This is a genomic window from Rhizobium halophilum (assembly GCF_021648825.1).
Taxonomy (GTDB): Bacteria; Pseudomonadota; Alphaproteobacteria; order Rhizobiales; family Rhizobiaceae; genus Neorhizobium; species Neorhizobium halophilum.
Map to the genome: position 1 here is coordinate 54802 of NZ_JAKJHS010000010.1, position 57091 is coordinate 111892.

Below are 57091 nucleotides of genomic sequence, written 5' to 3' on the forward strand. Positions count from 1 at the left end.
CGTCAGGCCTTCTTCACCCAGCGCCCTTCCGGCGACTGCTGCCAATAGGTCAGCGTGTGCCCCTCGCCCTTCAGCCGTTTCCATTGGCTGCGGGCATTCTCCAGCTGGGAGGCATCATAGCCGTCGAACATGAAGACGACCCGTTCGTAAGCGTCGAGCGGTGGCGGCTCGGCCCCGTCGACAAGGAAGCGAACGCTCGCCTCGTTGGGGTTCTGGGATGTTGCGGTGATCAATACGGGCTGTGCCGTTGCAAGGTCGGACGAATCTGTCCCGTGCGGCAGGAAACTGTCTTCCCGGTAGGTCCAGAGATGGGCGTCGAGAATATCCCGCCGCCCCTCTTCCGCCGTCTGCACCACCACCCGCCAACCGCGCTCCACACTCTTTTCCAGAAGTGCGGGAAGAGAGTCCTCAAGCTTGGACTCCGTCAGGTGGTAGAACAGGACTTCCGTCATCATCAGGCTTCGTAGTGGTCGCGTACCAGACGGTCGAGCAGGCGCACGCCATAGCCGGATGCCCAGGACTGGCTGATCTCGGTGGAGGGCGAGTTCATGGCGGTACCGGCGACGTCGATATGCGCCCATGGCGTCTCGCCGACGAAGCGCTTGAGGAACTGCGCGGCCGTGATCGCGCCCGCATGGCGGCCGCCGGTGTTCTTCATATCGGCGAACTTGGAATCGATCATCTTGTCGTATTCCTTGCCGAGCGGCATGCGCCAAAGTTTTTCGCCCGTCGCTTCGCCCGCCGCCGTCAGCCGCTCCGACAGTTCGTCGTCATTGGAGAAGAGCCCGGCGTGCTGGTTGCCGAGCGCAACGAGGACGGCGCCCGTCAGTGTCGCGAGGTTGATCATGTAGCGTGGCTTGAACCGTTTGTTGCAGTACCAAAGGGCATCGCCCAGAACGAGACGGCCTTCGGCGTCCGTATTGATGATCTCGATGGTCTGACCAGACATGGAGGTGACAATATCGCCGGGACGTTGGGCATTGCCGTCAGGCATGTTTTCCACGAGCCCCAGAACCCCGATGGCGTTGACCTTCGCCTTGCGAGCCGCCAACACGTGCATCAATCCGATCACGGCGGCAGCGCCGCCCATGTCGCCCTTCATGTCCTCCATGCCGGCACCCGGCTTAATTGAAATGCCGCCTGAGTCGAAGACGACGCCCTTGCCGATGAAGGCCACAGGCGCATCTCCCGCCTTGCCGCCCTTCCATTGGATGACCGCAAGCCGCGGCGGACGTACAGATCCCTGAGCGACTCCTAGAAGAGCCCCCATCTTGAGATCCTGCATCTCCTTCTCGGTCAGAATTTCCACCTCGGCGCCCAGGTTCTCCAGCTCCCTCGCCTTCTCGGCAAACTCTACCGGGCCCAGTACATTCGGCGGAAGATTGACCAGATCGCGGGCAAGAACCACGCCTCCTGCAGTCGCCTCAACCTCAGCCAGACGCTTCTGGGCGTCCTGGTGGCAAGCCGTTACGATGGTGACGGAGACCGACTTTGGCTGCTTCTCGTCGTCGTCCTTCTTCTTTGTCTTGTACATGTCGAACTTGTAGGCGCGAAGCAGCAGGCCAAGTGCGAAATCGGCGGCCTGAGCTGCGCCGACCTCCAGACCAGGCGCGTCGAGAAAGATCACCACCTTCGTAGCAGCCCGGAACTGGCCCGCCGCTGCACCGCCTGCCCGCACCCAGTCGTTGGCGCAAAGGGCCTCTGGCTTGCCGAGCCCCAGGACAACCAGACGATCCGCCGCAGAACCTGCGGGTGCGATGACTTCCAACGTCCCCATTGCCTTGGCCTTGAAGTCGGCGATCCGCGCGGCACGGGCAGCAATGTTCTGTGGGTCGGCCTCGTTGCTGCCGGCAGATGTCGTCTCACCGCTGGCCTGCAGCATTACCGTCAGCGTGTTTTCAAGGCTGGCAGACGCCGCAAAGCGGATCTCGTATTTGGTTTGCATGTTCACTCCGGTCTCAAATCGGTTGCCGACGATCATCCCCGTTTCGTCCCGCAACGCAAGCCGAATGCGTGCGCTTCCTCGGTTGCGGCCTCATAATGATCATCCCGGCGAAAGCTTGAAACCTTAGGACGTCCGCTGCGGACACGGTCGAGGTGGCGGTCTGTCGCGGCACTTTTCCAAATGGCACAGTCCGGGGTAAAAAACAGGATGCATTGCAAATTGTGACGCAAAGGCTTCGCAATAGGCTCAACGATGACTTAGATGAACCGCGGTTGCCCGATTTGCGGGGTGAACCGGATCGCAGCGACGGGACCGTATGAAGCTCCTCGAAATCTACATATTGCGCAGGATCCTTCAGATGTTCCTGGTGTCGCTCCTGCCGGTGCTCACCATCATCTGGACCATCCAAGTGCTCGGGCGCATCAACCTGGTGACGGATACGGGACAGTCGATGGGCTCCTTTATGCTGCTCGCGACCTTCATCCTCCCGACGATCATCCCGGTGGTTTTGCCGTTCGCCCTGGCTATCGGCATCACCCAGACCTTGACGGCGATGAACAATGATTCGGAGCTGCCTGTCATCGATGCAGCGGGATCGTCTCGCTCTATCATTTACCGCCCCGTTCTGCTGCTGGCGGCCTTTCTCAGCATCTTCTCCTTTACCGTAGCGAATTTCGTCGAACCTCCGGCACGCGTCGCCGCAAGACAGATGGTGGCCTCCGCCTATGCTGACCTCCTCTCCTCGGTGATCGAGGAGAAAACGTTTCGCAGCATCGAAGACGACCTCTACGTGCAAATATCGGAGCGGCATTCGGGCCGTGTCCTGAGAGGCTTGTTTGTTGTCGATTATCGGGACCCGGCCTTCGACCTTATCTATTATTCCCGAGAGGGCTCGATCGACGAGAGCGGGACCTCGCTGACCATGCGGGACGGGGAGGTGCATCGGAAGACGGCGGATGGACGAATTTCAATCATCAAGTTTGCCTCTTACGCGTTCGATCTGTCGGCGATGACTGCTTCGGAAGATGGTCCCTCGCTCAATGCCGGCGATCGCGACCTTGCCTTCTTGCTCAACCCGGATCCGAACGATCGCCATGTAAAGAGTTCTCCCGGGAGCTATCGGTCCGAGCTTCATGCCAGACTGACCGACTGGCTCTTCCCACTGATGTTCGCTTTGGTTTCTCTGGTCATCGCAGGCGATAGCCGTTCGCACAGGCAGGCCCGCGTTCATCCGATGATCATCGCGCTTGCCTTGGCCTTTGCCCTTCGTTGGCTCGGTTTTTCGCTGAAGAACCTGGTGAAGCAGGATGAGGCCTACACCATCCTGATATATCTTCTGCCGGCGGCGACCATCGGATTGTGCAGCTATATGCTCGCCACTCACAAGCGATTCAGGATGCCGCGCGCTGCCTCCAATCTGCTCGATGCCTTGTTGCGGGGCATCCGTCAGCGCTGGACCGGTCGCACCGCCGCTGGAGGAGGCCAATGATCTTCAGCACGCTTGGCCGCTACTTCTTCCGCCGCTACATGGCCACCGCCATCTGGTTCTTTCTCGGCGTCAGCGGAATCATCTTCCTCGCCGACTTCAGCGAGACGAGCCGTCGCATGGCGAGTCTCGAGGGTTATACCGTCCCCGCAGCGCTCCTGTTCACCGCCATGCGGATCCCCTTCATCTTCCAGCAAACGATCCCGACGCTGACACTCTTCATCGGCATGACCGCACTGATCGCCCTCAACCGGCGCTACGAGCTGGTTGTGACACGCGCGGCAGGCGTCTCTGTCTGGCAATTCATCATGCCCTTTGCCACCGGCGCCTTCCTGATCGGCGTGTTCGGCATGCTGGTGATCAGTCCGCTGGCGGCCTGGGGGCAACGCGAATCGCTCTCGATGGAAGCGGGCTGGCGTGAGGCAAGTGGCCGCTCGACCGGCTCGGACTTTCTCCCCTGGATCCGGCAGACTTCTGACGGCAACGATGCGATCATAGGCGCGAAAAGCTACCGGGCCGAGGGTACGGAGCTGATCGATGTTGTCGTTTTCCATTTCGACAGCGACGGGCGCGTGATCCTCCGACAGGATGCTTCCACCGCCAAGTTGGAAGATGGTTACTGGCTTCTTAACGATGTGCTGGAGAATCGGCCGGGCGACATTCCCAGTCGCGTCGAGAGCGTCCGCGTGAGTACCAATCTGAGACAGGAATACCTGCAGGAGAGCCTTTCTCAGCCAGAAACTGTTGCATTTTATGATCTTTCTCGAAAGATCGAGGTTGGTCGCTCCTTCGGCCTCCCCACAAAGGCGCTGGAGACACAGTTCCATTCGCTGCTTTCTCTTCCGCTGCTTCTGGTAGCAATGACTCTCATTGCTGCAACAGTCTCGTTGAAATTCAGTCGCTTCGCACAATCGCGCACGGTGATTCTGGGTGGAATCGTTTCCGGGTTCGTGCTTTATGTCGTCACGGTTCTCGTAAAAGCATTCGGGAGCAGCGGCGCCGTGCCGCCCTTCGTGGCGGTGTGGGTACCGGTGATTGTTGCGACAGCTCTTGGCGCGACGATTCTGCTTCATCAGGAGGATGGCTAGTGGCGGCCAACAACCGCGGACATATCAGACGGCGCCTCACGGTCCTGCTGGCAAGCGCGGCTGTGTGCTTGAATGCCATGCATCCGCTGGTAGCACATGCACAGGATCCGGCATTCGCGCCCGCAGTGGCCGACGATGCCAAGATGCTGCTGCGCGCGAACGAGCTCGTCTACAACCAAGACGCCCAACGCGTCACCGCCACGGGTGGCGTGCAGATTTACTACAACCGCTACCGGATGGTTGCTCAACGGGTCGAGTATGACCAGCAGACGGGTCGAGTATCAGCCGTTGGCAACATCGAACTCGTCGAGCCGGACGGCAACCGCATCTATGCTGATGAACTCGATGTCACAGACGATTTCGGGCAAGGCTTCCTGAACGCCCTGCGGGTGGAGACGACCGACAATACGAGGCTGGCCGCGGAGAGCGCCGAGCGGCTTCCGGGGGACCTCATGGTCCTCAACAACGGCGTGTACACGGCCTGCCTCCCCTGCGCTGAAAAGCCTGGCAAGGCGCCGCTCTGGCAGGTGAAGGCACAACGCGTCATCCAGAACGGACAGACAAAAACGATTCGCCTCGAGAACGCCCGCTTCGAACTCTTTGGAATGCCGATTGGCTTCCTGCCGTTCCTGGAGGTTCCGGATCACACGGTCGAACGCAAGTCGGGCTTCCTGTTTCCGCGGATGAGCCTGGACGACAACCTGGGCTTTGGCCTGACGGTCCCCTACTACCACGTCTTTGCGCCGCACATGGATGCGACGCTGAGCCCGACCCTTTATACGGGACAAGGCCTGCTGTTGCAGGGTGAGATCCGCAACCGATTCGAGAACGGGCAACACACGTTCCGTTTTGCCGGGATCAATCAGCGGGACCCGGGAGCATTCGATGCCGGAACAAGCGACCGGGCGGCCAACACCCGCTTGATGGCCGCTTCAGAAGCACGGTTCGAGATCAATCCCCGGTGGACGTTCGGCTGGGACGTCATGGTCCAGAACGATAACAACTTCTCGCGAACCTATTCGCTTACGGGCGTCAGCGACAATGTGTTCCGCAACGAGGTGTACCTGACCGGACTGGGCGATCGCAACTATTTCGATCTGCGTGCCATCTATTTCGACATTCAGGACAAGGAAGGCGTCGACCGGCGCGAGCAAGAGCAGGCGATCGTTTATCCGTCGCTCGATTATCAGTATATCGCGCCTGAGCCCGTTGCCGGCGGCCAGTTGTCGATCACCAGCAATCTTACCAACCTGTCGCGCCGAGAGGACGACTTTGAACTCGTGGGCACGAGCGACCGCTACCCCGGCCTAGACGGCAGCTACAGCCGTTTCACAACAGAGGCTGAGTGGAAACGCACGTTCACCACGTCCGGCGGTCTGTTGCTGACTCCGATCCTCGCGGCGCGAGGCGACGCTGTTCGGCACACCATGTCGGATCCATCCTTCACCTCGGACGGTGATTCCTACAGCTACGACCTGAGGGATTCTGGCGGCTATGGCCGCTACATGCTGACGGCAGGGCTTGAAGCGCGCTACCCGTTCCTGATCTCGACGGAAAGCAGCAGCCACATCATCGAGCCCATCGCTCAGGTCTTCGTGCGTCCCAACGAACAGCACGCGGGCGGGCTGCCGAACGAGGACGCGCAGAGCTTCGTGTTTGACGCGACCACTCTGTTCGAGCGCGACAAGTTCTCAGGCTTCGATCGTATCGAGGGCGGAACGCGTGCCAATGTCGGTGTGCGTTACACGGGCTCGTTCGACAATGGGGTCGGCCTGCGCGGCCTCTTCGGCCAAAGCTATCATCTTGGTGGGACGAACTCCTTTGCGACGGATGATCTGGTCAATGCAGGAGCCAACTCCGGGCTGGAGACAGACGTCTCCGATTTTGTCGGCATGGCGGGTGTGGACCTCGCAGGCTTCGGCATCAGCGCCGGCGCGCGTTTCGACAATGACACCTTTGAGGTCGAGCGGACAGACGCTCAACTGAGCTATACCACCGCGCGCATCAGCGGCTCGCTTGCCTATACCCAGATCGAAGCGCAGCCAGAATATGGCTCTGATACGGATACGGACCTGCTGCAATCGGCTAGCCGCTTCCGCATCAACGAGAACTGGTCGCTGGCAACCTCCGCCACGTGGGATCTGGACGACCAGGAGGTCATCCGTCGCGGTATCGGGGTCACCTACGCGGACGAGTGCACCATCTTTACGCTCGCCTATGCGGACAAGCCGGCAAGCACGGATGCCAACGACTGGACTGTTAGTGCCCGGCTGGAATTCCGGACTCTCGGTGACATTGCCATTGGCAACTGATCTTAAGCCGCCAGCCATCGTTTCGCCGCATGAATTGTGCAACCGGGCGGCTCTGTTGTAGATTTGGGAGAGCCGGCTGCCGAAGGTGGCAGCCGCGTGAAAGGACGGATATCATGTCGGCAATGATAGCGACACGCCGGATACTCGTCGCAGTGGCGGCCCTTGCCGCTTCCGTGGCGATCGAACCTTCATTTGCGCCTGCGCAAGCGGCGAGTGAAATCGCCGCCGTCGTCAACAGCGCCCCCATAACCAGCAGCGACGTGGCCCGCCGCGCCGCCTTCCTGCGCCTGCAGCGCCAGAAGGCGGATACGAAAACCGCCCGCGAGCAGCTGGTCGAGGAAGCGCTGAAGCGCCAAGAGATCGCTCGGGTCAAGATGTCGGTCAGCACCGACGATGTGGATCAGGCCTTTGCCCGCTTTGCTTCAAGCAACAAGCTGTCGCCGCAGCAGTTGACTCAGATCCTGTCGCAGGCGGGGGTCGGTGCCGATCACTTCAAGGAATATATCGCCGTCCAGATGAGTTGGCCGCGCCTCGTCAACGCGCGCTACGGCAGCCGTGGACGCATGTCCTCCGAAGACCTCGTGAAGCGGATGATGGAAAACAAGGAAAAGCCGGTGACCACCGAGTATTTCCTCAAGCAGATCATTTTCGTGGTTCCGGATTCCAAACGCAACGCCATTCTCGGCAAGCGCAAGGCGGAGGCGGAAGCCTCGCGCTCCAAGTTCCCGGGCTGCGAGCAGGCGAAACAGTTTGCTGCAACGATGCTCGACGTTTCGGTGCGCGATCTAGGGCGTGTGCTTGCACCGGAACTGCCAGAAGACTGGAAGCCGTTGGTTGAAAAGGCATCCGGCACGACGACGGGGGTTCGTGCAACGGAGCGCGGGATCGAGTACCTGGCGATCTGCAACCAGCGCCAGGTATCGGACGATTTCGCCGCCGAAGTGGTCTTTCGCGCGGAGGATCTGGGCAAGCAGAAGTCCGGTGAGGCAAACCCGAACGAAAAGAAGTATATGGACGAGTTGCGCTCGAAGGCGCAGATCGAATACCGCTAAAAGGAGTTGGAATGCCGCTTGATCGCCCGCTTGCCCTCACCCAGGGCGATCCCGCCGGTGTCGGACCAGATATTGCCTTGGCGGCCTGGTTCAAGCGTGAGGTAAACGGCATTCCTCCGTTCATCTACCTGGGTGACCCCTCGATCTTGGCTGCGCGCGCGCACTTGCTCGGGCTGAACGTTCCTATTCGGGAGGTGGAGCCGGCAAGAGCCTGCGAAAACTTCGGGGACGCCCTGCCCGTCCACCCTGTGCCTGCGGGTGCCGAAATTGCAGCGGGCGAACCGCATGTGGCAACGGCTCAAGGCACTATCTCCGCTATCGAGAAGGCCGTGGCCCTGACGCTGCAGGGGGAAACAGAGGGGGTGGTGACCAACCCCATCGCCAAGTCGATCCTCTATGAAGCAGGCTTCGCTTTTCCAGGTCATACGGAGTTTCTGGCGGATCTCGCCAGACGGGCCATGGGCCAGGCGGCAACACCCGTCATGATGCTGGCGGGTCCGAAGCTCCGTGCTATCCCGGTCACGATCCACATCCCGATCGGAGCGGTTGCGGCAGCACTGACCGAGGACCTGATCGTTACGACGTGCCGGATCGCGCACCTTGATCTTAAAGAGCGCTTCGGCATCCTTCAGCCGCGGCTGGCGGTCGCCGGGCTCAACCCGCACGCCGGCGAAGAGGGCGCAATCGGGCTGGAGGATCGCGACATCATTCATCCGGCGATCGGCAGACTCCGCAAGGAGGGCATCAACGCCTTTGGACCCCTTCCCGCCGACACCATGTTCCATGACGAAGCGCGCGCCCGCTACGACGTTGCCATCTGCATGTATCACGACCAGGCGCTGATTCCGGCCAAGGCGCTCGGCTTTGACACCTCGGTCAACGTCACGCTCGGCTTGCCCTTCATCCGGACCTCCCCGGACCATGGCACGGCGTTCGGCATCGCGGGGCAAGGGCTGGCGCGTGAAACAAGTCTTGTCGAAGCGCTGAAGCTTGCGGCGCAACTGGCAGGGACGTCTGCGCAGGCAGCCGGGTAATGGGCACACTGGACGGTCTGCCCCCGCTGCGCGAGGTCATCCAGCGCTACGGGCTCGATGCAAGGAAGGCGCTGGGGCAGAATTTTCTGCTTGACCTCAACCTGACGCAGAAGATCGCCCGCACCGCCGGAGCACTTGAAGATGCAACGGTCATCGAGGTCGGCCCAGGTCCCGGCGGTCTGACCAGGGCGATCCTCTCTCTTGGCGCGAGGAAGCTTGTTGCGATCGAGCGGGATCCCCGTTGCCTCCCCGCGCTTGCCGACATCGGCGATCACTACCCCGGCAGATTGGAGGTTATCGAGGGGGATGCGCTGAAGGTGGACTTCGCTGCACTCGTTCCAGAGGGGCCAGTCAAGATCATCGCCAACCTGCCCTATAACGTCGGGACGCAGTTGCTGGTCAACTGGCTGCTTCCTGGCCAGTGGCCTCCATTCTGGGATTCGCTGACACTGATGTTCCAGAAGGAGGTCGGGCAACGGATCGTTGCGAACGAAGATGACGACCACTATGGCCGCCTTGGCGTTCTTGCCGGCTGGCGGACGCGCGCACACATGGTTTTCGACGTCCCCCCGCAAGCGTTCACGCCGCCGCCCAAAGTCACCTCGACGATCGTACACCTGACGCCAAGGCCAGAGCCTCTCGCTTGTGATGTCAGCAAGCTTGAGAAAGTGACGCAGGCCGCCTTTGGCCAGCGCCGCAAGATGCTTCGCCAGAGCCTGAAGCCACTTGGCGGCGAGGCCTTGCTGGCCAGAGCGGGCATCGATTCCTCCAGACGGGCCGAAACCTTGTCTGTCGGCGAATTCGTCAGGCTGGCAAACAGCCTTTGAATGAGATTTGCCGCCGCCGGTCGTCCCAGAACAGTCGCACTTGACGAAAACCCGTTCAGGGTGCTCTGGATAGACTGGTCGGGACCGGGAGCAGATCGAGGCACATGGATTCTCAAACAGGCCGCCGTCCCCAGACCCTGTCTCACTTCATTGCCGCCAGTGGGCTGACCAACCTGGGCGATGGCGTGGCGACAATCGCCTGGGCCTGGACCGCATCCCTCCTCACCCGTGAGCCCCTGTTGATCGCCACGATAGCCGTCGCTCTCCGTCTGCCATGGGCGCTCTTCGCCGTCCCAGCGGGTATCATCGCAGACCGAATGGACAGGCGCAGCCTGATCCTACGGATGGACTTGTTGAGGGCATTTGCCTTCGGCGCGGCAGCCTTGGTCCTTTACCTGCATATCCCACTCGAACCACCTGGCACGGGCGTATCGTCGCTCCTCGTTTTCAGCCTCCTGACCCTGTCTGCTCTGACGGTAGGAACCGCGGAGGTGTTCCGGGACAACGCTGCACAGACGATGTTGCCAGCGCTCGTGCCCCATGAGCAGTTGGAGTCTGCAAACGGGAAGCTCTGGAGCGCTGAGCTGGTTGGCAACGCGTTGGTGGGTCCGCCTCTTGGCGCGGCCTTGATCGCTGTAGCGCTGCCGCTGCCCTTCGCCATAAATGCGGCTCTGTACGGGCTTGCCGCTGCCGTCGTCGCCGCCATCGCAGGAAGCTATCGGGCAGCCATGCGACATACCCGGGACTGGCGGCGGGAATTGGGAGAGGGACTCGCCTTCCTGCGGGAGGCGCCGCTCTTGCGTCTATTGGCCTGGCTGACGGGCGCCTGGAACCTGTTTTTCCAGATGGTCATGATCGCCCTTATCCTTCATGTGCAAGATAACCTGGGGCTTTCTCCCTCAACCTATGGCCTGGTGCTGGCGGCGGGCGCTGTGGGAGGGATCGCGGGAGGGCTGACGGCCGACCGCATCGTGCGAAAGCTTGGGCCAGCCGCAACCGCACAATGGATGCTGCTTGCCTCCGCACCCGCGTTTGCTGGGATCGCGCTTTCACCGGGCGCATTGTCTCTGGCCGCGACTTTGGCCTTCTTCGAGTTCACCGGGCTGGTCTGGAACGCGGTTTCCGTCTCCACCCGCCAGAGAACGATACCCAACGATCTTTTGGGCCGGGTGAACAGCATCTACCGGCTCGTCGCGTGGGGCATGATGCCGATCGGGCTGCTGCTGTCGGGATTGATCGTAGGTTTCCTGGACGGTCCGCTGCCCCATGACACGGCTCTGGTCGCGCCATTCTGGATTGCGGCTCTGGGGGTACTCCTCGTGGCCGTTTACGGATGGCACCCCCTGGGGCGCGCGCTACGGCGGTCCGCCACCTAGGCAGGCGCTTCGGCGCAACAAGGTATTTTCAAGACCTGGAACGGCTCTAAAGCTTCGGCTCTTCCGTCAGAAGATCCTGAACGAAGTCAAAGAGACCGTGCCTGCGGTCGCGGCGGATACGTTCGGCCTTGACGATACAACTCACGTAACCGAAGGCTTCGTCCAGGTCGTCATTGACGATGACATAGTCGTACTCTCGCCAGTGCTCGATCTCGGCGCGAGAATTGAGCAGCCGCGTTCGGATGACGTCCTCGGTGTCCTCCGCCCGCCGATGCAGACGCGACTGGAGCTCGGTCATCGATGGCGGCAGGACGAAGATCGATACGACATCGGCCGTCATCTTCTCCTGGAGCTGGAGAGCGCCCTGCCAGTCTATATCGAACAGCATGTCGCGACCCGCGGCCATGGCCTGCTCTACCGGTTCGCGTGGGGTTCCGTAGTAATTACCGTGCACCTCTGCCCACTCCAGAAGGTCTCCAGCGTCACGCATCCGCTCGAACTGAGGGACCGAGATGAAATGGTAGTGCTTGCCGGCAATCTCGCTGGGGCGCTTCTGGCGCGTCGTCACGCTCACGGAGATTTCCAGGCTGTGGTCGTCCTCCAGCAGATTGCGAGCAATCGTCGACTTGCCGGCCCCCGATGGCGAGGAGAGCACGAGCATGAGCCCACGGCGGGCGATCTTGGCAGGAACGGATCCCGTGCGGCTCATGGTCTACTCCAGATTCTGGACCTGTTCGCGGAACTGGTCGATGACGACTTTAAGCTCGATACCGGCGGCGGTCACTGCGGCCGAGTTCGATTTGGAACAGATCGTATTCGATTCTCGATTAAATTCCTGCGCCAGAAAATCCAGCCGTCGTCCGATGGGGCCACCCGTGCGCAGCAGGTCCATTGCGGCCGACACGTGGGCCTGAAGGCGATCAACCTCTTCGCGCAGATCCGCCTTGGTGGCTAACAGCGCTGCCTCCGCATGAAGACGCGCTGGATCAAGTGTAGATGCATCCTGCAGGAGAGCGGTGACCTGTTGCGCAAGCCTTTTTGCGATCTCCTCTGGAGAGCGAGAAGGGTCATTTTCCACAACAGACGTCAGCGCCGCAATGCGCTCCACATGCCGCGCCAAGAGCTGGGCGAGTGCGGCGCCCTCGGCCTCACGCATCAGCTTGAGCGAACCCAGCGCATCATCCAGGCCCGCAAGGGCTGCTGCATCGCGTGCCGTCGCTTCGCCCTCGCCCTCTTCCGCTTCCCGAATGTCAACGATGCCGCGAATGCCGAGCAGCGTATCCATGCGCAGGGGTGCCGGGTCGATCAGGTCGCCAAGCTGCGAGCGCAGCGCCAGGACGGCGTTCAGCGCCTCATGATTTACAACAGCTTCAAGTTTTGTCTCAGTCAGGCTCACGCTCAGGCTTGCCTGGATATTGCCTCTGGAGAAGGCGTTCGAGATCCGCCGACGTACATCCGTTTCAAGATGCTCCAGCCCCTGAGGGAGGCGCATCCGGACATCAAGTCCCTTGCCATTGACGGATCGCAGTTCCCAGACGATTCGGTAACGCCCTTGGGTCGCTTCGCTGCGCGCGAAGCCGGTCATCGACTGCAGACTCATGCTTGCTCCGCTTCGCCCCAATGCCTCAGTTCACCGGCTTCTCGGCCTCGGCACCACCCGGCTGACCGTCGCTCAATTCGGCGTCGGCCGTATCAGCGCGTTCAGCTTCCAGCTTGCGCCAGCGGCGGACGTTCGCATTGTGCTCTTCAAGGGTGGAGGCGAAGGCGTGGCCGCCGGTGCCGTCAGCAACGAAATAGAGATCGTCCGTACGCCAGGGATTGGCCACCGCTTCCAGCGCCGCGCGGCCGGGGTTGGCGATGGGTGTCGGCGGCAGGCCCTTGATGACATAGGTGTTGTAGGGCGTTTCCTTCTCCAGATCCGACTTATAGATCGGCCGATCGGACGGCTTGCCGTCACCGCCGAAGAGACCGTAGATGATCGTCGGATCGGACTGCAGGCGCATGCCTTTCTCGAGGCGGTTGAGGAAAACGGAAGCGACATGAGCGCGTTCATCGTCCACCCCGGTTTCCTTCTCTACGATGGAGGCAAGGGTGACGAATTCTTCCTTGGTCTCGATCGGCAGGTCCGGATCTCGCTTTTCCCAGATCTGATCGATCAGCCGCTGCTGCGCCGTGCGCATCTGTTCGATGATCTCGCCACGCATCGTGCCGCGGGAGAACTTGTAGGTATCTGGACGCAGGCTGCCTTCGGGCGGCAGTTCCGCCGGTAGATCGCCTTCGAGAACGGGATCCTCTGCCAGCCGGAGCATCATCTGGCGGACGGTCAGACCTTCGGGAAAGACGACCGAGTAGAGGATCGACTTGCCCGATTCGAGGAGGTCCATCACCTCCTTCATGGAAGCGCCGGCCTTCACTTCATATTCGCCGGCCTTCAAGGTCCGGCCGTCGCGCAGATAGGTGGCGCTGACATAGCGGAACACACGAGCGTCCGAAATGATGCCGTTGCGCTCGAGGTTGTTGGCGATTTCCGCCAAGCCGTTGCCGGGACGGACCATGAAGTGGGCATTTGCCTCCAGCGGTCCCTCTGCCTGAAATGTCGAGATCATGTAGTAGAAGCCTGCAACCCCCACGACGCAGACAATGACGACCATCGTCATGACGAAGTTCAGGAAGATCACGAGCTGGCTACGGGCGTTGCGCGACCGGCGCGGAGGCTCTGGAACCCGCTCTGGTTTCAGGGCCTCGTTCGGAGATTTCGGGATGATCGGTCCGTGGCCACTTCCGCCGGCCGGCGCCGTTTCACCCATGTGGTTGTTGTTGTTCACTGCGCCCCCCTGAAAAGCACGGTTGTCTGTCCGCTACTTGGCCAAGCAATACGGCAAAAACAGGTTCGGAAGATAGAGCCCTGCAATCGGGCGGCTCCATCAGGCCCGCAATGGTCAAGCGTCGTAGCGGCGCAGGACCAAGGAGGCGTTGGTACCACCAAAGCCGAAGGAGTTCGACAGCGCCACGTTGATCTCACGCGACCGCGCCTTGTGCGGCACGAGATCGATCGCCGTCTCCACGTCCGGATTGTCGAGGTTCAGTGTCGGGGGCGCGACATTGTCGCGGATTGCCAAAGCCGAGAATATTGCCTCAACGGCGCCGGCCGCGCCCAGAAGATGACCGATCGCAGATTTGGTGGAAGACATGGAGATCTTCGATGCGGAGTTTCCGACGAGGCGCTCCACCGCACCGAGTTCGATCGTGTCGGCCATCGTCGAGGTTCCGTGGGAGTTGATGTAATCCACATCGGCCGCAGACAGACCAGCTCGCTTCAACGCCATTGTCATGCAGCGGAATGCACCATCGCCATCTTCCGACGGAGCGGTGATGTGGAAGGCATCGCCGGAAAGGCCATAGCCGACGACTTCGGCGTAAATCTTGGCACCGCGGGCCTTCGCATGCTCCAACTCTTCGAGAACGACAATGCCGGCGCCTTCGCCCATCACGAAGCCATCACGGTCGCGGTCATAGGGACGGGAAGCCTTTTGTGGCTCCTCGTTGTGCTGCGTCGACAGCGCCTTGCAGGCGGCGAAGCCGGCAAGTGCGATCCGGGATATCGGCGATTCGGCCCCACCTGCCACCATGACGTCCGCGTCGCCCAGTGCAATCAGGCGAGCGGCATCGCCAATTGCATGGGCACCGGTGGAGCAGGCCGTGACGACCGAGTGATTAGGTCCGCGCAGCTTGTGGCGAATGGAGACCTGGCCGGAGACGAGATTGATAAGGCGACCGGGGATGAAGAAGGGAGAGATCCGTCGCGGCCCCTTTTCCTTCAAGGTATAGCCCGCCTCGACGATGCCCTCCAGACCGCCGATGCCCGACCCGATCAAGACGCCAGTTGCGATCTGATCTTCATCGGTCTGCGGATGCCAGTCAGCATCGTTAAGCGCCATGTCCGCGGCAGCCATGCCGTATACGATGAAGGGATCGACCTTCCGCTGCTCCTTCGGCTCCATCCAGTCGTCAGCGTTGAACGTGCCGTTGGAGCCATCGCCAACCGGGATACGGCATGCGATCTTGGCAGGAAGATCCTCAACCTCAAACTCGGTGACTTTGCGAGCGCCATTCTGCCCCGCCAGGAGCCGCTCCCATGTCACTTCCGTACCGCATCCGAGAGGAGATACCATGCCGGTACCCGTGATAACGACACGTCTCATCGCCAGCGTCCCACCCTGTATGTCGTGCTTTAGTTGCTAAAACGGCCCGGACGAGCGGGCCGCTACAAGAACTACCGAGATCGGCATTCCTTGACTGAGATCAATCAGGCCTGAGCCTTTTCGATGAACTTGATGGCGTCGCCAACAGTGAGGATAGAGTCGGCAGCGTCGTCCGGAATCTCCACTCCAAACTCTTCTTCGAAGGCCATGACCAGTTCGACCGTGTCGAGCGAGTCCGCACCGAGATCGTCGATGAAGCTTGCGCCTTCGACAACCTTGTCGGCGTCTACGCCGAGGTGATCAATAACAATTTTCTTAACGCGTTCTGCGATATCGCTCATGTCGGTTTCCTCGACCTTTATCTTTCGGATGCCGCGATGGCATCCGCACCCTGTTGAAAACCAGCGCTGGCCTAAACCTTTGGCTACGCGGGCAAACCCGTTCCACCCTCCGCAGGTTCCGATCATGGCCGCAAAAGCGCAATGATCCCTGCATTTCGGGGCGACTGTCACAGTCAAGGCCCGCTTAACATGCTTTCCATGTTCCGCAAAGCCAGAATTTGTTCCCGCTTCCGGCACCCACAGAGGAGTGCATCCAGGGGGAACAGTGCTGGTCAGATCATCGCCATGCCGCCGTTGACGTGCAGCGTTTGCCCCGTGACGTATCCCGCCTCGTTGGAAGCAAGATAAAGGGCGGCAGCAGCAATGTCGGCACCGGCTCCCATCCGCTTCATCGGGATGGCACCGAGGATCGCTTCCTTCTGCTTTTCGTTGAGCTTGCCCGTCATTGCACTTTCGATGAAACCGGGCGCGATGCAGTTTACGGTGACGTTGCGGGTCGCGATCTCCTGCGCCAATGATTTGGAAAAGCCGATCATGCCGGCCTTGGAGGCACAATAGTTCGCCTGGCCAGGATTGCCGGTGACAGCAACGACCGACGTGATGTTGATGATGCGGCCGAAGCGGCGGCGCATCATCGGATGCGTGAGTTCGCGCGTCAGGCGGAACATGGATGTCAGGTTAACTTCCAGGACATTGTCCCAGTCCTCGTCACTCATCCGGACGAACAAGCCATCTTTTGTGATGCCGGCATTGTTCACGAGGATGTCGACGCCTCCCAGATCGGCCTCAGCCTTCTCACCGAGTGCCTTGACGTCTGCGCGGTCGGAAAGATTGGCGGGGAAGATCGTAGCGCGATCACCAAGTTCAGAAGCAAGCGCCTCCAGTTTCTCGACTCGCGTGCCGTGCAGGCCGACCGTCGCGCCCTGCTTGTGGAGAAGGCGGGCGATCTCTTCGCCGAGCCCGCCAGTTGCGCCCGTCACCAAGGCCTTGCGGCCGGTCAGATCAAACATGGTCATATCCCTTCGGAGTTGGTCAGCCGAGAATCGCAGTGAGTGCTGTTTCAATGTCGGTCGGCGTATTGATCGCCGTACCGGATATCGACTTGTCGATGCGGCGCGCAAGACCGGTCAGCACCTTGCCAGCGCCGACTTCGTAGAGATCCCTGACGCCGTTCGCCCCTAGCCATTCCACCGTCTCGCGCCAACGGACCTGGCCAGTCACCTGGCTCACCAGCAGGTCCACAATCTCGCCAGCGTCGGCAACGGGAGCCGCGCGAACGTTGGCAACAACCGGAACCACCGGATTGTCTTTTTCGACTTGCGCAAGAGCGTGTCGCATTGCGTCGGCGGCCGGGGCCATCAGGGCGCTGTGGAAAGGTGCGGAAACAGGCAGCATGATGGCGCGCTTGGCGCCCTTTTCGGTAGCAAGCGTCGCGGCTTTCTCCACGGCCTCCTTGGAACCGGAGATCACCAACTGGCCGCCGCCGTTGTCGTTGGCAATCTGACAAACGCCTGCGCTGGTTGCCTCTTCACAGATTGCGGTGACGTCGCCGTGCTCGAGCCCAATAATAGCGGCCATGGCGCCCTCCCCGACCGGCACCGCCGACTGCATGGCGTCCCCGCGGATGCGCAGGAGACGGGCCGTATCGGCGAGCGAAAACGTACCGGCTGCACAAAGAGCAGAATATTCTCCCAGGGAATGGCCGGCGACATAGGACACCTTGTCGGCGAGCTTTAGGCCGCGGGCCTCCATAACGCGCAACGCTGCCATGGAAACTGCCATGAGTGCCGGCTGCGCATTGGCCGTCAGCGTCAGAGTCTCCTCCGGGCCGTTCCACATGATGTCGGACAGCTTTTGCCCGAGCGCCTCGTCGACCTCCTCAAAGACTGCGCGGGCCTCGGGAAACGCATCCGCAAATTCCTTGCCCATGCCGACGGCCTGGCTACCTTGCCCCGGAAAAGTGAATGCAATGCTCATGGGATGAGATCCTTCCCTATGTTTTTTGCCTTCCAATTCACGTTCCCGGCGCGGGTGTCAAGGCAGAGGGTCGCCTCACCTCCGGTGCCACCACTAAGCGAGCCGATGATTTCGCTGATCGACGCACGATGAAACAGAAGGGCTGCAAAGTCCGGCAGCAATCCGGCTGCTAACAGTTGCGCCTCCCAAAATCCTGCCTAAACTCCCCCACCTCCCAAAACAGGACTGACTTCATGAAATTCAAGACACTAGGCCGCACAGACATCTCCGTGTCGGAAATCTGCCTCGGCACCATGACATGGGGCTCGCAGAACACCGAAGCCGAAGCGCACGAGCAGATGGACCATGCCGTTGACGCGGGCATAAACTTCTTCGACACCGCGGAGCTTTACCCCACTACCCCCGTCAGCGCCGAGACCTACGGACGCACGGAGGAGTTCATCGGCGCATGGATGAAGAAGAGCGGCATGCGAGACCGGATCGTGCTGGCAACAAAGGTCGCAGGGAGCGGCCGTCCTCACATCCGCGGTGGTCGTGATCTCGATGCCACCAGTGTCCGAGCAGCCCTGGAAGCAAGCCTCAGCCGACTGCAGACGGATTATGTCGATCTTTACCAGATCCACTGGCCCAACCGCGGCAGCTACCACTTCCGCCAATGCTGGACGTTCGATGCATCGCAGCAGGATCGTGCCAAGGCAGTACAGGAGATCGAGGACATCCTCTCTACCCTCGGCGACCTCGTGAAGGAAGGCAAGGTACGCGCGGTGGGGCTGTCCAACGACAGTGCCTGGGGTACACTGAGGTACCTTCGCCTCGCGGAGGAGAAAGGTCTGCCGCGGGTCGCCTCGATCCAGAATGAATACAACCTGCTTTACCGACAGTTCGACCTCGATCTTGCAGAGGTTTCCCATCATGAGGACATCGGCCTGCTTGCCTATTCCCCGCTTGCAGCCGGCATACTTACCGGCAAGTATCTCGATGGTGCTCGACCGCAGGGATCACGCGCGACCATCAACACCGACCTCGGAGGTCGCCTGCAGCCGCTGCAGGAACCGGCAGTCAAGGCTTACAAAGAAGTCGCGGCACGCCACGGACTGGATCTTGCCCAAATGGCAATTGCCTTCTGCCTCACCCGACCCTTCATGGCTTCAGTGATCATCGGGGCGACCAGCATTGAGCAGTTAAAGACGGCGATCGACGCCAAAGATCTCACGCTGGACGACCCGATCCTGCAAGACATCGCCCAGGTACATCGACGCTATCCCATGCCGATGTGACTTCGGGGGCTCGTATCTCCGCGCAGCTTCATGCGCGGAGGTACGAGAATGTACTCGAGGACCTGCACCCCACAGAAATGTGATGCCTTGGAGGGTACCAATCCGCGGCTCCGCTCCCACCTGCGAAACGGCGATTTGGAACAAAGACAACGACAGGAGACTCGTGTGCTGGATGCAATGTTCGTCGCAGGCGGACTGGTCGGACTTTATTTCGGCGCGGAGTGGCTCCTGCGGGGAGCGGTTGCCCTGTCGATGCGGCTCGCCATTCCGACGTTGATCGTTTCGCTGGTCATCGTCGGCTTCGGCACATCCATGCCTGAGCTCCTGGTCTCCATACGCGCGGCCCTTGCCGGCTCCCCAGACATTGCGCTTGGCAACGTCATTGGCTCCAACACGGCCAACATTCTCCTGATCATCGGCGTTTGCGCGTTGATCTTTCCGATCACGCACTGGGACAGCAATGTCCGGCACGACGCACTCGTGATGGTAGGTGCTTCCGTCCTGCTTCTGGCACTCGTCCAGTTCGAAGCAATCGGCCGTCTAGCCGGTCTGCTGATGGTCGTACTTCTGATCACCTACCTCCTCTACACCTACAGGATGAGCAAGACACGGGCAGAAGCGCTGAGCCAGGACATCGTCCAGCAAAAGAAACTGAAGCCAGCCATGATAGCGCTGCTCATCCTTGGCGGTCTCGCGACCCTCTTCGTCGGCGCAGAACTGCTTATTCGCGGCGCAACGAACCTGGCCCGCTATTTCGGGATATCCGAGGCAGTGATCGGACTTACCGTGGTTGCGGTTGGCACATCCCTTCCCGAGCTTGCAACGGGCATCATGTCTGCGATGAAGCGGCACTCCGACATCATGATCGGCAATGTCGTCGGGTCGAATATCTTCAACATCCTGTTCATCCTCGGTGTGACGTCTCTGCTTCATCCCATCGGGGTCGACCAGCGCTTTGGCTGGTTCGACGTGCCGATCATGCTCCTGGTGACCTTGGGGTTGGCTGGTTTTCTGTTCAGCAAAATGGGCATCACCCGGATTGCGGCCGGTGCGATGCTGGCGGGATATGCCGGGTACACGGTTCTTCTTGTACAGGTGTGAGGCAGACGCTCTGCCTCTACCCGTTAGATAGCGATCCGCACGAGCCTTGCTTTTATCGAAAATGGGCGTATAAGCCCGCCTGTTCGAACACCCGGTCTTCTGGCTGGTGGCTGAACGGAGGGCAGGCTTGGGCAACCGAGCTGCATGGACCACAAGGTCCAGGCCTCCCGTGTCTCCGCTCTCGACCGTCTCGATCAAACAACTTTTCTTGCTTGGCTTCTCGCCTATCAGGAGCAGTCGTTGAGGCTTAGCCGCCGAAACCGGGTGAACACAACCGCAAGAAAAAGGCAAAGCTTACATGGCTCTTTACGAACACGTATTCCTTGCCCGGCAGGATGTTTCCGCTCAGCAGGTTGATGCCCTCGTCGAACAGTACAAGGGCGTCATCGAAGCGAACGGCGGCAAAGTCGGGCGCGTAGAAAACTGGGGCCTCAAGTCCCTGACCTACCGCATCAACAAGAACCGCAAGGCTCACTACGCCCTGATGGACATCGACGCGCCGGCTGCTGCCGTGCACGAGATGGAACGCCAGATGCGCATCAACGAAGACATCCTTCGCTACATGACGGTTTCCGTCGAGAAGCACGAAGAAGGCCCTTCCGCGATGATGCAGAAGCGCGACCGTGACGACCGTCCGCGTCGCGATGGCGACCGTCCGAGCTTCGGCGATCGCGATCGTGGTCCTCGTCCCGACCGTGGCCCGCGTGAGGGTGGCTTCGAGCGCCGTCCGCGCGAAGACCGCGCGTAATCGAGCTTAAGGAGAAAACACAATGGCTGAAGCATCCTCTGCTCCCGCACGCCGCCCGTTCCACCGCCGTCGCAAGACCTGCCCCTTCTCGGGCGCGAACGCACCGCGGATCGACTACAAGGACGTCCGTCTCCTGCAGCGCTACATTTCCGAGCGCGGCAAGATCGTTCCGTCCCGCATCACGGCCGTCTCCCAGAAGAAGCAGCGCGAACTGGCCAAGGCCATCAAGCGCGCCCGTTTCCTCGGCCTGCTGCCCTACGTCGTATCGTAAGTCACAAATAGGACCCGCCGAACCGTCGGCGGGTCGTCCCTTCCGCGATGGGCGCGGATCGGAACCAGAAAATCCCATGTTGGGGACAAGCGCCTGACGCATCGGTCGGCCAGCCTCCCCTAACTGCTCCATGCAGGACAGCGAGATCGTGAAGACACCGAAACAGACAGTGCTGCCGATCGGCATCCTTGCCGGCGTTGTTGCCACCCTGCTCGCGCTGGGTGCGATGTCGCAGCCGTCTTTCGCGTCGGTGCTTTACGCGGCTTCAGCCTTGCCAATCCTGATCGCCGGCCTTGGCTGGGGCAACGTTGCGGCTGCAACTGCCATCGTCGCGGCCGCGACGCTCGGGGCCGCCCTCCTGTCGCTCCCCTTCGCGCTGACGATGCTTGCCTTTACCCTCTTCCCCGCAGGATGGCTGTCGCATCTTGCCAATCTGGCTCGCCCCGCCTCCGAACTCGGTGGGCCGGACGATCTTCTGGCCTGGTATCCCCTTTCGGATATCCTGCTGCATCTTTGCGGCCTGGTGACGCTCGCCGTCATCGCACTCGGCGTTGTCATCGGCTACGGCCCGGAACTGACCAACCAGATGGTCGACATGATGACGGAAGCCCTTCAGGGGCAAGATCCCACGCTGACGCCCGATCCCGCGGCGCTTGCACAGACGAAGTCCATGTTCGTGCTGATGCTGCCGATGATCCAGGGGGGACTTTGGGTCCTGCTGCTGTTTGCAGCCTACTACATCGCCTCTCGCGTGGTATCGCGTTCCGCCCGCGCGCTGCGCCCCCGGGAAGATATGCCTTCCGCGCTCAGGATGAGCCGCAACGCGATCTTCATCTTCCTGGCAGGCATTATCCTCACGTTCTTCCATGGCGTTCCAGCGATGATTGGCGCGACCATCTGCGGCACCTTCGGCGCCGGTTTCCTCATGGCAGGCTTTGCCGGCCTGCACTTCCGCAGCAAGGGAAAGGACTGGCGCCTGCCGGTCCTGGTTCTTGCCTATCTTTCCTCGCTCATGCTTCTGCCGGCGTTCTTCATCCTTGTGCTCGGTCTTGCCGACACCAGGCGGACGATCGCGCTGACGCCGGCGAAGAAATCAGATCAAACCGATACCGACATCTAAACACCAACCCGAAAGGACAAATTCATGGACGTTATTCTCCTCGAGCGTATCGCTCGGCTCGGCCAGATGGGCGAAACCGTCAAGGTTCGCGACGGCTACGCCCGCAACTTCCTCCTGCCGCAGGGCAAAGCGCTACGCGCCAATGAAGCCAACAAGAAGCGGTTCGAAGCCGAGCGTTCGACACTTGAAGCCCGTAATCTCGAGCGCAAGTCGGAAGCCCAGAAGGTCGCCGACGTGCTTGAGGGCAAGACCTTCATCATGGTTCGTTCGGCCGGCGAAACCGGCCAGCTCTACGGTTCTGTCGCCGCTCGCGACATCATCGAAGCGCTCGCTGCCGAAGGCTTCAACATCGGCCGCAACCAGGTGGATCTCAGCCTGCCGATCAAGGCCATCGGCCTCCATAAGGTAACCCTGCTGCTGCACGCGGAAGTCGAGATCGAGATCGAGATCAACGTTGCCCGTACGGTTGAAGAAGCCGAGCGTCAGGCGAAGGGCGAGACCCTTACCTCCGCTGATGCCATCTACGGCGTCGACGAAGATGCCCTTCGTCCGGAAGACTTCTTCGATCCGGAAGCCGACCGCGACGGCGACGAAGAATAAGACTTCGCCCATATCCGTCGAAATGAAGAAGCCCCCGACGAACACCGTCGGGGGCTTCCTGCGTTCCAGCGTTTGGAGGCTGCACCTCTGTTAGTCGAGCCGCTTGCCTGTCACATCAAACATGTGGATGTTGGGCTGCGCGGCGGCGATACGGATCGTCTCGCCGAAACCGATCTGCGAGCGGCCGGGAACGCGGAACACGATCGGACTGCCATCGGCGAGCGACGCGTGGACGTAGCTTTCGGCACCCACCAGTTCCACCGCATCGACCTTGACCTCGCCTGTGAAATCCGCCGGGGCGTTTTCATTGGCTATGACGATGTCTTCCGGACGTATGCCAACCGTATCAACACTTGCTGCAATCCCGGAGCTAGTGGCAAGCGCCCAGCCGCTCCCCTCGACAGCCTTGCGCTTCAGCAGGTTCATTGACGGTGAGCCGATGAAGGTCGCAACGAAGGTGGAGGCCGGTCGCTCGTAGAGCTCGATCGGGGTTCCGACCTGCTCGATCTTCCCCCCGTTAAGAACCACCAGCCGATCCGCCAGCGTCATCGCCTCCATCTGGTCGTGGGTGACGTAAACGCTCGTGGTGGCAAGCGACCGCTGCAGGCGACGGATCTCAACCCGCATCTGGACACGCAGCTTGGCATCGAGGTTTGACAGCGGCTCGTCAAAAAGGAAAGCGGCGGGCTTGCGGACAATCGCGCGGCCCATGGCGACACGCTGACGCTGACCGCCGGACAGCTGCCGAGGCTTGCGCTCGAGGTACTGCTCTATTTCCAGCGCCTTGGCCGCTTCGGTAATTCGGCGATCGATCTCGTCCTTCGGCGTGTTGCGGTTCTTCAAGCCGTAGGCGAGGTTCTGCCGCACCGTCATGTGCGGATAAAGCGCGTAGTTCTGAAACACCATCGCGATGTCGCGCTGCGATGGTTCGAGCTGATTGACCACCCGCCCGCCGATGGAGATCTCGCCAGAAGAGATGCTTTCCAGCCCTGCGATCATCCTCAAGAGGGTGGATTTGCCGCAGCCCGATGGGCCGACGAGGACGATCATTTCGCCATCGGCGATATGGAGCGACACCCCTTTGATCGCCTCGATATTGCCGGCATAGACCTTGCGGACGTCGTTGAGTTCAATTTCGGCCATTACTTTTCAGTCTCCACAAGACCTTTGACGAACCAACGCTGCATCAGCACCACCACCAGAACAGGCGGGATGATGGCGAGCACCGCGGTTACCATGACGTAGTTCCACGGGGTGGACGCGTCGGTGAAATCGACAAGACGCCGCAGGCCGATGATGATCGTGTTCATCTTCGCATCGTTGGTCACGAGCAGCGGCCACAGATACTGCGTCCAGCCGTAAATGAAGAGGATCACGAAGAGGGCTGCGATATTCGTCTTCGAGAGCGGAAGGAGAATATCCCTCATGAAGCGGAAGGGCCCGGCATTATCGATGCGGGCAGCTTCCACCATCTCGCCCGGGATCGTCAGGAAGAACTGCCTGAACAGGAAGGTCGCTGTCGCAGACGCCATCAGGGGCAGGGTCAAACCGGCATAGGTGTCCAGCAGGCCGAGATCGACGATCACCTTATAGGTCGGCAGGATGCGGACCTCCACGGGCAACATCAAGGTGATGAAGATCATCCAGAAGAAACCCATCCGGAACGGAAAGCGGAAGAAAACAATCGCGAAGGCGGACAGGAAGGAGATGATGATCTTACCGACCGCGATCGCCATAGCCACCACGAAGGTGTTGAACAGGAGCCTCTCGAGGCTCACGCCGACGACCCGCTCGAGACCGCCGGACATGGCTCCCGAGTAATTCTCGACGAAATGATCCCCCGGCAGCAGCGACATCGGTGCTCGGATGATCTCTACCGAGGTCATGGTCGAGGCGACAAAGGTGTAATAAATCGGGAAGGCGACGATGATGATGCCGATGATCAGCATCAGATGGGCCATCAGCCTCGCGACGGGACGGTTCTCGATCATGCGCGAGCCTCAACCATAATGCACTTTCTTTTCGACGAAGCGGAACTGGAAGGCGGTCAAGCCGATCACGATCACCATCAGCACGACAGATTGTGCCGCGGATGAGCCGAGGTTCAGGTTCACGAACCCGTCGTTGTAAACCTTGTAGACCAGCGTCTCGGTTGCTTTTGCCGGGCCGCCACCGGTGACGGCATGGATGATGCCGAAGGTATCGAAGAATGCATAGACCGTGTTGACGACCAGGAGAAAGAAGGTGGTCGGCGCCAGAAGTGGAAAGATGATCGTCCAGAACCGCCGACTGCCGCGCGCGCCATCGATGGAGGCGGCTTCCAGCAGCGACTTGGGAATGGCCTGGAGGCCGGCGACAAAGAAGAGGAAGTTATAGCTGATCTGCTTCCAGGCGGCCGCAACGACGACCAGCAGCATGGCCTGGTTGCCGTCAAGCAACGGATCCCACATCACCCCATTGCGGCGCAGGAGATAGGCGAAGGTGCCCATGGCCGGATTGAACATGAAGAGCCAGAGCATACCGGCGACGGCCGGTGCAACCGCATAAGGAATGATCATGAAGGTGCGGTAGAATCCGCGTCCACGCACCACAAGATCGGCAGCGGTCGCCAAGAGTAGCGCCGTGCCCATGGCGAGCACCGCCGTGGCCACGCTGAAGACCACCGTGACCTGCAGCGAGTGCAGGTAGTTCGGGTCGTTGAAGATGGCCGTGAAGTTCGCGAAACCAACAAAGGTGCTTCTGAGGCCGAAAGGGTCTTCCCGCATGGCCGACTGATAGAGCGCCTGGCTGGCGGGCCAGAAAAAGAAGATCACCGTCAGGATGATCTGCGGGGCAACCAGTAGATACGGGAGTATCTTGTTGGGGAAGACCACGTTCTGCAAAGCGGGAACCCTTCAGAGAATGAAAAGCCGCCCGGACGGAATGTCCGGGCGGCTGAAACGGCCGTTTTAGTTGCCGAGCGCCTGCTGAATGGCAGCGTTCCCACGCTCGACGGCCTTGTCGAGGGCAGCCTGTGCATCCTGCTCGCCTGCAAGCATAGCTTCAAACTCCTCGTTCATGATGTCGCGAACCTGCGGCAGGTTCACGAGACGCACGCCCTTGGAGTTTTCAGTCGGTTCTTTGCCCATCATCTGCTGGATCGGCGTCTCGCGGCCCGGATTCTCTTCGTAGAAGCCGGACTCCTTGGTCGTGTTGTAGGCCTCCATCGTCACCGGCAGATAGCCCGAAACCTGGTGCAGGCGCGCCTGAATTTCCGGCTGGGACAGGAAGTTGAAGAACTCCGCGATCCCCTTGTATTCCTCGTCCGACTTGCCGCCGAAGACCCACAAGCTTGCACCGCCGGGGATGGTGTTTTGCGGACGGCCTTCGCCTTCATAGTAAGGCAGCTGACCAATACCGTAGTTCATGCCGCTCTTGACGATATCGCCGAGGCCGCCGGAGGATTCTGTGAGGATCCCGCATTCGCCCGAAAGGAAGAGCTGCTTGGCTTCCGACGTACGCCCGCCATAGCGGAACACGCCTTCCTTGGCGAGATCAGCGATCGACTGGAAATGCTCCACGAACAGCGGCTCGTTGAACTTCAGCTCGACATTCGTGTCGGCAAGACCGTTCTCGTTGGTCGCGTAGGACACGTTGTTCCAGGCAGCGAAGTTCTCGGTCTGAATCCAGGTCAGCCAGGTTGACGTGTAGCCGCATTCGGCAGCACCACTAGTCTTGATCTTGCGTGCGGCTTCCCAGACTTCCGGCCAGGTCTTGGGCGGATTGTCGACGTCGAGGCCTGCCTTCTCGAAGATGTCCTTGTTGTAATAGAGGATCGGCGAAGAGGAGTTGTAGGGGAAGGACAGCATGGTGCCATCCGGCTTCGAGTAATAGGCCGTGATGCCCGACAGGTACTTCGACTTGTCGAACTCATATCCGCCCTTCTCCAGGACTTCTGCAACCGGCATGACAGCGCCCTCGGCAGCCATCATGACGCCCGTACCAACATCGAAGACTTGGATGATGGCCGGCGTCTGCTTGGCGCGGAACGCAGCGATGCCAGCATTCAGCGTTTCGGGATAGGTACCTTTGAAGACCGGGACGATCTTGTAGTCGCCCTGCTTCTCGTTGAATTCCTTTGCGAGCGTATCAACAACTTCGTTGTTTGCGCCCGTCATGGCGTGCCACCACTGAAGCTCAGTGACGGCCAGGGCGCTGGAGGCCCAGAAAAGCGACAGGCTAGCAGCTGCTGCGGAAGCAGCAATCATCTTCGTGGACATGTATTCCTCCCTGTACCACTGACGCGGCTTGCTCCGCGCCTCAGGCTCGTTCGCTACCCACAGGAATGGGTGCGCTTGATCTTCCAAGCCTCAATTAGCTAACTCAGAACTCCGCTGCTTGACAATGGACTTTCTGACGATCGCTTTCGAATCCCTTTCGTTTTGTTTCGAAAATGCCTTCACGCTTCCGGTCTTTACCATACCAGCTGGTATGCCCCCGGGAGCGCAGACTGTCCAAAACCGAAAGGTTGACAGCATAAGGGCGCCTCTCCATGCTGGGAAAAACAGGAGAAAGGGAGACCCCGAAATGAAGATCAAGAAGAGCTTTGTGGCCCTGGTGGGCGTGTTGGCCGTGGGGGCCAGCGTCGCCTTTGCGCAGTCCCCGTCCTTCTTCCGCATCGGCACAGGCGGAACCGCGGGCACTTACTATCCGATCGGAGGCCTTATCGCCAACGCCATCTCCGGCGCCGAAGGCCAAGGCGTCGAAGGTCTGGTTGCCACCGCCGTCTCCTCGAACGGCTCGGTCGCCAACATCAACGCCATTCAGGGCGGCTCGATGGAGTCGGGCTTCACGCAGTCGGACGTTGCCTATTGGGCGCATACCGGCACTGGCCTCTACGAAGGAAAGGGCAAGGTCGAGGACCTGCGCCTGATCGCGACGCTTTATCCGGAAACGATCCACGTCGTTGCACGCAAGGATGCCGGCATCAACTCGATCGCCGACCTGAAGGGCAAGCGCGTGTCGATCGACGAACCCGGCTCCGGCACGATCGTCGACGCCCGCATCGTTCTCGGCGCCTACGGTCTCACCGAAGACGACATCCAGGCCGAGCACCTCAAGCCAGGCCCCGCTGGCGACCTGCTGCGCGACGGCGGCCTCGACGCCTACTTCTTCGTTGGCGGATATCCGACAGGTGCGGTATCCGAGCTGGCGACATCCGCTGGCATCTCGCTGGTACCGATCAGCGGTCCTGAGGTGGACAAGTTGCTGGAGGAATACAGCTTCTTCTCCAAGGACACCGTTCCTGCCGACACCTACGCCGGCGTCGGCGAAACCGAGACGATCTCGGTTGCCGCCCAGTGGGTGACGAGCGCCAAGCAGCCCGACGACCTCGTCTACAACATCACCAAGGTAATGTGGAACGACGCCAGCCGGAAAGCTCTCGACGCGGGCCATGCTAAAGGTAAGATGATCACGCTTGAAAACGCGACGACGAGCCTTGGCATTCCGTTGCATCCCGGCGCAGAACGCTTCTACAAGGAAGCAGGCGTTCTGAAGTAACAGAGCCGCACGACTGGCCTAACAGCGGCGGTCCGCCATGAGCAGGCCGCCGCTTTCCGTATAAACAGCACCCAAGAGGACGAACATGGCCGAGAGCGAGCAGAAGCCGGCGCGCATGGAACTGGACGAGGCGAAAGCGAGAGAACTGGAAGAACAGTTCGATTCCGAAATTCGTTTCCGCCCGCTGGCGCCGCTTGCCGCCCGCCTTGTCGGTGGCGCGCTGATCGCGCTGTCGATCTTCCACTATTACACCGCCGGTTTCGGGTTGTTTTCCGAGGTCTTCCATCGGGGCATTCACCTGTCTTTCGTGCTTGGCCTGATCTTTCTCGTGTTTCCCTTCTCCAAGCGGGGCTATGACGAGCCGGCACGCTCAAGCGTCGTTCGGCCACTCGGCATTTCGTTGTTCGACTGGGCGCTTGCCATTGGTGCCGTGATCGCCGTCCTGCATGTACCCTTCATCCCCCTCGACGACCTCGCCTTCCGGGTCGGCAATCCGACCACGACTGACGTGGTGCTTGGGGGAATCCTGATCGTGGTGCTGCTGGAGGCGACGCGACGCTCCGTCGGCTGGCCGCTGCCGATTATCGCCCTGCTGTTCATGGCCTATTCCCTCTACGGACCGGCCATGCCGGGCATTCTGGTTCATCCGGGAGCCACCTTCTCGCAGCTTGTGAACCACCTCTACCTGACATCCCAAGGCATCTACGGCATCGCACTCGGCGTGGTTGCGACCTATGTCTTCCATTTCGTGCTGTTTGGCGTTTTCGCCACCCGCATCGGTCTGGGGCAACTCTTTCTCGACTGCGCAGCGTGGGTTGCAGGCCGCTTCGCCGGGGGACCGGCAAAGGTTTCCATCTTCGGCTCTGCGCTCTTTGGCATGATCTCGGGTTCGTCCGTGGCCAATACGGTGACTGTCGGTTCTCTCACCATCCCTGCGATGATCCGCATGGGCTACAAGCGCCAGTTCGCCGCAGCTGTCGAGGCTTCCTCCTCAACCGGCGGCCAGATCACGCCGCCGATCATGGGCGCTGCCGCGTTCCTGATGATCGAGTTTCTCAACCTGCCCTACACCACGATCATCCTGGCCGCCATCGTGCCGGCCTTCATGCATTTCTTCGGCGTGCTTATCCAAGTTCATTTCGAGGCAAAAAGAACGGGCCTGCGCGGCATGACGCGGGAAGAGATGCCGGATCTCGGTGAGGCCTTCAAGCGCGACTGGCCCACGGTGATCCCGCTCGTCGTGCTCGTGGGCATCCTGCTCTCAGGCTATACGCCCTATCTCGCTGCCTTCTGGGGGATCACGCTCTGCGTGCTTGTCGGCCTCCTGAACCCCCGCCGCCGGATGTCGTTTACGGAGCTCTTTGAGAGCCTTCGCGACGGCGCCAAATATGCGCTCGCGGTCGGCGCGGCGGCTGCTACGGTCGGCATCATCGTCGGCGTCGTGACGCTTACAGGAGTCGGCTTCAAGATCTCCTACATCGTCACATCGACGGCCGCGGACATGGCCGCCTTCATCGGCACGATCGTGCCGGCCGCCTGGTTCGGGCCGACGACGCTGACGTTGCTCTTTACCCTGATTATGACCGGTATCGTGTGCATCCTGATGGGCTGTGGCATTCCGACCACGGCGAACTACATCATCATGGCGACAATTGCGGCGCCGACGCTAGGGATGCTCGGCGTTGAGCCTATCGTCGCGCACTTCTTCGTGTTCTACTACGGAGTGCTTGCCGACATCACGCCGCCAGTGGCGCTTGCCGCCTATGCGGCAGCAGGCATGGCGGGGGCCGATCCGTTCAAGACGGGCAACACCGCGTTCCGGCTTGGTCTCGGCAAGGTGCTGGTGCCCTTCGTCTTTGTCTTCTCGCCGTCGCTATTGCTGGTGACGTCCAACTTCACCTGGACCAATTTCGCGATCGCTTTCGTCGGCTGTACGCTCGGCATCACGTTTCTGGGGGCGGCACTTTCGGGTTTCATGCTGGTGCGGACAAAGGCTTGGGAGAATGTCCTGCTGATCGTGGCGGCAATTCTTCTGGTGGTTCCGGAGTCAACGTCCTCGCTCATCGGACTTGCGCTGGCTGCACCGGTTCTCCTGCGGCAGTTCTCTGGCTATCGCAGCGGCGCAGTCGCCTTGTAGCGAATCAGACGGCGGCGTAATGTCGTCTCCTTCCGTGGCGGTCGGAACCAATCTGCCACGGTCAATTCATCTTGTTCGGTTTGGCGCATTATTTATCCACAGGGCGGTTGCGGCTGTGGAGATCGGCTATTGCGGGGCTCCTCCCCCATGTTCGCCACTTTCTCCGCCGCAATCTTGGTTAAGATCGCGCCGAACCCCAAAGACATCGACTGGACGACATGCAGGACGTAGCACGCAAGCTGACGGCGCTCAGCAATAAGGACGCCGAGCCTCATTACCGTGAGGCTCCCAACAATATCGAGGCGGAGCAGGCGCTGCTTGGCGCCATCCTCGTCAACAATGACGCCTATTACCGGGTTTCGGACTTCCTGAAGCCGCCGCACCTTTTTGAACCGCTGCACCGCAGGATCTTCGAGGTTGCTGGCGACATCATCCGCATGGGCAAGACGGCAAACCCTGTCACCATGAAGACCTTCCTGCCGGCGGACGAAAAGGTGGGCGACCTGACGGTAGCGCAGTATCTGGCCCGCCTTGCCGCGGAAGCCGTCTCCATCATCAACGCGGAGGACTATGGCCGCGCAATCTATGATCTCGCACTGCGTCGCGCGCTGATCACCATCGGCGAGGACATGGTCAACATTGCCTATGATGCGCCGCTCGACATGCCGCCGCAGACGCAGATCGAGGACACGGAACGCCGTCTCTTCGAGCTCGCCGAAACCGGCCGCTACGACGGCGGCTTCCAGTCGTTCAATGACGCCGTGGCGCTGGCAATCGACATGGCGGGCGCTGCCTTCGAGCGCGACGGCCAGCTTTCGGGCATCTCGACGGGCATCATGTCGCTCGATTCCAAGATGGGTGGCCTGCAGCGCTCCGACTTGATCGTCCTGGCGGGACGTCCGGGCATGGGTAAGACCTCGCTTGCCACCAACATCGCCTATAATATTGCTGCAGCCTACGAGCCCGAGGTACAGTCCGACGGATCGTTCAAGGCCAGGAACGGCGGCGTCGTCGGCTTCTATTCGCTCGAAATGTCGTCCGAACAGCTCGCCACCCGTATCATCTCTGAGCAGACGGAAGTGTCCTCCTCGAAAATCCGCCGCGGCGACATCACTGAAGCGGATTTCGAAAAGCTGGTCGCCTGCAGCCAGATGATGCAGAAGGTGCCGCTCTTCATCGACCAGACAGGTGGTATCTCGATCGCCCAGCTTTCCGCCCGCGCCCGCCGCCTAAAGCGCCAGCGCGGCCTCGACTGCCTGGTGGTCGACTATATTCAGCTGATGACAGGCTCCGGAAAGTCCGGCGAGAACCGCGTGCAGGAAATCACCCAGATCACGACGGGCCTTAAGGCGCTCGGCAAGGAACTCAACGTACCGATCATTGCGCTGTCGCAGCTCTCCCGTCAGGTGGAAAGCCGCGAAGACAAGCGCCCGCAGCTTTCCGACCTTCGCGAATCCGGTTCGATCGAGCAGGATGCCGACGTCGTGCTCTTCGTGTTCCGTGAGGAATACTACGTGAAGAACATGGAGCCGCGCGACATTTCCGATCCGAAGTATCCGGAATGGGAACAGCACTTCGAGAAGGTCAAGGGTACGGCTGACGTCATCATCGCCAAGCAGCGTCACGGACCGACCGGCACCGTCAAGCTCGCCTTCCAGTCAGAGTTCACCCGCTTCGCCGACCTAGCGGACCCGAGCTTCACGCAGTACGAAGAGCACTGAGGCAGGATTGATGGAGCTTATGTCGTAGACAATGCGGGCTGTAGCCGTTAGCGCTCCCGCCACGGCCACGAGAAGCTCCCTCGCCTCCAGATTTGTGAATTCATGATCGATCCAGAAAATATGCGTGAACTTCCCGATGATTTCGACATCGCGCCTGTGCGGCTGACGATCGACCTGCAGGCGCTTGCCGACAACTGGCGAGATATGGCGCAGCGATCGGGCCAGGCGCGCACGGCGGCGGTGGTCAAGGCGGATGCCTACGGCCTCGGCATCGAGGACTGCGGGACGGCTCTCTACGAAGCCGGGGCGCGGGACTTCTTTGTGGCGGTCGCGCAGGAAGGTGTGACGCTGCGCGCCTATGCGCCGTCAGCACGCATCTTCGTGCTCTCGGGAATATGGCCCGGCCAGGAGCGGCTGTTCTTCGAGAACGACCTGGTTCCAGTGCTCGCATCAGAAGAGCAACTCGCCTTCTGGATGAGCGTCGTTGCCGAGTACGGCGACTATCCTTGCGCCTTGCAAGTGGACACGGGCTTCAACCGGCTCGGGCTGCGGCTTGAGGACGCGCTGGCCCTTGCGGGGGATGTTTCTCGACCCGCGAGCTTTTCGCCAGTGCTCGTGCTTTCGCACCTTCACAGTGGCGACAGCCCTGAGGCTGCCAGCAACAGGACACAACTGGAAGCATTTCGACAGGTTAGTGCCGCCTTCGAAGGCATCGATGCCAGCCTGTCGGCGTCTGCCGGGATTTTCCTGGGGGACGACTACCACTTCGATCTGACCCGGCCTGGCATTGCTCTCTATGGAGGCGAAGCCGTCGACGGCTCCAAGCCGCTGCGGCCCGTGGCGACGGCGGAAGCGCGCATCCTGCAGATCCGAGAGGGTCGTGAGGGCGAAACCGTAAGTTATGGTGGCACCCACCGGCTCTTGCGGCCGAGCCGGCTGGCCGTGGCATCTGTAGGGTACGCAGACGGGTATTTGCGCTCGCTTTCCGGCTCAGGGATACCACTCCGTCAACAGATTGCGTCCGGCGCCCACGGCTTCGTTGCCGGGAATCGGGTACCGGTGGTGGGACGCGTCACCATGGATCTCACCATCTTCGACGTGACCGATCTTCCCGAAGGCGCGGTGCGCGTGGGTGACTATGTGGAGCTCTTCGGCAGTAATGTCGCGCTGGACGAGATTGCTCGCGCGGCCGGCACGATCGGCTACGAAATGCTGACCAGCCTGGGACTTCGCTACGAGCGGCGCTACCTCTACGCCGATTAGCAGGCTCCTGCCCTTGCCATGCGTTGTTGTGGCCGCTAATCAGGAGAACGTTCCGCTTTCGTTCCTGTGCGGACGGTAGAAGGCGGCACCCATCCATGGCAAAACCCAAGACCCAATTCATCTGCCAGAACTGCGGCACCGTTCATTCCCGCTGGGCCGGGAAATGCGACGGTTGCGGCGAGTGGAACACGATCGTCGAAGAAGATCCGATGGGTGGCATTGGCGGTGGTCCCGGAAAGGTGCCGAAGAAGGGACGGGCAGTGGCACTCACTACGCTGTCGGGCGAAACGGAAGAGGCGCCACGGGTTCATACCGGTATCTCCGAGCTTGATCGCGCCACGGGCGGCGGCTTTGTGCGCGGCTCTGCCGTCCTCATTGGCGGGGATCCCGGCATCGGGAAATCAACGCTTTTGATGCAGGCGGCAGCAGCACTGTCGCGCCGCGGCCACCGCATCATCTATGTGTCGGGGGAAGAAGCGGTGGCGCAGGTTCGCCTGCGCGCGCAACGGCTTGGTGCTGCAGACTCCGACGTGCTGCTCGCAGCCGAGACGAACGTGGAAGACATTTTGGCAACGCTTGCCGAGGGCAAGCGACCAGATCTCGTCATCATCGACTCCATCCAGACGCTGTGGAGCGACACGGCCGATTCGGCGCCGGGTACCGTCACGCAGGTGAGGACTGGCGTGCAGGCGATGATCCGATTTGCCAAGCAGACGGGCGCAGCCATGGTGCTTGTCGGCCATGTCACCAAGGAAGGGCAGATTGCCGGCCCCCGCGTTGTCGAGCACATGGTTGATGCGGTGCTTTATTTTGAAGGGGATCGCGGGCACCACTACCGCATCCTTCGGACAGTGAAGAATCGCTTTGGCCCCACGGACGAAATCGGCGTGTTCGAGATGTCCGACATCGGGCTTCGCGAAGTCACCAATCCTTCCGAGCTTTTTCTCGGAGAGCGAAATGCCAAGTCCCCCGGTGCCGCCGTTTTCGCCGGGATGGAGGGAACGCGACCGGTTCTTGTCGAAGTCCAAGCCCTTGTGGCACCGACCTCGCTCGGAACGCCTCGGCGCGCCGTGGTTGGATGGGATTCGTCGCGCCTCGCGATGATTCTCGCCGTCCTGGAGGCCCATTGTGGCGTACGGCTTGGCCAGCATGACGTCTATCTCAACATCGCAGGCGGCTACCGGATCACGGAGCCGGCAGCCGATATCGCCATTGCATCGGCGCTGGTTTCATCGCTTGCGGGAACGGCGCTGCCGTCCGACTGCGTCTATTTCGGAGAGATCAGCCTGTCCGGCGCGGTGCGTCCCGTATCGCAGACCGCGCAACGCCTGAAGGAAGCGGAGAAACTGGGCTTCGCGGGTGCCGTTCTCCCGGCCAGTTCGTCGGAACTTCCGAAGTCATCCACGAGCCGCTGGACGGAGATCGAGGACCTGCCCGACCTTGTCAGCCGGATCGCCCGATCGGCGTCGCGGCTTACAAATCCACAAGAAGATGATTGATCTTCCGTTACCCGCAGCGCTGTTGTAAGAGACAGCCGGAACGCGGGGGTCGTCGCTACGGCCGAGTCTTGGAGTAGATCATACATGCCCATCACGATCTTTGACGGCATCGTCATCGGCGTCACGCTGTTTTCCGCCGTGCTTGCCATGGTTCGTGGATTTTCGCGGGAGGTGCTGTCGATTGCAAGCTGGATCGGTTCGATCGCTGCCGCCTACTACCTCTATCCCCTGCTGGTTCCCTACGCGCAGAACTACACCACCGACGACCGGATCGCGATTGCCGCCTCGGCCGGCATCATCTTCATTATTGCGCTGATTGTGATTTCCTTCATCACCTCGCGGATCGCCGACTTCATCATCGACAGCCGCATCGGCGCTTTGGACCGGACGCTTGGCTTCCTCTTTGGCGCAGCGCGCGGCATCCTGCTTCTGGTCGTCGCTGTGGCCTTCTGGAACTGGCTGGTCGACGTTCGCTCGCAACCGGAATGGGTCAGCCAGTCGAAGTCGAAGCCCTTCCTTGACACGCTGGTCGGACGCCTCGAAGCCGTGCTTCCGGAAGACATCGAGCCGCAGATCCGTGCACGTATCACCGGCCAGGAAGAGCCGACCACCAATGGTGCGCCCGCACAGAGCCAGCCACCGGCAGAGACGCCTCCGGCGGAAGATGCACCCGCGACAAATAATTGACGTTTTGTTGCGGTTGATGCGCGGCCAGACATCACCATTTGTGCTATCATTCGAGAATTCACGGGAACGGGCTGGCCGTGGGATCTTTTGTTCCCGCCGGCTCGTCCCTTTTCCGAAAGCAAGGGCCAGTAGATGAACCAGCCGGTTTCCCAGACGATTGCGGACGAACTCGATGGTGACACGCTTCACGAGGAATGCGGCGTCTTCGGCATTCTAGGCCATCCTGACGCCGCAGCGCTGACGGCACTTGGTCTACACGCTCTCCAGCATCGCGGACAGGAAGCAGCCGGCATCGTCTCCTTCGACGGCACCCGGTTTCATTCCGAACGGCGGATGGGCCTCGTCGGCGACCACTACACAGATCCGGCAACGCTTGCGAAACTGCCGGGAACGATTTCCATCGGCCACGTGCGCTACTCTACGACGGGCGAAGTGGCGCTTCGCAACGTCCAGCCCTTGTTTGCGGAGCTTGAAGTAGGCGGCATTGCCGTTGCCCATAACGGCAACTTCACCAATGGCCTGACGCTGCGCCGACAGTTGATCGCAGGGGGAGCGATCTGCCAGTCCACGTCAGACACGGAAGTCGTCCTGCACCTCATTGCCCGCTCACGCTACACGTCGACGGCTGACCGTTTCATCGATGCCGTCCGGCAGATGGAAGGCGGATACTCAATGCTGGCGATGACGCGTACCAAGCTGATTGCGGCCCGCGATCCTACCGGCATCCGGCCGCTCGTCATGGGCGAGCTCGACGGCAAGCCGATTTTCTGTTCGGAGACCTGCGCGCTTGAGATCATCGGCGCGAAATACATTCGCGACGTGGAGAACGGCGAGGTCATCATCTGCGAGATCCAGCCCGACGGCTCGGTCCAGATCGATGCCCGCAAGGCTGGCAACCAGCAGCCGGAGCGGCTGTGCCTGTTCGAGTATGTCTACTTTGCGCGTCCCGATTCGGTGGTCGGTGGGCGTAGCGTCTATGTGGCGCGCAAGAACATGGGGATGAACCTCGCCAAAGAAGCACCGGTGGAGGCCGATGTCGTCGTGCCGGTTCCAGACGGCGGGACGCCGGCAGCCCTGGGGTTTGCCCAGGAGAGTGGCATTCCGTTTGAATACGGCATTATCCGCAACCACTATGTTGGACGCACGTTCATCGAGCCGACGCAGCAGATCCGTGCTTTCGGTGTGAAGCTGAAACACTCTGCCAACCGGGCAATGATCGAGGGCAAGCGCGTGGTGCTGGTCGACGACTCCATCGTCCGCGGCACGACGTCGCTGAAGATCGTTCAGATGATCCGTGATGCGGGCGCGAAGGAAGTGCACATCCGCGTCGCCAGCCCGATGATCTACTATCCCGACTTCTACGGCATCGATACGCCAGACGCCGACAAGCTACTCGCTAACCAGTATGACAGCCTGCAGGCGATGTGCGACTACATCGGTGCCGACTCGCTGCAGTTCCTGTCGATCGACGGCCTTTATCGCGCTGTCGGCGGCGAAGCGAGGAACGCTGCGCGGCCGCAGTTCACGGACCATTACTTCACAGGCGATTACCCGACGCGGCTCCTGGACAAGAGCGGCGAATCCATGGGCAACAAGATCTCGGTGCTGGCCAGCAACGGCTGAGCGGGCACCGCGCCGAGCAGCGCGCATGGCACGGAAGCGTCGGGAAGAAATCACCTCCTGGTATCAGAAGCCGGAGCCCGAAATCTGCCCGCTGTGCGGGCGGATCATTCCCGAAGACCAGCGGGACGAGCACCATCTCGTGCCGAAAAGCCGTGGCGGCCGGGAGACGCAGGCACTACATCGGATCTGCCACAGACAGATCCATGCGCTGTTCAGCGAGGCGGAGCTGGAGAAATCCTACGCCACAGTCGATGCACTTCTTGAGCACGAAGAGATGCGCAAGTTTGTGACCTGGGTTTCGAAAAAGCCGCCAGGCTTCTATGACGGAACCAAGCGCAGCAACCGCCGTCGTTAATGGCGGGAGCAGCGACCATCCCACGGCTTGCGACTGCTGCGTCCATGCGCCACTTGCGCCCCTTCCCTGCCTGTGACAATCCTCCGCACAACAGGAGCAGGGTGGCCCGCCGCACTGGCGGGCGCAACGGAAAGAGACAATGACGATCGACTTGAAGGACAGGATTGCGCTGGTGACCGGTGCTTCGCGCGGCATCGGCTACTTCACGGCACTCGAGCTTGCCAAGGCGGGCGCACATGTGATCGCCTGCGCCCGCACGGTGGGAGGGCTTGAGGATCTCGACGACGCGATAAAAGCCACAGGTGGGTCGGCGACACTAGTACCCTTTGACCTGACAGATATGGCCGCGATCGACCGCCTCGGCGCCTCCATCTTCGAGCGCTGGGGAAAGCTCGACATCCTCGTTGCCAATGCCGGTATCCTCGGCGTCATCTCGCCGATCGGACATATCGAGGCGAAGGTTTTCGAGAAGGTTATGCTAACCAATGTCACCGCGACTTGGCGGCTGATCCGTTCGGTGGAGCCGCTGCTCCTCAAATCGGACGCGGGCCGGGCCCTGATCCTTTCTTCCGGTGCCGCACACAAGTGCCGTCCGTTCTGGAGCGCTTATTCCGCCTCCAAGGCTGCGGTCGAGGCATTGGCCCGCACCTGGGCGGCCGAACAACAGCGGACTGCCTTGCGCATCAACGCAATCGACCCTGGCGCGACCCGCACGGCAATGCGGGCCCAGGCGGTCCCCGGCGAGGATCCGCAGACGCTGCCGCACCCTGCCGAGGTCGCTGCCGCCATCCTTCCCCTCGCGTCACCAGGAATGACGGACACCGGGCGCCTCTTTGTCGTTCCCGACAACAAGTTCGTCGATTACCGCATGCCGGAATGAGAGGCTTGTAGCCGGCATCGACCGCTTCTGGCGGCCTTGACCGCGGCTGCTTCGCACGCCATAACACCCGCATGAACACGGCGATTTCCATTTGCGGGATCATTATTCGCTAGCGCACCGCGCTGGCCCGGCCGTTTTCGTCTCTCGAAAAGCCTGAAGACAAACGGCCCGGTGCCGCCGGTGGCTTGCTGTCAGGAGATTTCGATGAGCGTGATGCTCAAGCTGTACAATACGTTGACCCGCGAGAAGGCCGAATTCCGGCCGATCGATCCGAAGAATGTGCGCATGTATGTCTGCGGCCCGACGGTCTATGACTATGCGCATATCGGCAACGCGCGACCCGTGATCGTGTTCGACGTGCTCTACCGCCTGCTGCGCCACACGTACGGCGAAGGGCATGTCACCTATGCCCGCAACATCACAGACGTCGACGACAAGATCAATGCACGGGCGCTGCGGGACCATCCGGGCTTGCCGCTGAACGAAGCGATCCGGCTGGTGACGGAGAAGACGGAGAGGCAGTTCAAGGAAGACGCGAAGGCACTCGGCTGCCTCGAGCCGAATGTCGAGCCGCGTGCAACTGACAACATTCCGCAGATGATCGATATCATCGAGCGGCTGGTCACCAAGGCGCATGCCTATGTGGCCGGGGGCGAAGTTCTGTTCGATACACGCTCGATGAGCGACTACGGCCAGCTTTCGAAGCGCCCGCTCGACGAGCAGCAGGCGGGTGCCCGGATCGCCGTCGACGCGCACAAGAAGAACCCCGGCGACTTCGTGCTCTGGAAGCTCTCCTCGGAGAACGAGCCCGGCTGGGAGAGCCCCTGGGGCCGGGGGCGACCTGGCTGGCACATCGAGTGCTCCGCCATGAGCGGCCGCTATCTCGGCGAGGTCTTCGATATCCACGGCGGCGGTCTCGACCTCATCTTCCCGCACCACGAGAACGAGATCGCCCAATCGCGCTGCGCCCACGGCACCGACGTTATGGCCAATGTCTGGATGCACAACGGTTTCGTCCAGGTCGAGGGCCGCAAGATGTCGAAGTCGGAAGGTAACTTCGTGACCATCCACGACCTGCTGCACACGGACAAGTTCGGAGGGCGGCAATGGCCGGGGGAAATCCTGCGGCTTGCGATGCTGATGACGCACTACCGCGAGCCCATCGATTTCTCGGTGAAACGACTTGAGGAGGCGGAGCGGCTGATTGCGAAATGGCCGGTGCCGGAGACGGTCGAGGGGAAACCGGATGCCGGCGTGCTGGCCGCTCTCGGCGATGACCTCAATACGGTCGCTGCGGTGCAGGAACTGCATGCATTGGCGCAGGCCGCCAAAGCGGATCCGGAGCGGCTCCGGGCCTTCGCCGCCAGCGCCGCTCTGCTTGGCGTCGTGCCGAAGAAGACAGAGATCGACGAGGCCGTCGCGTCGGCGGTCGACGCGCTCGTGCAGATGCGACTTGAGATGCTGAAGGCGAAGAACTTTGCGGAAGCCGATAAAATCCGCGATGATCTTTCCGCCAAGGGCATCCAGCTCAAAGATGGCAAGGACGCCGCCACCGGCGAGCGGGTCACGACATGGGAGGTAAAGAGGTGAGCCAGATCCATACCGGCGGCTGCCAGTGCGGCGCTGTGCGCTTTCGCATCTTCGGCGACCTTCTGGACAGCTCCATCTGCCACTGTCGCATGTGCCAGAAAGCCTTCGGCGCCTACTATGCGCCTTTGGTGTCCACCCGCGGCGCGGACTTGACCTGGACGCGGGGAACGCCAAAACATTTCCAATCCTCCAACCATGTTCGGCGCGGATTTTGTGGAGACTGCGGTACTCCCCTCACCTACGAAGCGGCGGACGGGATTGCGGTTGCAGCCGGCGCCTTTGATGTTCCTGGCAGCGTGCCGCCGACCATCCAGTATGGCGTGGAAGGCAAGATCGGCTTCGTCGACCACCTGAGCGACCTACCCGAACGTAGCACGCAAGACGACATCGAGGCGGCCCCCTTTCTCGCTGGCATCATCTCCTATCAGCATCCCGACCATGACACCGAGCGCTGGCCGAGGGAGACATGACGCGATGGCGCAGACCCCGGTCCGCACATCCCGAACGGGTCGCTTCAAGGGCGGATTGCCAAAGCAATGGCTGAGCACTCCTTGCATCCGCAGCCTGACTTATGTCCTTGTTAGCTAACCACTTCCTGTTTCCCGGCCATACCACCCAGGACTTTCGATGAATTTTCTCACTTTGATCCTTGCGAAGATACGCCGATCAAGTTCCCCTTGCGGTGGTTGCCGCGCCGAGACCGGAGGACGCGATGCTTGAGCGTGGCAACGACCCGACGAGGGGTGAGCATCGTCCTTGGCGCTTTTTGTCATGGGCTGTCGCCGGCACGGCAGTCTTCGTAGCGATCGGTATCGCGACGCAGGGTGTACGCGGCACGATCGCCAGCGAGGTCGGGTCGATCGAGATAGCCTCGCCCCTGCTCTACACCTATGCAGCGATTGTATGGCTGTGGACGCGGCCTGGAGAAACCTGGCGTTGCTCCTGGGAACTCCCAGCGATCATGTTCCTGATGGCTGGCCGTGAATTCGACCTCGACAAGAAGCTGACGAGTGTCGGAATCCTGAAAAGCAACCTTTACCTTACCGATGTGGCACCTGTGACGGAGCGCATCCTCGGGCTGGTGGCGCTTGCTGCCGTTGCGACGGTTGCGTTCCGTATCATCAAGCTGCACGCAAGACCCTTCATCAATGGTCTGCTTGCGTTGAAGCTGTGGGCGTGGGCCGTAGCCTTCGGAGCCGGCTTCGCGGTTGTCTCCAAGTCCATCGATGGAATCGGGCGCAAGCTGGCTCCCTTCGGCATCACGGTTGACGGTCAGACCGAGGCAATGATGGTGATTGCAGAAGAACTGCTCGAATTCGGCGTGCCGGTGATGTTCCTCGTGGCCGTCATCGCCTCGCTCACGCGAAATCGTCCGATAGATCCCCTAAAGTGAGACATTGATGTCATCTTCTTCCGACCAGCTTCGCGGCTTCTATGCAGAAACCGAACCCTATGAGAGCGGCCATCTCGACGTCGGTGACGGCCATCGGGTCTATTGGGAGCGCGTCGGCACGAAGGGCGCCAAGCCCGCCGTCTTCGTTCATGGCGGCCCGGGGGGCGGCTTCGGCCCCGGCAATCGGCGGTTGTTCGACCCCGCGCTCTACGACGTCCTGCTGTTTGACCAGCGTGGGTGCGGCAAGTCCACGCCCTATGCCTCGTTGGAGGCCAACACCACGTGGCACCTCGTGTCTGACATGGAAAAATTGCGCGAGATGATGGGGGTCGAGCGGTGGCAGGTGTTCGGTGGCTCGTGGGGCTCTACCCTGGCGCTCGCCTATGCGCAGACGCATCCGCAGCGGGTCACGGAACTGGTGCTGCGAGGGATCTACACGCTGACGCGCGCGGAGCTTCTCTGGTACTACCAGTTCGGCGTGTCGGAGATGTTCCCCGACAAGTGGGAGCGTTTCATTGCTCCCATTCCAGAGGGAGAGCGCGGCGACTTGATGGGTGCCTATCGCAAGTACCTTACCGGTGACGACGAGGCGAAGAAGCGTGAATGCGCGGTTGCATGGAGCACCTGGGAAGGCGAGACGATCACGCTTCTGCCGAATCCAGACTATTCGACCCAATTCCATGACCCGGACTATGCGCTTGCCTTCGCCCGTATCGAAAACCACTACTTCGTCCACTCGGGATGGCTTGAGGAAGGGCAGTTGCTGCGAGACGCCTACAAGCTGAAGGACATTCCGGGGGTCATCATTCATGGCCGCTATGACATGCCCTGCCCCCTCAAATATGCCTGGAAACTGCACAAGGCCTGGCCGACGGCGGACTTCCACATCATCGAGGGTGCGGGACACGCCTATCTGGAGCCTGGGATCCTCGACCGGCTGATCCGTTCAACGGATCGCTTCGCGGGAAAGGCTGCGGACCAATGACGCGCGAACGCATCTACCTCTTCGACACGACCCTTCGCGACGGGCAGCAGACGCCCGGCGTCGACTTCTCGGTTGAAGACAAGATCGCGATCTCGACCCTGCTTGATAATTTCGGCATCGACTATGTGGAGGGCGGGTATCCCGGCGCAAACCCGACGGACACTACGTTCTTTGCAGAAAAACGAACTGCAAAGGCATCCTTCGTCGCCTTCGGCATGACCAAGCGCGCCGGTATCTCCGCCTCCAACGATCCGGGACTCGCGACGCTGTTGCAGGCGAAAAGCGACTCCATTTGCTTTGTCGCAAAAAGCTGGGATTATCATGTCGAAGTCGCACTTGGCTGCACGAATGACGAGAACCTGCAGAGCATCCGCGAAAGCGTCCAGGCGGCACGAGCCGCTGGCAAGGAAGCACTGGTCGACTGCGAGCACTTCTTCGATGGCTACAAAGCTAATCCTGAATATGCCCTCGCCTGTGCCAAGGCTGCTCATGAAGCCGGCGCGCGTTGGATCGTCCTTTGCGACACCAATGGTGGCACCCAGCCGGCGGAGATCCGGCAGATCGTCGGCGCAGCGATCGCAGCCGGCATTCCTGGAGCCGCTCTTGGCATTCACGCGCATGACGATACGGGACAGGCGGTCGCCAACTCGCTCACCGCCGTCGAAGCTGGCTGCCGCCAAATCCAGGGCACGCTGAACGGGATCGGCGAGCGCTGCGGAAATGCGAATTTGGTGACACTGATCGCGACGCTGTCGCTGAAGGACGTCTACGCTACCCGCTTTGAGACCGGGATCGACAGCGAGGGCCTGAGCGGCCTCACCTCGCTTTCGCACGCCTTCGACGAACTCCTGAACCGATCACCGAATCATCAGGCGCCGTATGTCGGGGCATCCGCGTTCGCCACGAAAGCCGGTATACACGCATCCGCACTGCTCAAGGATCCCAGGACCTATGAGCACGTACCACCGGAAAGCGTGGGGAACTTTCGCAAGGTCATGGTGTCGGACCAGGGAGGAAAGTCCAACTTCATCAATGCCCTGAAACGACGCGGCATCCCGGTCACCAAGGACGATCCGAAGCTCGACCGGCTGATCTCCATCGTCAAGGAGCGCGAGGCGACGGGCTATGCCTACGAGGGTGCTGATGCAAGCTTCGAGCTGCTGGCACACCGCACGCTTGGCACCATTCCGGATTTCTTCAACGTCGACAGTTTCCGCGTGATGGTGGAGCGCCGCTTCGATTCCAATGGTCGCATCAAGACGGTGTCGGAAGCGGTGGTAAAGCTGGATGTGGATGGCGAGCGCGTGATGTCGGTCGCAGAAGGCGACGGCCCGGTGAACGCGCTGGATCTGGCGCTGCGGAAGGATCTCGGCAAGTATCAGTCGGAGATCGCCGATCTGGTCCTTGCAGACTTCAAGGTACGCATCCTGAACGGCGGCACGGCTGCCATCACCCGCGTCCTGATCGAATCCACCGATGGCGACGGCACGCGGTGGTGGACGGTCGGGGTGTCGGAGAACATCATCGACGCCTCGTTCCAGGCGCTGACCGATTCGATTATCTACAAGCTGATGAAGAACCGACATATGGCGGGGCGTGTCGCGGCGGAGTGATCAGAGCTCCTTCTTAGAGAGGCCCCATTCGTCTTCCGAGTACCACTCGCCTGGTTCCGGCGGCTGGTGCCAGCGGAGTTGCCTGACCGCGCTGGCAGTACGACTACGGAAGGCGGCTTCCAGACCTTCATGACGACCCGTCGGGGGCGGCTCCTGACCTTCGGCCCAGACAAACGAGACGGGCTGCAGGAACTGGGCGCTGAAGCCGATGTCTTCCCGGACAATGAGCAGGAAGCCGCCGATCCGCGTGAACGGAAGCTGCGTCCCCCGATCGTCGATAGCCGGTATCCCCAGCGGGAACAGAAGCCTGCCTCGCGGAGCAAGGTTCTCGACCCATGCCGACGCGGGGTGATCAAGCGCGAAGTTGACATAGATGACGTTTACTTCCGTCTTCGGAAACTGCGCTCCATCTCCCTGAATCACCTCGACCTGGGGATAGCTCGCGAGGTTCGCCCGGGCCTGCTCTGCCAATGTCGAATCGAACTCTATCGCCGTGACACGACCGGCCGGACCGACGAGCTCGGCAAGAATTGCAGTAAAGTAGCCAGTGCCCGCGCCGACGTGAACCACCTGCTCCCCGACACCGACGCCGATCTCGTTCAGTGCAGACGCATGAAGCGACGGAACACCGTTGTTGACATGCCGGGTTCGGTCCAGCGCGACCAGCATGTCTTGGTACAGCACCACGGGATCCCCAGAGGCCAGCTCGCGATAGTTGGCAAAGTCGCTGTAGAACCACGGCGGAGGCCCGAAGAAACGCTCCCGCTCGACCTTGGCGAAGGCAGAAAGCAGGGCGCCATCGCCTCTTACCCCCGCCTTCGCCAGCACCTGGCTCGCAAACAGTTGACGATGGATCGGCTGCTCTTCGAAGGTCATGGCAATCGCGTTGCTCCAGCTTCCATTCTCAGCGCTCAAATTCATGACTGCGATTGACGCTTCACGCAAATGAATTGGTGCGCTCCTGAGGGCTGGAGTAGAGCGGACCTTCCCAGAACAGTTGGAATCACCTCAAATGGCGAATATCGATGCGCCTCTTCCGGCGAAAAACGAGGATTCCGCACGCGGTTTTGCCTTTGCACTCACCGCCTACTTCATGTGGGGCTTCCTGCCGATCTATATGAAGGCGGTGGCGCACATGTCGCCGATCGAGGTCCTGGCGCATCGCGTTATCTGGTCCGTTCCGGTCGCTGGAATCGTCCTGATGATCCTACGAAGGACAGGCGACCTGACGGTTGCCTTTCGCTCGCCGCGCACGCTGTTGATGGCCGCGCTGACTGCGGCTCTGATCACCGTGAACTGGGGGATCTATGTCTGGGCCATTTCGGTCGATCGCGCCCTGGACACAGCACTCGGTTACTTCATCAATCCGCTGTTCAGCATTTTCCTGGCTGCGGTGCTTCTGAAGGAGCGCCTGCAGCCGGTGCAATTGGCAGCGATCGCCCTCGTCGTGGCGGCAGTCGCGATTCTCACCGTCGATGCCGGTGGGCTTCCTTGGGTCTCCCTGGGGCTGACGGTGAGCTGGGGATTTTATGCCTTTTTTCGAAAGACACTGCCTGTAGGGCCCAACCAGGGCTTCTTTCTCGAAGTGCTGCTTCTCAGCCCGCCCGCGTTGATTTTCATTCTTTACTCCGAAACGTCAGGGAGCGGCCATCTCTCCAACGGCAGCATGTCCGATACACTGCTTCTGATCGGCAGCGGCCTGATCACGGCCGGCCCGCTGATGATTTATGCCAACGGCGCAAAACTACTGAGGCTCTCGACGATCGGGATCATGCAGTACATCGCGCCGACGATGATCTTCCTGATCGCCGTCTTCGTCTTCAATGAGCCGCTCAGCGCGGTGAAGCTCGTTGCTTTTGCGCTGATCTGGACGGCGCTCGCTATTTACTCCTGGGCATTGCTTAGCGCGAGCCGCGGCCGGTCAGCTGCTGAGTAGCCGATCTCAAAGGCGGGAGATCACTTCTTCTTCCCCTTGCGCAGCAGCCTCATTCTCACTGCGATCGAGAATTGCCGGGACGATTTGTTCGATATCATCGATCACCATCGGTCGAACAAGATGCGCGCGGTGAATGAAACCCTGGTCGCGCATATGATCGATGAGATCGAGCATCGGGTTCCAGAAACCCGCGACGTTTGCGAAGACCATTGGTTTTTCGTGGCGTCCCAACTGGCCCCAGGTCATGATCTCGACGATTTCTTCAAGCGTGCCGATCCCGCCCGGCAGGGTAACGAAGGCGTCGGACCTTTCAAACATGACGTGCTTTCGTTCATGCATGTCTTCGGTTACGATGAGTTCATCGAGTTGGCTGAGCGAGTGGCGCGTAGCCTCCATGTCGACGAGGAAGTTGGGGATGATCCCCGTGACTTGGCCACCATTGCCAAGCACGCCTGCCGCAACTGCGCCCATGATCCCCTTCGTGCCACCGCCATAGACAAGGCGCAGGCCATGGGCGGCGAGTGATTTCCCAAGCATACGGCCCGCGGCGATATAGGCAGGATCGCGGCCCGGCTGGGATCCGCAATAAACGCAGATGGACTGAATTGGCACTCATCAACTCCAGAGAATTCAATCGAAGGCGGGACATGATCGCTGCCCCACATCAAAGTGACGGGAAACATAGCAGACAGCAAGACCAGATAGACCGAAATGCTTGTGAAGCCAGAGGGAAAGAGGTAATCCGAAGGGACAGGCGGAACCATCCGCCCGGAGAGAATTGAAGATGAGAAACCGCGCCGGCTGGCTGGCAATCGTTGTCCTCGCTGCTGCGACCTTGCTGATGGTCTTCTTCGTGCTGCCTCGGATATCGCCCGAGGGAGAGGCTATCAGCGACGCCGTCAACAAGGCTGGCGAGACGGTGAAGGAAGCGGTAACGGATTCGACCTCTCCGGCCGAGACGCCAGGACCTGTGGCAGAGGACGGAGCGGAGTCGCCCGAAACGACAGACGCCACTCAGATTCAAGGCTCCGCTCCCATCACGCCCGCCTTCGACGTCCTGAGGGTTGAGCCGGACGGTTCGACCGTTATTGCCGGACGCGCAGAGCCGGGCGCAACCGTGGAGGTTAACGCCGCGGACGCAGCTATCGCCAGCATCAAGGTCGGTCCCTCTGGTGATTTCGCCATCGCTCTAGACGATCCTCTGCCAGTGGGCGACCACCAACTCGTGCTGAAGGCGACAACAGAAGACGGTCGAACGATCCTCTCGGAAGAGACCGCCACCGTCTCGATACCGAGTAATTCGCAAGGCAAGCTGCTTGCCATGGTGACCAAACCCGGAAAAGCCAGCCGCTTGATCAGCGTGCCGGACGCGGGAAGCGCGAACACGGGTCAACCTGCTGTGAGCGGCGGAAATCCAGCGCTTCCGTCGATGCCCGATGCAGCGTCAGATCTGGTCGCCTCTGCGCCTCCCATATCGACCACGACCAGCCCCTCGCCTTCTGAGGCGCGTTCCCCGCAGACCGCTGCCGCGGAACTGCAGGTGGCTGCCGTCGAGATCGAAGGTGAACGCATCTTCATTGCCGGCACCGCCCCCAAGGGCGCCTCGTTACTCGGCTTTGCCGGGGAACAACCGGTCGGCCGAGCCAAAGCGGGGCCGGATGGCCATTTCGTCATCGAGGGCAAGACCGACCTCGCCGTCGGCCAGCACGTCATTGCGGTTGAGATGCTCGACAGCAACGGCAAAACGTCACTGCGTGTGGATGTTCCGTTCAACCGTCCGGCAGGCGAGCAGGTTGCAGCCGTCGCCGGCTCCCGGGACCCTGGCTCCGTCTCCCCCATCGATGGAGGCGCCTTTGATAAGCTTCGCAACGAAGCCGCCAGGGCTTTCGCTCTGCTTCGCGGTCTCTACGAGGGCGGCAAGGAACCATCGGCAGAGGAACTGGCGGCGGCGCGTTCGGCAACCGGCATAGCTTTGAAGTCAATGGCGGAGTACCGGCTTCCAGCCGGGACCACCGCACCGACTCAGGCCATTGTCGACGAGACAGCAAGAGAAGCCGCCGAGGCGCTTGCAGCCGTGGAGAAGCTGCCCGCCGAGCCGGACGCGGTCCGTCAGGAACTGGATAGCGTGGGCGAAAGGGTCTCCCGCGCAGTTGGCTCGGCCGTTGCGCAAGCGACACCGATGGTCACAGAGATTGCCGAGGGTGGTGACGCAGCCGGACCCAAGACGATTGAACAAGCTCCGCTCACGCAGGCGGGCGATTCGGTGATCATTCGCAGGGGCGACACGCTTTGGCAGATTTCACGCCGCGTCTACGGCCAGGGCGTGCGCTACACCACCATATATCTTGCCAACCAGGACCAGATTGCAGATCCAGATCTCATCGAGCCAGGCCAGATCTTCGGCGTTCCCAACGAAGCGCTGCCGGACGCCGAGGACGTGCACCGCAAGCGGCTGCAGAAGCTGATGCAGTAGACGGAACCCGGCTGAACAACCAAGCTGTAGCTCTAGCGCGAACCGTTTGTATTTGGACTGATCGGCAGCCATCGTTGCATCCTCAGGCTCTACGTCCTATGTCCCGTGAGGCGTGCTCGCGCCGCGCCCTCGGAGACGATAATGAACAACCGTAAGAAGACCGTCTCGGCGGATTCCAGCAATCCGCTGTCGACCCTTGTCAACCTGTGGCCCTACATGTGGCCGCATGGACGCGGTGACCTGAAGCTCCGCGTGGTGTGGGCAACCTTCTTCCTCTTCCTCGCCAAGGTCGTTCTGCTTGGCGTTCCCTATTTCTTCAAATGGGCGACGGACGCGCTCAACGGCGAGCTCGACATGGCCGGTCTCCTGCCGGTGTTCCTGCTTGGGGCCGTGGTGCTGGTGATTGCCTACAACCTCACCCGCATCCTTCAGGTCGGGTTGAACCAGTTGCGCGACGCATTGTTTGCCAGCGTCGGGCAGCATGCGGTGCGCCAGCTCGCCTACAAGACCTTCGTTCACATGCACAAACTGTCGCTGCGCTTCCACCTGGAACGCAAGACCGGTGGCCTGTCGCGCATCATCGAGCGTGGCACAAAGGGCATCGAGACGATCGTCCGCTTCACCATCCTGAACTCCGTGCCGACGCTGGTCGAGTTCGTGTTGACCGCGATCATCTTCTGGATCAGCTACGGCTTCACTTATGTGGCGGTGACGGCAATTACCGTCTGGGCCTATGTCTGGTTCACCGTCAAGGCGAGCGACTGGCGCATCTCTATCCGCCGCTCGATGAACGACAGCGACACGGATGCCAATACCAAGGCGATAGACTCGCTCCTCAACTTCGAAACGGTCAAATACTTCGGCAATGAGGACATGGAGGCGCGCCGCTTTGATTCCTCGATGGCCCGCTACGAGAAGTCGGCGACGCAGGTGTGGACGTCGCTTGGTTGGTTGAACTTTGGCCAAGGCGTCATCTTCGGGTTCGGTATGGCCGTGATGATGGTCATGTCTGCACTGGCTGTCCAGCGCGGCGAACAGACAATCGGCGACTTCGTCTTCGTCAACGCTCTGCTGCTACAGCTTTCGGTACCACTCAACTTCATCGGCTTCGTTTACCGCGAGATCCGCCAAGGGCTGACCGATATCGAGCAGATGTTCGATCTCCTTGAGGTCGAAGCCGAAGTGAAGGATCGGCCGGATGCGCAGCCACTGCAGATCCGCCAAGGCAGCATTTCGTTCAAGGACGTATATTTCGCCTATGACTCGGATCGGCCGATCCTCAAGGGACTTTCGTTCGACGTGCCTGCCGGCAAGACGGTCGCGATCGTCGGGCCATCGGGCGCCGGCAAATCCACGATCTCGAGGCTTCTCTACCGCTTCTACGACGTGCAGGGCGGCGCGATCACCATCGATGGCCAGGATGTGCGCGCGGTGACGCAGCAGTCGCTGCGGGCCGCGATTGGCATGGTCCCGCAGGATACGGTGCTGTTCAATGACACGATCGCCTACAACATCCGCTATGGCCGCCCATCGGCGACCGACGAGGAAGTTTCCGCTGCGGCGGAAGTGGCTCAGATCGGAACCTTCCTCCGCGCCCTACCCCATGGGTTTGATACCATGGTCGGCGAACGCGGCCTGAAGCTTTCCGGCGGCGAGAAACAACGCGTGGCGATCGCCCGCACGATCCTCAAGGCACCACCGATCCTGATCCTGGATGAAGCAACGTCTGCGCTGGACACAACCACCGAACAGGAGATCCAGTCGGCGCTCGACATCGTGTCCAAGAACCGCACGACGCTGGTGATCGCGCACCGGCTTTCAACCGTCATCGGCGCGGATGAGATCATCGTGCTGCGAGACGGGAAGATCGCCGAACGCGGCACCCACGCCGACCTCTTGTCCGCCGACGGGCTTTACGCCTCCATGTGGAACCGGCAGCGTGAAGCCACTCAGGCCGAGGAGCACTTGCGCCAGGTGCGCGACAGCGACGACCTCGGCGTCATCATGCGGCTTGCGCCGGCCAAATGAGGTCCGGCGGAACCGCATTGCCCCCAAAACGGTTTGCTAGTAGTCAGCGTTAGCTGCAAATTCAGGAGATCCGGGTTGATCAATCTGTTCGACACCATCCGCAACACACTCGTGCCGATCCACAAGGAAGGCTACGTGTTCGTCGCCATCTTCTTCGTGGTTTCGCTCATCCTGGGCTGGATTGCCGAACCACTCTTCTGGATCGGTCTGGTCCTGACGCTGTGGTGCGCCTATTTCTTCCGCGATCCCGAACGCGTCGTCCCTCAGGATGACGATCTCGTGCTGAGCCCGGCCGATGGCCGTGTGTCCTCCGTGCAGATGGTCGTTCCGCCGGCGGAACTCAACCTCGGCACCGAGCCGATGCTGCGTATCTCAGTGTTCATGAACGTCTTCGACTGCCACATCAACCGCTCCCCGGTTCGGGGTCAGGTGACGGACATCCAGTACCGAGCCGGCCAGTTCGTCAATGCGGAACTGGACAAGGCGAGCGAGGACAACGAACGCAACAGCATGGTGATCGAGACGCGGCATGGCCGGATCGGCGTGGTGCAAATCGCCGGTCTCGTCGCACGCCGGATCATCTGCTGGGTCAAGCCAACTGAGCCCGTCAATGCCGGGGAACGCTTCGGCCTCATTCGCTTTGGCTCGCGTCTCGACGTGCTTCTGCCACCCGGTGCGCAGCCGCGCGTCTCGGTTGGCCAGCGCACTTATGGCGGCGAGACGGTGATCGCCGAGTTCGGCTCGACAAAGGGCCCGACCATCAGCCGCCGAAGCTAAACCGCAAGGAGATCCCATGGAGACGCCCGTTCCCTCATCTGAGACGCCGCGGACCGACAACAGCGGCCGAGGCCCAAGACTGAGGGAAATTCCGCTCCGACTCATGGTGCCGAACCTGATCACGGTTCTTGCCATCTGCGCGGGCCTTACGGGCATCCGACTCGCCTTCGAGGATCGCTTCGAACTCGCCGTCGCCATGGTCCTCCTGGCCGCTTTCCTCGACGGCATAGACGGGCGAATTGCGCGACTCCTGAAAGCGAACTCAAGGTTCGGCGTTCAGATGGATTCCCTTGCCGACATCATCAATTTCGGTGTCGCTCCTGCCCTCGTTTCCTATGCCTTCCTGCTCGACAATGCTCGTTCCTTCGGCTGGATCGCTGCCCTCATCTATGCGATCGCCGCTGGCCTGCGGCTCGCCCGATTCAACGTGATGGAGGAGCGCCAGGAGAAGGCGCCATGGCAGTCGGAATTCTTCGTGGGCGTCCCCGCGCCCCTTGGTGCTGTTCTGGTGCTTCTGCCGGTCTATCTGGGCTTCCTGGGTCTCGAGCCCTCGCCGCTCTTTGTCTACGGCAGCGTCGCCTACACGGTTCTGATCGGCTACCTGCTGGTCAGCCGCGTGCCGGTCTGGTCCGGAAAGTCGCAGACCAAGGTGCGCCGTGACCAGATGCTGCCGATCCTGCTCGTCGGGGTGCTCTACGTGGCGCTATTGATGAGCTACACCTGGCAGGTCCTTGTGGTCAGCGTGATTGCCTACATGGCCTTCCTGCCGTTCAGCGCACGGCTCTGGCACCGGCGTTACGGCACGCTGACCATCGAGGAAGACGAAGCCGACGTCTGAGGCGTCGGCGGCAAGATTGCGCTGGTTTAGCAACACTCGTCCGCGCAAATCTGTCTCTCCCGCATTCGGCTTTTTGTAGCCGGCATCAACGCCACTATTCCGCCCGGATTGGGATTCACATCGCGCAGAAGGACGCGTCGACGTCCGTATCGCCTGCGTGAGGAAAACCACATGTCGAACCAGAAGAGCGCGCCTGCACAACAGCCCAAGGCCGAGCAGCCGCACCCCTACCGTCCCTTGGCGCTGAAGGCGGTTGTCGCTGCTGCGCTGATGCTGAAGCCGAAGCAGGCGTTGAAGCCGGCCGGCTGACACTCTAGGCCGCCTTTCCGAGGCTCGCCAGCAGTCCGAGCGCGAGCAGGCTCATGATGATCCCGATCAGGACATCCAGAGCCCGCCATGCCGCGGGTCTGGCAAACAACGGCGCGAGCAAGCGCGCGCCGTAGCCAAGCGAGAAGAACCAGACGAAGGACGCAATGACGGCGCCGGCGCCGTAGGCCAGCCGCTCCCTTCCTTCGAACGCCGCCGACAGGCTACCCAGCAACACGACCGTGTCGAGATAGACATGCGGGTTGAGGAAGGTGAAGGCAAGGCAGGTCAACACCGCCGCCTTCAGAGTCGTGCCTTCCGGAGCGCCCGCTACCATGGCGGTTGGCCGCCATGCCCGCAGGAAGGCCTTTACTGCGTAAGCACCCAGAAAGATCACTCCTCCCCAGGTCACGATCGTGATCAGCAGGGGCGACTGCGCGACGATTGTTCCAAGGCCGGCAACCCCGGCGGCGATAAGAAGCGCATCGGCAAGAGCGCATATGAGACAGAGAACAAAGACGTGGCGGCGGATCAGGCCCTGACGCAGGATGAAGGCGTTCTGGGCACCAATGGCGATGATCAGCGACGCTCCGAGAGCGAAGCCGGAAAGGATAGCGGAAACCATTCTAGAAGCCTGTGAGCAGAGAGGGAACGAGTCAGAAGAACGACATTTGTCCGAGTGTCTTTGGAGGCGCAACGGGATCGGCAAGTGAAATCGGCTTCTGCAGTTCCGGCCCCATGTTGGCGACCTTGTTGACGAGATCCGAGACCGGCACAGCCTCGAAGAGATCATCCGCCGCCGGCTGCAACAGATCGGCTACCATGCGCGGCTCCTGCGTCTTGCAGTCGAGCCAGCGGGCAAATTCCTCCTGCGGGACCACCACCGGCATGCGGTCGTGAATGCCACGGATCGTCGCGTTAGCCTTCGTGGTCAGGATCGCGGCCGTATCCACTTCGGAACCGTCGGCGGAAGCATATGTCTCCAGAAGACCGCCAAATGCGAGCAAGCCACCGCGTCTCGGCCGAATCCAGTAAGGCTGTGACGGAAGTCCCGTTTCCTTCGGGGGTCTGCGCCATTCATAGAAGCCGGAGGTGGGAATGAGAATGCGCCGATGGCGCATCGCCGCACGAAACGATGCCTTCTCCGTCGCCGTTTCCGCACGGGCATTGATTAGCAGCGGGAAGTCGCGGGCATCCTTCACCCAACCAGGAATGAAGCCCCAGCGGGCCAGCAGGGCGCGCCGCTCGGGAAGGTTGCTCCCCGGCCTCTCCCGCTCCGAGGCCGCAACCACGAGGATCGGCTGCGTCGGCGCGATGTTGTAGCGCGGCGGAAAGTCTTCGATGTCGATGACGCTGAGAAACTGCAGGATGTCTTCCGGCGTCGCGGTCAGGGCATAGCGTCCACACATGCAGATGTCATTGCACCAGGGTTCCGGCCGGTCAAGCCGGTCGCTCAGCCACGCGGGCCGAAGAGGATCATCGAGGCGCCGGCGAGGCAGATCGCTCCACCGCTGATATCCCAGCGGTCCGGGATCCGGCCCTCCGCCAGCCAAAGCCATAGGAGGGATGCGAGGATGTAGATGCCTCCATAGCCCAGCATAGGTTCGTCCTGCGGCATCGCTTGGCACAAGGGAGAGTAGCACAGCGAAGAGCGCCAGCGACACCATGCCTGGGGCGAGCCACCAGACAGGCTTGTCGAGGCGCACCCAAGCCCAGAAGGCAAAACAACCGGCGATCTCCGCCAGTGCCGCAGCCGCAAAAAGAAGATAGGCGTTCATCGCGCACCCGGAGTTGTTTTTATGAGCATTGTTTCTAGTCTAGCGGCAATGAATGACCAGCCCGATGTTGCGCCACCTCTGTCTCCACGTATGGCATCATCAGCCGTGCTTGAGCGGGAGGGGCGATTCCTGCTTATCCGTCGGCGCAATCCTCCGGCTGCGGATCTCTTCGCGTTTCCGGGGGGCCGCGCCGAGCCTGGGGAAACGCCGGCAGAGACAGCCCTGCGGGAGTTTCGCGAGGAGACCGGCATCACCGCCTTCCATCCAGAACTCTTCGCCACCTATGATCTAAGAACCGAGGCGCGAGACGGAGAGATCGAGAGCCATTTCTTTCTGTCCGTCTTCCTGGTGAAGGCGGATGTCTCCTCCGAAGCAATCGCGGCGGATGATGCGGCGGATCAGGGGTGGTATACGCTTGACGAGATTCGCAGCCTGCCTGTGCCGCCGAGCGTGCTTGATTGCGCCGAACGGCTCGCGGCGGGGCGCTGAAATGACGAGCTATCGCGAGAGACATATGCCGACCGTCCTGCGCCTTTGCGCCAGCTTCATGATTCTTGCTGCGACAGCTCTTCCGCTTGCCGCGCAGGAACCGCCTCCCTCTCCCACTCCTGCCCCGGCTGTAGAGGAAAAGCCTGCACCCTATGACGAGCAACTGGCACGGCTGGCGGAGATACTGGGATCAATCCACTACCTGCGCACGCTCTGCGGCGGAGAGGACGGAAATTGGCGACAGTCGATGCAGGAGCTGCTGAACGCAGACACAGCGACGGAGCCGAAGCGGCGCGAGCGCCTTACCGCCGCCTTCAATCGCGGCTATCGCTCATTCGCGTCGATCCATACGACGTGCACGGATGCGGCGCGCACCGCCGAGGAACGCCACCGTAACGAAGGCGCAACACTTGCTGCAGAAATTGCTGCCCGCTTCGGAAATTAGGGCATTATTTACCTCTTTCGCCAGCAAGCCGTGTCGTTTTGGTAAAAGGCTGCTAGAGTTCTTAACAACCGAGTAACCCGCGGGTAACCGAGGAAGATATGATGCACACTGGCCGCAACGATATCGACGACATGATCGTCCACGAGAAGATGCAGGTGGCCCTGGAATACCAGAACGAAGCCTGGGCCGATGGGGTCGCCGACGGTATCGAGCCTGAGATCATTGCCGATGCTGCCTTTGCGCTTGCCATGCGAGAAACGATTCGCATTCATGGAGAACAGGGCGCCGAAGCCATGCTCGAAGAGTTGCGCGAACGCATGCTCTCAGGTGAATTCTCCCCGGAACGTCGTATCCAGTAGGTGCGAGGTCTTCCGATGGGCAGAGCTCCGGAACCTCCTTCACCTCGAAAGCTTCCCTTAGCGCTTGTGGCTCTCGCACTCTGCGTTGCCGCACTCACCCCACCTCAGGCGAAAGCTCTCTCGGAATTGCGCGCCGCTCCCGATGAGCAGAGAAGCGCCCCGGAGGTTGGCAGTGAGGCACCATCCGGAATTCCGCTCCCCGATCCTCTGATCAATCGATCTGTCACCACTCAAACCGATTCTGCAAATGAGGATGCCGACGCCATGGGTGTCGAAATCATCAGGGATTTGTCGCAGCTTCCCGAACCGGTAAAGCGAATGCGCGAATTGATCGTCGAGGCGGCGGCTTCCGGTAGTTACGAACGGCTGCGGCCACTCACGGATTCGGGATCCAGACCGACGCAGGTCCCTGGGGATATTGCTGACGCGATAGAGTCAATAAAAAGCTTTTCTGGAGATCCGGACGGTCTGGAGATCCTTGCTATTATCCTCGACATCCTTTCCACGGGCGCCGCACGTCTGGATGTCGGCACGCCTGACGAAGTTTACGTCTGGCCCTACTTCGTCGGCAAGCCACTTGGCTCGCTGACGCCCCCGGAACGGGTGGAGCTCTTGCGCATCATCACCTTCGGCGACCTGATGGGAATGGAAGAAGGCGGGAACTACAATTTCTACCGGCTCGCCATCACGCCCGAAGGTGAGTGGACGTCCTTTACCGGCGGCGATTGACGGCGCATGCGTGGGCTTGCTGCGCCGCCGGCGAATACCTAACTGGGATCAGCACCAAAACCCTCCGAGTCTATGCCATGCCAGCCGCTTACCTCGACGCGCGACACATCCTTTACATTTCCGGCCAGGAGGCAGAACAGTTCCTGCAGAACCTGATCACTACGGACGTCGCCACGCTCGCCACCGGGGAGGCACGGCCCGGCGCCCTCCTGACACCCCAAGGCAAGGTCTTGTTCGACTTCATCATCTGGCGGAACGGCGACAGGTTCATCATCGAGACGGATGAAGCTCAGGCTGATGCCTTGTTGCGCCGATTGACCATGTACAAGCTGCGCTCGCCAGTGGAAATCATAGTCGCTGACAGCCCAGGGGTGACCGTGCTTTGGGGCGAGGACGAAAACGGCGACGGCGCTGCGGACGCGCGGTTTGCAAAGGCCGGGATCCGACTGGTCCGGCTGCCGGGCCACGTTGGGACGGACACGCAGGGGGATTACGACGCACTTCGCGTTGAAGCTGGCGTTGCCGCCTCCGGTGCGGATTATGCCCTGCAGGACGCGTTTCCCCACGACATCCTGATGGACCTCAACGGCGGCCTTTCATTCCGAAAGGGCTGCTATGTCGGCCAAGAGGTTGTGTCGCGCATGCAGCACCGAGGAACGGCCCGCCGCCGCTTGGCCCAGATTGAATCGGAGAGGGATCTCCCGCCATCCGGCACTGAGATCACCGCAGGCGGCAAGTCTGTTGGAACACTTGGCACCGTCAGCGGGCGCAAGGGCCTGGGCATGGTGCGGGTCGATCGGGTTGGCGCAGCTCTTGCCGCCGGTACCCCGTTGCTGGCTGGAGAGATTTCCGTGACAGCAACGCTCCCGCAGTGGACGGGTCTCGCCTT

The 57091-nt window shown here is 61.0% G+C and carries 55 protein-coding genes and 1 pseudogene (1 of these 56 cut by a window edge); 38 read left to right on the top strand and 18 right to left on the bottom strand.

The window, feature by feature from the left end:
• Window positions 1-2: 2 nt before the first annotated feature.
• Both LXM96_RS17240 and LXM96_RS17245 read right to left on the bottom strand, forming a co-directional pair.
• Complete coding sequence (locus tag LXM96_RS17240) at window positions 3-452, bottom strand: DNA polymerase III subunit chi (RefSeq protein WP_239999895.1); 450 nt, start codon at window positions 450-452, stop codon at window positions 3-5.
• Between the two features lie 2 nt (window positions 453-454).
• Window positions 455-1945, bottom strand: a complete 1491-nt coding sequence (locus tag LXM96_RS17245) for a leucyl aminopeptidase (RefSeq protein ID WP_239999804.1) — start codon at window positions 1943-1945, stop codon at window positions 455-457.
• Between the two features lie 316 nt (window positions 1946-2261).
• Here LXM96_RS17245 and LXM96_RS17250 point away from each other — a divergent pair, with 316 nt between their 5' ends.
• The 7 genes from LXM96_RS17250 to LXM96_RS17280 all read left to right on the top strand — a co-directional run bounded on the left by LXM96_RS17250 (window position 2262) and on the right by LXM96_RS17280 (window position 11120).
• Window positions 2262-3434, top strand: coding sequence for an LptF/LptG family permease (locus LXM96_RS17250; RefSeq protein WP_239999805.1), 1173 nt, complete (start codon window positions 2262-2264; stop codon window positions 3432-3434).
• Window positions 3431-4519 (top strand): LPS export ABC transporter permease LptG, encoded by a 1089-nt coding sequence (lptG, locus tag LXM96_RS17255; RefSeq protein ID WP_239999806.1) that lies wholly within the window; start codon window positions 3431-3433, stop codon window positions 4517-4519. Before LXM96_RS17250 ends, lptG begins: the two co-directional genes overlap by 4 nt.
• Complete coding sequence (locus tag LXM96_RS17260) at window positions 4519-6831, top strand: LPS-assembly protein LptD (protein ID WP_239999807.1); 2313 nt, start codon at window positions 4519-4521, stop codon at window positions 6829-6831. The genes lptG and LXM96_RS17260 overlap by 1 nt, the downstream gene beginning before the upstream one ends.
• A gap of 113 nt (window positions 6832-6944) precedes the next feature.
• On the top strand, window positions 6945-7883 hold the full coding sequence (locus LXM96_RS17265; protein ID WP_394801988.1) for a SurA N-terminal domain-containing protein: 939 nt from the start codon (window positions 6945-6947) through the stop codon (window positions 7881-7883).
• A gap of 11 nt (window positions 7884-7894) precedes the next feature.
• Window positions 7895-8917: a 4-hydroxythreonine-4-phosphate dehydrogenase PdxA gene (gene pdxA / locus LXM96_RS17270; protein WP_239999808.1), complete on the top strand. Its 1023-nt coding sequence runs from the start codon at window positions 7895-7897 to the stop codon at window positions 8915-8917.
• Complete coding sequence (gene rsmA, locus LXM96_RS17275; protein WP_239999809.1) at window positions 8917-9744, top strand: 16S rRNA (adenine(1518)-N(6)/adenine(1519)-N(6))-dimethyltransferase RsmA; 828 nt, start codon at window positions 8917-8919, stop codon at window positions 9742-9744. The genes pdxA and rsmA overlap by 1 nt, the downstream gene beginning before the upstream one ends.
• Before the next feature lie 104 nt (window positions 9745-9848).
• Window positions 9849-11120, top strand: a complete 1272-nt coding sequence (locus LXM96_RS17280) for an MFS transporter (protein ID WP_239999810.1) — start codon at window positions 9849-9851, stop codon at window positions 11118-11120.
• A gap of 46 nt (window positions 11121-11166) precedes the next feature.
• On the opposite strand, the gene gmk is transcribed toward LXM96_RS17280, so the two are convergent.
• The 7 genes from gmk to fabD all read right to left on the bottom strand — a co-directional run bounded on the left by gmk (window position 11167) and on the right by fabD (window position 17640).
• Window positions 11167-11829 carry a guanylate kinase gene (gene gmk, locus LXM96_RS17285; protein ID WP_239999811.1) on the bottom strand — a complete coding sequence of 221 codons (663 nt, stop codon included), beginning with the start codon at window positions 11827-11829 and terminating at the stop codon, window positions 11167-11169.
• Window positions 11830-11832: 3 nt separating this feature from the next.
• Window positions 11833-12720, bottom strand: a complete 888-nt coding sequence (locus LXM96_RS17290; protein WP_239999812.1) for a YicC/YloC family endoribonuclease — start codon at window positions 12718-12720, stop codon at window positions 11833-11835.
• A gap of 25 nt (window positions 12721-12745) precedes the next feature.
• The gene (gene mltG / locus LXM96_RS17295) at window positions 12746-13927 is read right to left on the bottom strand and encodes an endolytic transglycosylase MltG (RefSeq protein WP_239999897.1); all 1182 of its coding nucleotides are present in this window, start codon (window positions 13925-13927) and stop codon (window positions 12746-12748) included.
• 132 nt (window positions 13928-14059) lie between these two features.
• On the bottom strand, window positions 14060-15322 hold the full coding sequence (gene fabF, locus LXM96_RS17300) for a beta-ketoacyl-ACP synthase II (RefSeq protein ID WP_239999813.1): 1263 nt from the start codon (window positions 15320-15322) through the stop codon (window positions 14060-14062).
• A 104-nt stretch (window positions 15323-15426) separates the two neighbouring features.
• Window positions 15427-15663 carry an acyl carrier protein gene (locus tag LXM96_RS17305; RefSeq protein ID WP_029618457.1) on the bottom strand — a complete coding sequence of 79 codons (237 nt, stop codon included), beginning with the start codon at window positions 15661-15663 and terminating at the stop codon, window positions 15427-15429.
• A gap of 272 nt (window positions 15664-15935) precedes the next feature.
• Window positions 15936-16673: a 3-oxoacyl-[acyl-carrier-protein] reductase gene (gene fabG, locus LXM96_RS17310; RefSeq protein WP_239999814.1), complete on the bottom strand. Its 738-nt coding sequence runs from the start codon at window positions 16671-16673 to the stop codon at window positions 15936-15938.
• A 22-nt stretch (window positions 16674-16695) separates the two neighbouring features.
• Window positions 16696-17640: an ACP S-malonyltransferase gene (gene fabD / locus LXM96_RS17315; protein WP_239999815.1), complete on the bottom strand. Its 945-nt coding sequence runs from the start codon at window positions 17638-17640 to the stop codon at window positions 16696-16698.
• A 233-nt stretch (window positions 17641-17873) separates the two neighbouring features.
• On the opposite strand from fabD, the gene LXM96_RS17320 reads away from it, so the two are divergent.
• The 6 genes from LXM96_RS17320 to rplI all read left to right on the top strand — a co-directional run bounded on the left by LXM96_RS17320 (window position 17874) and on the right by rplI (window position 22757).
• Window positions 17874-18917 (top strand): aldo/keto reductase, encoded by a 1044-nt coding sequence (locus tag LXM96_RS17320; RefSeq protein WP_239999816.1) that lies wholly within the window; start codon window positions 17874-17876, stop codon window positions 18915-18917.
• Window positions 18918-19082: 165 nt separating this feature from the next.
• Window positions 19083-20018: a calcium/sodium antiporter gene (locus LXM96_RS17325; RefSeq protein ID WP_239999817.1), complete on the top strand. Its 936-nt coding sequence runs from the start codon at window positions 19083-19085 to the stop codon at window positions 20016-20018.
• Between the two features lie 298 nt (window positions 20019-20316).
• On the top strand, window positions 20317-20766 hold the full coding sequence (gene rpsF / locus LXM96_RS17330) for a 30S ribosomal protein S6 (protein ID WP_239999818.1): 450 nt from the start codon (window positions 20317-20319) through the stop codon (window positions 20764-20766).
• A gap of 22 nt (window positions 20767-20788) precedes the next feature.
• Window positions 20789-21037 carry a 30S ribosomal protein S18 gene (gene rpsR / locus LXM96_RS17335; protein WP_239999819.1) on the top strand — a complete coding sequence of 83 codons (249 nt, stop codon included), beginning with the start codon at window positions 20789-20791 and terminating at the stop codon, window positions 21035-21037.
• A 130-nt stretch (window positions 21038-21167) separates the two neighbouring features.
• Window positions 21168-22157: a DUF2232 domain-containing protein gene (locus LXM96_RS17340; protein WP_239999820.1), complete on the top strand. Its 990-nt coding sequence runs from the start codon at window positions 21168-21170 to the stop codon at window positions 22155-22157.
• A 24-nt stretch (window positions 22158-22181) separates the two neighbouring features.
• Window positions 22182-22757, top strand: a complete 576-nt coding sequence (rplI, locus tag LXM96_RS17345) for a 50S ribosomal protein L9 (RefSeq protein ID WP_239999821.1) — start codon at window positions 22182-22184, stop codon at window positions 22755-22757.
• Window positions 22758-22847: 90 nt separating this feature from the next.
• Here rplI and LXM96_RS17350 read toward each other — a convergent pair whose 3' ends face one another.
• From LXM96_RS17350 to ugpB, 4 genes are all read right to left on the bottom strand, one after another.
• Window positions 22848-23900, bottom strand: a complete 1053-nt coding sequence (locus LXM96_RS17350) for a sn-glycerol-3-phosphate import ATP-binding protein UgpC (RefSeq protein WP_239999822.1) — start codon at window positions 23898-23900, stop codon at window positions 22848-22850.
• Complete coding sequence (gene ugpE / locus LXM96_RS17355) at window positions 23900-24748, bottom strand: sn-glycerol-3-phosphate ABC transporter permease UgpE (protein ID WP_239999823.1); 849 nt, start codon at window positions 24746-24748, stop codon at window positions 23900-23902. Before ugpE ends, LXM96_RS17350 begins: the two co-directional genes overlap by 1 nt.
• A 9-nt stretch (window positions 24749-24757) precedes the next feature.
• Window positions 24758-25639, bottom strand: coding sequence for a sn-glycerol-3-phosphate ABC transporter permease UgpA (ugpA, locus tag LXM96_RS17360; RefSeq protein ID WP_239999824.1), 882 nt, complete (start codon window positions 25637-25639; stop codon window positions 24758-24760).
• A 66-nt stretch (window positions 25640-25705) separates the two neighbouring features.
• Complete coding sequence (ugpB, locus tag LXM96_RS17365; RefSeq protein WP_239999825.1) at window positions 25706-27016, bottom strand: sn-glycerol-3-phosphate ABC transporter substrate-binding protein UgpB; 1311 nt, start codon at window positions 27014-27016, stop codon at window positions 25706-25708.
• A 307-nt stretch (window positions 27017-27323) separates the two neighbouring features.
• Between ugpB and LXM96_RS17370 the strand changes: the two genes are divergently transcribed.
• The 14 genes from LXM96_RS17370 (at window position 27324) to cimA (ending at window position 44044) form a co-directional block, all read left to right on the top strand.
• Complete coding sequence (locus LXM96_RS17370) at window positions 27324-28298, top strand: TAXI family TRAP transporter solute-binding subunit (protein WP_239999826.1); 975 nt, start codon at window positions 27324-27326, stop codon at window positions 28296-28298.
• 85 nt (window positions 28299-28383) lie between these two features.
• Window positions 28384-30435 (top strand): TRAP transporter permease, encoded by a 2052-nt coding sequence (locus LXM96_RS17375; RefSeq protein ID WP_239999827.1) that lies wholly within the window; start codon window positions 28384-28386, stop codon window positions 30433-30435.
• 218 nt (window positions 30436-30653) lie between these two features.
• Complete coding sequence (locus LXM96_RS17380) at window positions 30654-32156, top strand: replicative DNA helicase (protein ID WP_239999828.1); 1503 nt, start codon at window positions 30654-30656, stop codon at window positions 32154-32156.
• Between the two features lie 102 nt (window positions 32157-32258).
• Window positions 32259-33419, top strand: a complete 1161-nt coding sequence (gene alr, locus LXM96_RS17385) for an alanine racemase (protein ID WP_239999829.1) — start codon at window positions 32259-32261, stop codon at window positions 33417-33419.
• 95 nt (window positions 33420-33514) lie between these two features.
• Entirely contained in the window at window positions 33515-34918 is a 1404-nt protein-coding gene (gene radA, locus LXM96_RS17390) for a DNA repair protein RadA (RefSeq protein ID WP_239999830.1), read from the top strand.
• A gap of 84 nt (window positions 34919-35002) precedes the next feature.
• Window positions 35003-35605, top strand: a complete 603-nt coding sequence (locus LXM96_RS17395) for a CvpA family protein (protein ID WP_239999831.1) — start codon at window positions 35003-35005, stop codon at window positions 35603-35605.
• Window positions 35606-35737: 132 nt separating this feature from the next.
• Window positions 35738-37228 carry an amidophosphoribosyltransferase gene (purF, locus tag LXM96_RS17400; RefSeq protein ID WP_239999832.1) on the top strand — a complete coding sequence of 497 codons (1491 nt, stop codon included), beginning with the start codon at window positions 35738-35740 and terminating at the stop codon, window positions 37226-37228.
• Between the two features lie 25 nt (window positions 37229-37253).
• On the top strand, window positions 37254-37583 hold the full coding sequence (locus LXM96_RS17405; protein WP_239999833.1) for an HNH endonuclease: 330 nt from the start codon (window positions 37254-37256) through the stop codon (window positions 37581-37583).
• Between the two features lie 139 nt (window positions 37584-37722).
• Complete coding sequence (locus LXM96_RS17410; RefSeq protein WP_239999834.1) at window positions 37723-38463, top strand: SDR family NAD(P)-dependent oxidoreductase; 741 nt, start codon at window positions 37723-37725, stop codon at window positions 38461-38463.
• Window positions 38464-38667: 204 nt separating this feature from the next.
• Entirely contained in the window at window positions 38668-40053 is a 1386-nt protein-coding gene (gene cysS / locus LXM96_RS17415; RefSeq protein WP_239999835.1) for a cysteine--tRNA ligase, read from the top strand.
• On the top strand, window positions 40035-40523 hold the full coding sequence (locus LXM96_RS17420) for a GFA family protein (RefSeq protein WP_239999836.1): 489 nt from the start codon (window positions 40035-40037) through the stop codon (window positions 40521-40523). Before cysS ends, LXM96_RS17420 begins: the two co-directional genes overlap by 19 nt.
• Window positions 40524-40765: 242 nt before the next feature.
• On the top strand, window positions 40766-41446 hold the full coding sequence (locus tag LXM96_RS17425) for a hypothetical protein (RefSeq protein WP_239999837.1): 681 nt from the start codon (window positions 40766-40768) through the stop codon (window positions 41444-41446).
• Between the two features lie 7 nt (window positions 41447-41453).
• Entirely contained in the window at window positions 41454-42431 is a 978-nt protein-coding gene (pip, locus tag LXM96_RS17430) for a prolyl aminopeptidase (protein ID WP_239999838.1), read from the top strand.
• A complete protein-coding gene (gene cimA / locus LXM96_RS17435; protein ID WP_239999839.1) occupies window positions 42428-44044 on the top strand; it encodes a citramalate synthase in 1617 nt (538 codons plus the stop codon). The genes pip and cimA overlap by 4 nt, the downstream gene beginning before the upstream one ends.
• Here cimA and LXM96_RS17440 read toward each other — a convergent pair whose 3' ends face one another.
• Entirely contained in the window at window positions 44045-44920 is an 876-nt protein-coding gene (locus LXM96_RS17440) for a protein-L-isoaspartate O-methyltransferase family protein (RefSeq protein WP_239999840.1), read from the bottom strand. It lies immediately after the preceding gene.
• A 136-nt stretch (window positions 44921-45056) separates the two neighbouring features.
• Between LXM96_RS17440 and rarD the strand changes: the two genes are divergently transcribed.
• Complete coding sequence (gene rarD, locus LXM96_RS17445) at window positions 45057-45980, top strand: EamA family transporter RarD (protein ID WP_239999841.1); 924 nt, start codon at window positions 45057-45059, stop codon at window positions 45978-45980.
• A gap of 6 nt (window positions 45981-45986) precedes the next feature.
• On the opposite strand, the gene LXM96_RS17450 is transcribed toward rarD, so the two are convergent.
• Window positions 45987-46592, bottom strand: coding sequence for an LOG family protein (locus tag LXM96_RS17450; protein ID WP_239999842.1), 606 nt, complete (start codon window positions 46590-46592; stop codon window positions 45987-45989).
• 172 nt (window positions 46593-46764) lie between these two features.
• Here LXM96_RS17450 and LXM96_RS17455 point away from each other — a divergent pair, with 172 nt between their 5' ends.
• The 5 genes from LXM96_RS17455 to LXM96_RS17475 all read left to right on the top strand — a co-directional run bounded on the left by LXM96_RS17455 (window position 46765) and on the right by LXM96_RS17475 (window position 52405).
• The gene (locus LXM96_RS17455) at window positions 46765-48453 is read left to right on the top strand and encodes an Ig-like domain-containing protein (RefSeq protein ID WP_239999843.1); all 1689 of its coding nucleotides are present in this window, start codon (window positions 46765-46767) and stop codon (window positions 48451-48453) included.
• Window positions 48454-48594: 141 nt separating this feature from the next.
• On the top strand, window positions 48595-50481 hold the full coding sequence (locus tag LXM96_RS17460) for an ABCB family ABC transporter ATP-binding protein/permease (RefSeq protein WP_239999844.1): 1887 nt from the start codon (window positions 48595-48597) through the stop codon (window positions 50479-50481).
• A 78-nt stretch (window positions 50482-50559) separates the two neighbouring features.
• Entirely contained in the window at window positions 50560-51258 is a 699-nt protein-coding gene (locus LXM96_RS17465) for a phosphatidylserine decarboxylase (RefSeq protein WP_239999898.1), read from the top strand.
• Window positions 51259-51274: 16 nt separating this feature from the next.
• The gene (gene pssA, locus LXM96_RS17470) at window positions 51275-52096 is read left to right on the top strand and encodes a CDP-diacylglycerol--serine O-phosphatidyltransferase (protein ID WP_239999845.1); all 822 of its coding nucleotides are present in this window, start codon (window positions 51275-51277) and stop codon (window positions 52094-52096) included.
• 171 nt (window positions 52097-52267) lie between these two features.
• Complete coding sequence (locus LXM96_RS17475) at window positions 52268-52405, top strand: hypothetical protein (protein ID WP_239999846.1); 138 nt, start codon at window positions 52268-52270, stop codon at window positions 52403-52405.
• Between the two features lie 4 nt (window positions 52406-52409).
• Here LXM96_RS17475 and LXM96_RS17480 read toward each other — a convergent pair whose 3' ends face one another.
• From LXM96_RS17480 to LXM96_RS17490, 3 genes and pseudogenes are all read right to left on the bottom strand, one after another.
• On the bottom strand, window positions 52410-53027 hold the full coding sequence (locus tag LXM96_RS17480; protein ID WP_239999847.1) for a LysE/ArgO family amino acid transporter: 618 nt from the start codon (window positions 53025-53027) through the stop codon (window positions 52410-52412).
• Window positions 53028-53058: 31 nt separating this feature from the next.
• On the bottom strand, window positions 53059-53811 hold the full coding sequence (locus tag LXM96_RS17485) for an SOS response-associated peptidase (RefSeq protein ID WP_239999848.1): 753 nt from the start codon (window positions 53809-53811) through the stop codon (window positions 53059-53061).
• Window positions 53812-53855: 44 nt separating this feature from the next.
• Window positions 53856-54180, bottom strand: a pseudogene (locus tag LXM96_RS17490) (YnfA family protein).
• A gap of 48 nt (window positions 54181-54228) precedes the next feature.
• Between LXM96_RS17490 and LXM96_RS17495 the strand changes: the two are divergent.
• The 5 genes from LXM96_RS17495 to ygfZ all read left to right on the top strand — a co-directional run.
• Window positions 54229-54669, top strand: coding sequence for an NUDIX hydrolase (locus LXM96_RS17495; RefSeq protein WP_239999899.1), 441 nt, complete (start codon window positions 54229-54231; stop codon window positions 54667-54669).
• Between the two features lies 1 nt (window position 54670).
• A complete protein-coding gene (locus LXM96_RS17500) occupies window positions 54671-55114 on the top strand; it encodes a TIGR02301 family protein (RefSeq protein WP_394801989.1) in 444 nt (147 codons plus the stop codon).
• A gap of 101 nt (window positions 55115-55215) precedes the next feature.
• Window positions 55216-55473 (top strand): hypothetical protein, encoded by a 258-nt coding sequence (locus LXM96_RS17505; RefSeq protein WP_239999901.1) that lies wholly within the window; start codon window positions 55216-55218, stop codon window positions 55471-55473.
• 15 nt (window positions 55474-55488) lie between these two features.
• A complete protein-coding gene (locus LXM96_RS17510) occupies window positions 55489-56202 on the top strand; it encodes a hypothetical protein (protein WP_239999849.1) in 714 nt (237 codons plus the stop codon).
• A 77-nt stretch (window positions 56203-56279) separates the two neighbouring features.
• On the top strand, window positions 56280-57091 hold the 5' portion of the coding sequence (ygfZ, locus tag LXM96_RS17515) for a CAF17-like 4Fe-4S cluster assembly/insertion protein YgfZ (protein WP_239999850.1). 28 nt of this gene lie beyond the right edge of the window; the window shows 812 of its 840 coding nt (coding positions 1-812); its start codon is at window positions 56280-56282; the stop codon falls past the right edge of the window.

Excerpts from the sequence above, each read along its gene's own strand:
- pssA (WP_239999845.1), top strand. The coding sequence starts at position 51,275 with ATGGAGACGCCCGTTCCCTCATCTGAGACGCCGCGGACCGACAACAGC.
- fabG (WP_239999814.1), bottom strand. The coding sequence starts at position 16,673 with ATGTTTGATCTGACCGGCCGCAAGGCCTTGGTGACGGGCGCAACTGGC.
- LXM96_RS17320 (WP_239999816.1), top strand. The coding sequence starts at position 17,874 with ATGAAATTCAAGACACTAGGCCGCACAGACATCTCCGTGTCGGAAATC.
- LXM96_RS17240 (WP_239999895.1), bottom strand. The coding sequence starts at position 452 with ATGACGGAAGTCCTGTTCTACCACCTGACGGAGTCCAAGCTTGAGGAC.
- LXM96_RS17280 (WP_239999810.1), top strand. The coding sequence starts at position 9,849 with ATGGATTCTCAAACAGGCCGCCGTCCCCAGACCCTGTCTCACTTCATT.
- LXM96_RS17290 (WP_239999812.1), bottom strand. The coding sequence starts at position 12,720 with ATGAGTCTGCAGTCGATGACCGGCTTCGCGCGCAGCGAAGCGACCCAA.
- ugpE (WP_239999823.1), bottom strand. The coding sequence starts at position 24,748 with ATGATCGAGAACCGTCCCGTCGCGAGGCTGATGGCCCATCTGATGCTG.
- LXM96_RS17460 (WP_239999844.1), top strand. The coding sequence starts at position 48,595 with ATGAACAACCGTAAGAAGACCGTCTCGGCGGATTCCAGCAATCCGCTG.
- cysS (WP_239999835.1), top strand. The coding sequence starts at position 38,668 with ATGAGCGTGATGCTCAAGCTGTACAATACGTTGACCCGCGAGAAGGCC.
- LXM96_RS17505 (WP_239999901.1), top strand. The coding sequence starts at position 55,216 with ATGCACACTGGCCGCAACGATATCGACGACATGATCGTCCACGAGAAG.
- LXM96_RS17380 (WP_239999828.1), top strand. The coding sequence starts at position 30,654 with ATGCAGGACGTAGCACGCAAGCTGACGGCGCTCAGCAATAAGGACGCC.
- LXM96_RS17395 (WP_239999831.1), top strand. The coding sequence starts at position 35,003 with ATGCCCATCACGATCTTTGACGGCATCGTCATCGGCGTCACGCTGTTT.
- LXM96_RS17455 (WP_239999843.1), top strand. The coding sequence starts at position 46,765 with ATGAGAAACCGCGCCGGCTGGCTGGCAATCGTTGTCCTCGCTGCTGCG.
- purF (WP_239999832.1), top strand. The coding sequence starts at position 35,738 with ATGAACCAGCCGGTTTCCCAGACGATTGCGGACGAACTCGATGGTGAC.
- ugpB (WP_239999825.1), bottom strand. The coding sequence starts at position 27,016 with ATGTCCACGAAGATGATTGCTGCTTCCGCAGCAGCTGCTAGCCTGTCG.
- rsmA (WP_239999809.1), top strand. The coding sequence starts at position 8,917 with ATGGGCACACTGGACGGTCTGCCCCCGCTGCGCGAGGTCATCCAGCGC.
- rpsF (WP_239999818.1), top strand. The coding sequence starts at position 20,317 with ATGGCTCTTTACGAACACGTATTCCTTGCCCGGCAGGATGTTTCCGCT.
- fabF (WP_239999813.1), bottom strand. The coding sequence starts at position 15,322 with ATGAGACGTGTCGTTATCACGGGTACCGGCATGGTATCTCCTCTCGGA.
- lptG (WP_239999806.1), top strand. The coding sequence starts at position 3,431 with ATGATCTTCAGCACGCTTGGCCGCTACTTCTTCCGCCGCTACATGGCC.
- cimA (WP_239999839.1), top strand. The coding sequence starts at position 42,428 with ATGACGCGCGAACGCATCTACCTCTTCGACACGACCCTTCGCGACGGG.
- LXM96_RS17305 (WP_029618457.1), bottom strand. The coding sequence starts at position 15,663 with ATGAGCGATATCGCAGAACGCGTTAAGAAAATTGTTATTGATCACCTC.
- LXM96_RS17510 (WP_239999849.1), top strand. The coding sequence starts at position 55,489 with ATGGGCAGAGCTCCGGAACCTCCTTCACCTCGAAAGCTTCCCTTAGCG.
- LXM96_RS17495 (WP_239999899.1), top strand. The coding sequence starts at position 54,229 with ATGAATGACCAGCCCGATGTTGCGCCACCTCTGTCTCCACGTATGGCA.
- rpsR (WP_239999819.1), top strand. The coding sequence starts at position 20,789 with ATGGCTGAAGCATCCTCTGCTCCCGCACGCCGCCCGTTCCACCGCCGT.
- pip (WP_239999838.1), top strand. The coding sequence starts at position 41,454 with ATGTCATCTTCTTCCGACCAGCTTCGCGGCTTCTATGCAGAAACCGAA.
- LXM96_RS17420 (WP_239999836.1), top strand. The coding sequence starts at position 40,035 with ATGGGAGGTAAAGAGGTGAGCCAGATCCATACCGGCGGCTGCCAGTGC.
- rarD (WP_239999841.1), top strand. The coding sequence starts at position 45,057 with ATGGCGAATATCGATGCGCCTCTTCCGGCGAAAAACGAGGATTCCGCA.
- LXM96_RS17250 (WP_239999805.1), top strand. The coding sequence starts at position 2,262 with ATGAAGCTCCTCGAAATCTACATATTGCGCAGGATCCTTCAGATGTTC.
- LXM96_RS17350 (WP_239999822.1), bottom strand. The coding sequence starts at position 23,900 with ATGGCCGAAATTGAACTCAACGACGTCCGCAAGGTCTATGCCGGCAAT.
- pdxA (WP_239999808.1), top strand. The coding sequence starts at position 7,895 with ATGCCGCTTGATCGCCCGCTTGCCCTCACCCAGGGCGATCCCGCCGGT.
- LXM96_RS17245 (WP_239999804.1), bottom strand. The coding sequence starts at position 1,945 with ATGCAAACCAAATACGAGATCCGCTTTGCGGCGTCTGCCAGCCTTGAA.
- gmk (WP_239999811.1), bottom strand. The coding sequence starts at position 11,829 with ATGAGCCGCACGGGATCCGTTCCTGCCAAGATCGCCCGCCGTGGGCTC.
- rplI (WP_239999821.1), top strand. The coding sequence starts at position 22,182 with ATGGACGTTATTCTCCTCGAGCGTATCGCTCGGCTCGGCCAGATGGGC.
- LXM96_RS17425 (WP_239999837.1), top strand. The coding sequence starts at position 40,766 with ATGCTTGAGCGTGGCAACGACCCGACGAGGGGTGAGCATCGTCCTTGG.
- LXM96_RS17405 (WP_239999833.1), top strand. The coding sequence starts at position 37,254 with ATGGCACGGAAGCGTCGGGAAGAAATCACCTCCTGGTATCAGAAGCCG.
- LXM96_RS17475 (WP_239999846.1), top strand. The coding sequence starts at position 52,268 with ATGTCGAACCAGAAGAGCGCGCCTGCACAACAGCCCAAGGCCGAGCAG.
- LXM96_RS17370 (WP_239999826.1), top strand. The coding sequence starts at position 27,324 with ATGAAGATCAAGAAGAGCTTTGTGGCCCTGGTGGGCGTGTTGGCCGTG.
- LXM96_RS17440 (WP_239999840.1), bottom strand. The coding sequence starts at position 44,920 with ATGACCTTCGAAGAGCAGCCGATCCATCGTCAACTGTTTGCGAGCCAG.
- LXM96_RS17410 (WP_239999834.1), top strand. The coding sequence starts at position 37,723 with ATGACGATCGACTTGAAGGACAGGATTGCGCTGGTGACCGGTGCTTCG.
- radA (WP_239999830.1), top strand. The coding sequence starts at position 33,515 with ATGGCAAAACCCAAGACCCAATTCATCTGCCAGAACTGCGGCACCGTT.
- LXM96_RS17485 (WP_239999848.1), bottom strand. The coding sequence starts at position 53,811 with ATGTGTGGACGCTATGCCCTGACCGCGACGCCGGAAGACATCCTGCAG.
- LXM96_RS17375 (WP_239999827.1), top strand. The coding sequence starts at position 28,384 with ATGGCCGAGAGCGAGCAGAAGCCGGCGCGCATGGAACTGGACGAGGCG.
- mltG (WP_239999897.1), bottom strand. The coding sequence starts at position 13,927 with ATGGGTGAAACGGCGCCGGCCGGCGGAAGTGGCCACGGACCGATCATC.
- fabD (WP_239999815.1), bottom strand. The coding sequence starts at position 17,640 with ATGAGCATTGCATTCACTTTTCCGGGGCAAGGTAGCCAGGCCGTCGGC.
- LXM96_RS17500 (WP_394801989.1), top strand. The coding sequence starts at position 54,671 with ATGACGAGCTATCGCGAGAGACATATGCCGACCGTCCTGCGCCTTTGC.
- LXM96_RS17265 (WP_394801988.1), top strand. The coding sequence starts at position 6,945 with ATGTCGGCAATGATAGCGACACGCCGGATACTCGTCGCAGTGGCGGCC.
- LXM96_RS17340 (WP_239999820.1), top strand. The coding sequence starts at position 21,168 with ATGCAGGACAGCGAGATCGTGAAGACACCGAAACAGACAGTGCTGCCG.
- alr (WP_239999829.1), top strand. The coding sequence starts at position 32,259 with ATGATCGATCCAGAAAATATGCGTGAACTTCCCGATGATTTCGACATC.
- LXM96_RS17480 (WP_239999847.1), bottom strand. The coding sequence starts at position 53,027 with ATGGTTTCCGCTATCCTTTCCGGCTTCGCTCTCGGAGCGTCGCTGATC.